This is a genomic window from Mesorhizobium sp. M8A.F.Ca.ET.165.01.1.1, assembly GCF_004792065.1.
In the GTDB taxonomy this organism is placed as follows: Bacteria; Pseudomonadota; Alphaproteobacteria; order Rhizobiales; family Rhizobiaceae; genus Mesorhizobium.
The window spans coordinates 166805-223961 of the sequence record NZ_SRTH01000010.1 but is presented as its reverse complement, the minus strand read 5'-3'; the positions used below and the strand labels follow the sequence as shown (position 1 = coordinate 223961).

Genomic DNA, 57157 nt, shown 5'->3' with positions numbered 1-57157 from the left:
CCGCCACCTCGCCGCCGGCATCGAGGCGCACCGTATCCTCATCCTGCGCGACCATGTCATCAAGGCGATGCTGGAGGGGCTCGGCGCCACGGTGCGCGACGTCTCGGAGCCGTTCAAGCCGGTGCGCGGCGCCTATTCCGGCGGGCATGGCCATGCCCACGCCGAGGCGCACAGCCATGGCCACGGCGAATCCCATTCGCACAGCCATGCATCACGATCATCATCATGACTGACCAGCCCTCCGGCATCGCCCTGCTGCGGCTGATGGCATGGCTGTCGCCGGCCTTTCCGGTCGGCGGCTTTGCCTACAGCCATGGTCTGGAGCGCGCGGTGCATGACGGGTTGGTGGCCGATGCCGCCGGCCTTGCCAGCTGGCTGGAGACACTGGTCGAGATGGGCTCCGGCTGGAACGATGCCGTGCTGTTCGCCGAGAGCTGGCGCCGCGCCCGCGAAGGCGGCGATCTGGCCGAGGTCGCCGCGCTGGCCGAGGCACTGGCCGGCTCGCGCGAACGCCACGCCGAGGCCATGCTGCAAGGTGCGGCCTTCCTTAAAGCGGCCGGCGCCTGGCCCAATTCCGTGCTGGAGCGCTTGCCGGCCGAATGCGCCTATTGCGTCGCTGTCGGCGCCGTCGCCGGGGGCAATGGCATTGCGCTGCAGGACGCGCTGTCCGCCTTCCTGCAAGCCTTCTTTTCCAACCTCGTCCAGGCCGCGATCCGGCTCGGCGTCATCGGTCAGAACGAAGCCACCGCGCTGCTTGCCGGCTTCGAGCCGCTGGCGCTCTCGACGGCGGCGCGCGCGTCCCGCTCGACATCGGACGATCTCGGCGGCTGCGCCTTCGTCTCCGACGTCATGGCGATGAAGCACGAAACCCAGTATTCGCGATTGTTCCGCTCATGATCCTACTCGCCTTCGTCCTCTCATTCGTCCTGCTGCTGATCACGGCACTGCATGTCTATTGGGGCATCGGCGGCATCTGGCCGGGCAGGGATGCCGCGTCCTGCGCCCATGCCGTCGTCGGTTTTCGCGGCGTCGACGAAATGCCGACACCGATCGCCAGTTTCGCCGTTGCCGCCTGCCTTGGCCTGGCGACGCTGTGGCCGCTGGCGCTCATCGGGTTCTTCGCCTCGCCCTTTCCCAAGGAGGGCCTTGCCGCCACGTCGATGCTGATCGGTCTGGTGTTCCTGGGGCGTGGCATTGCCGGTTTCACGCCCTGGTGGCGCCGGCTGGCGCCGCAACAGCCTTTCGCGTGGCTCGATACCAGTCTCTATTCGCCGCTGTGCCTGCTGATCGGGCTCGGCTTCGCGGCTCTTGCCATTATGGAGTTTCCGATATGACACAAGCTAACGGTCCTCTTCGCATCGGCATTGGCGGCCCCGTCGGTTCCGGCAAGACGACGCTCACCGAAAAACTCTGCAAGGCGCTGCGCGACGAGTTTTCCATCGCCGTCGTCACCAACGACATCTACACCAGGGAAGACGCCATGATGCTGGTCCGGCTGCAGGCGCTGCCGGAGGACCGCATCGTCGGCGTCGAAACCGGCGGCTGCCCGCACACCGCCATCCGCGAGGACGCCTCGATCAATTTGCAGGCGATCGCCGAACTGAACCGCAAATTCCCCGATCTCGACATCATCTTCATCGAATCCGGCGGCGACAACCTGGCCGCCACCTTCTCGCCGGACCTTGCCGACCTGACGCTCTATGTCATCTCGGTCTGCCAGGGCGAGGAGATTCCGAGAAAGGGCGGCCCGGCGATCACCCGTTCCGATTTCCTCATCATCAACAAGAGCGACCTCGCGCCCTATGTGAACGTCAATCTCGATGTCATGGAGAGCGACGCCGGCCGCATGCGCGGCAAGCGGCCGTTCGGCTTCACCGATCTTTCACGCGGCAAGGGCCTGCGGGAGGTGATCGATTTTATCGTCGAGCACGGCGGACTGCGGACCATTGGCGCCGCAAGCACCGCGGCATAGCTGGCCGTCTGCACCAAGCGAAAGCGGTTGCGGGCACCAGCGGAGCGCGGCATTCTTGCCGAAACCGGAGGAATTTTAGCATGAGCATTGCCCGCCTGCAGAAGGAAAAGCTGACCAACCTGCCCTTCTACGAAGAGCGCGTCGATCTCGCCTGCGCCTTCCGCTGGACGGCGCGGCTCAACATGCACGAAGCGGTGGCCAACCATTTCTCGCTGGCCATCAACGACGACGGCACCAGGTTCCTGATGAACCCCAACCAGGTGCATTTCTCACGCGTCAAGGCGAGCGACCTGATCGAGATCGACGCCAACGACCCCGACACGCTTTCGGGGCCTAATGCACCCGACCCGACGGCATGGGGCTTGCACGGCGCCGTCCATCGCAACGTACCGCACGCGCGCTGCGTCATGCATGTCCATTCGATCCACGCCACCGTGCTGGCCTCGCTGGCCGACTCGACGCTGCCGCCGATCGACCAGAATTCGGCAATGTTCTTCAACCGCCATGTCGTTGACGCGCACTATGGCGGGCTGGCCTTCGAGGAAGAGGGCGAACGCTGCTCGCAGCTTCTCGCCGACCCCAAGGTCAAGGTGATGGTGATGGGCAACCATGGCGTGCTGGTCATCGGCGACACCGTCGCCGACGCCTTCAACCGCATGTTCTATTTCGAGCGCGCCGCCGAGACCTACATCAAGGCGCTGTGGACCGGTCGCCCGCTGCGCACGCTCTCCGACGCGATCGCCGAGAAGGCGGCGAGCGAGATGGACGACTATCCCGGCCAGGCCGAGCGTCACCTCGCCGAGTTGAAGGCGATCCTCGACGAGCAGGAGCCGGTGTACCGGAATTAAGCGATCATTTCGCAACGCCGGTAATTGGCGAAACCGTCAGCACCGCCACTTTCTCCCCGTATAGTGACGGGGGAGAAGGAGGCTACTCACAGCCCGAGCTGAGCCCGCAATTCCCCGGCGCTGTTGATGACGATGGCGCCGGGCGGTCCTTCCATCGGCTTTTCAGGCCAGAAGATGGTCTTCATTCCCGCCGCCAGCCCCGCCATGGCGCCCGGCCAGCTGTCGTCGACCGCGACGGCGTGCGCGGGATCGACGTCGGCCAGATAGGCGGCGCGCAAGAAAGGCTCGGCGTGCGGCTTGCCGTCGCGCACGTCGTTGCGGCTGATCGTCTTCATGCCGGGATAGGTGAGGCCGACCATGCGCAGATTGGCGTCGACGATCATCCGGTCCGAATTGGACACCACCGCCTGCTGCACGCCGAGCGCGTGCAGTTCGTGGAAGACCTCGATAGCGCCTGGGCGCGGCTTCAGCCCTTCGACCAGCGGCAGGTAATGCTCATATTTGTGAACGATCCACTCGTCGAAGGGCAGTCGCAGCCCGAACTCGTCGCGCATCATTTCGTAGACCGGCCAGGCGGCGACGCCCAGCACGCGCTCATGCAGATCGTCAGGCGGCGTCAGGCCGGCATTGCGCATCGCTGCAATGAGGGCTGCCTCATGCAGCGGTTCGCTGTCGACCAGCGTGCCGTCCATGTCCCAGAAAACCGCCTTCGGTGTCATGCAGCGCTCCTTTTTGCGATCCCTTAAAGGGTTTGCGGCGGGAGATAAACCTTTGGCGGCCATAGAACATGCCTTCAAAGCGAAACGGAACCCGCCGCGTTTTCTCCGACCGGGTATTGGCCGAGAAACCTCCGCTGTATCAGCGTAAGCATTTGCTCTTGAGATTGACAATTGCGCAGGCGGCCATTCCCTGCGAAACTGATACGGATCGCCTGATGATCGGCGGGTTTCGGGAGGCAGGACGTGAATAGCCGGCAGGATGGCGGCAGCAACAGGCTGGACGACGCGGCGCGCGCCGGCTGGCTCTATTATGTTGCCGGCAACACACAGGACCAGATCGCGGCCACGCTTGGCATATCGAGGCAGACGGCGCAGCGGCTGGTGTCGCTGGCGGTGTCGGAAGGCTTGATCAAGGTCCGCGTCGATCATCCGATCGCCAACTGCCTGGACCTTGCCGCGCGGCTGAAATCACGCTTCGCGCTCGACCTTGTCGAGGTGGTGCCGAGCGATCCCAACTCATCCTCCACCACCATCGGCATCGCCGAAGCGGCCGCCGCCGAGATCGAACGGCGGCTGCGGTCGCCGACACCGATCGTCATGGGCATCGGTACCGGACGCACGCTGAAGGCGGCGATCGAACAATTGCCGCCGATGGAATGCCCGCAGCATAAGGTGGTGTCCTTGACCGGCAACATCTCGCCGGACGGTTCGGCCGCCTTCTACAACGTCATCTTCACAATGGCCGACAGGGTCAAGGCGCGGTCCTTCCCGATGCCGCTGCCGGTCATCGCCTCCTCGCCGCAGGAGCGCGAAATGCTGCTCAACCAGCCGATGATACAGCCGACGCTGGCGCTTGCCGGCGAGGCCGATGTCACCTTCATCGGTATTGGCGACCTCGGCCCGAAGGCGCCGCTCTACGAGGACGGCTTCATTTCCGAAAGCGAGCTGAAAGCCTTGCAGAAGGCGGGCGGCGTCGCCGAAATCGTCGGCTGGGTGTTCGATCGCGAGGGCCGCATGATCGAAGGCATCACCAATGACCGGGTGTCGTCGGCGGCGCTGCCGTCGCGCGAGAAGTCGCTGGTTATCGCGCTCGCCATGGGCGAGCGTAAGCTGCCGGGAATCCTGGCGGCCGTGAACCGGCGGCTGGTCAACGGGCTCATCACCGACGAGCGGACGGCGACCGCCCTGCTGGCCGGTATTTGACGGCTTCCTGATAAAGCCAGCAAGGCTATTGGTGCCGGCTGAAAGGGTCGTTGCCGTCGAGAAAACCGAGGTCGCGCTGCAGATGGGGCGACAGGTCCCTGATGTCGAGATGCGCCTTTTTTCGGGGCCCGAACCAGCCGAATCCGTCCACCAACCACGAAATCCAGCGATGATCGGGAGCGGGAGTGCATTTTTGCTGCGTCATGGTCATGATCGTCAACCTTCGCTATCCTGAACCCGAATGACGGGTTGAGGATGAATGTCGGCCTTGCCGGCCGCCTTTGCCAATCGAACGTCGATAACGACCCATAAGGAGGCTTTATGCCTGACCTCAGCGCGCCGCAGGTTTCGCAACTGCCGCCATTGCAGGCGATCCGGGTATTCGAGGCGGTGGCGCGGCATCTTTCTTTCACCAAGGCCGCCGGGGAACTCGCCATGACGCAAGCCGCGGTCAGCTACCAGATCAAGGTGCTGGAGGAGCGCGTCGGCGCGCCGCTGTTCCTGCGCCGGCCGCGACAGATCGAACTGACCGAAGCGGGCCAGCGCCTAGCGCCGGCTGTCAGCGAGGCCTTTGCCATCCTCAGCCAGGCCTATGCCGCCGCGCGCGGCGGCGCGGACGGGCTGCTATGTGTCACCACGGTGCTGACCTTTGCCTCGAATTGGCTGGCGCATCATCTGGGCGCGTTCCAGATCGCGCATCCGTCGCTTGCCGTGCGGCTCGAGACGTCGAGCCGGCTGACGGATTTCTCCCGCGAGGACGTCGACCTCGCCATTCGTTCTGGCGGCGGCAAATGGCCCGGGCTGGAAGCCCACAAGCTGCTCGATGCCGATTTCACGCCGATGCTGAGCCCGAAGCTCGCGGCGAGCGTCGGCGGCATCAACGAACCGGCCGATCTGCTCAAGCTGCCGATCCTCGATCCCAGCGATATCTGGTGGACGCGATGGTTCGAGGCCGCCGGCGTGCACAGCCATGACCTTGCCAGGCGGCCCGGCAGCAGCATGGGCGCGCAAGCCTATGAAGCCAACGCGGCCATATCGGGCCACGGCGTGGCGATCCTGACCCGGGCCCTGTTCAAGGCCGAACTCGCCGACGGCCGTCTGATCCAGCCGTTCGACCTGGTCGGCGACGACGGCCACGCCTACTGGTTGGTCTATCCGGAAGCCCGCCGCAACGTGCCCAAGATCCGCGCCTTCCGCGATTGGCTGCTGGCCGAGATCGCCTGCTGACGGGTTCGTCGCGCCCGCTTCGATCCTGGACCCCTTCCTGTCCCGTTGCCTGATATCCGGCACGCGCCCGGCTCGTCGTCTCCAACTTCCATCCGTCGGCGGTCCATCGGCAAGCCCGGTGCTGCGCTGCAGCATCGAATCCGGCTTGACATAATTCACACTTAGTGAGTAATTGCTCACAGCCAAGGCAAATGCTCATCTTGGTCCATGGGAGGAATTTGATGAAACTTCGTACGCTCATCCTGGGCTTGTGCTCGGCCAGCGCGCTGGCTTTCGCCGCACATGCCGAATCCATCACCATCGCCACCGTCAACAATGGCGATATGGTCCGCATGCAGAAGCTGACCGACGACTTCACCAAGGCCAACCCCGACATCCAGCTCAACTGGGTCACGCTCGAAGAGAACGTGCTGCGCGAGCGTGTCACCACCGACATCGCCACCAAGGGCGGCCAGTATGACGTGATGACCATCGGCACCTACGAGGTTCCGATCTGGGCCAAGCAGAGCTGGCTGCTGCCGCTCGACAAGCTCGGCGACGACTACGACGCCAAGGACATCATCCCGGCCATCGCCGGCGGCCTCTCGGTCGACGGCAAGCTCTATGCCGCGCCGTTCTACGGCGAAAGCTCCTTCGTCATGTACCGCAAGGACCTGATGGAGAAGGCTGGGCTGAAGATGCCCGATGCGCCGACCTGGGACTTCATCAAACAGGCCGCCGACAAGATGACCGACCGCGCCAATGGCGTGAACGGCGTCTGCCTGCGCGGCAAGGCCGGCTGGGGCGAGAACATGGCCTTCCTGACCGCCATGTCGAACTCGTTCGGCGCCCGCTGGTTCGACGAGAACTGGAAGCCGCAGTTCGACCAGCCCGAGTGGAAGAAGACGCTGCAGTTCTATGTCGACCTGATGAAGGCCGACGGCCCCGAAGGCGCGTCCTCCAACGGCTTCAACGAAAACCTGGCGCTCTTCCAGCAGGGCAAGTGCGGCATGTGGATCGACGCCACGGTCGCGGCGTCCTTCGTCTCCGACCCGAAGAACTCGACCGTCGCCGACAAGGTCGGTTACGCCTTGGCGCCTGACAACGGCCTTGGCAAGCGCGGCAACTGGCTATGGGCGTGGTCGCTGGCGATCCCCGCCGGCACGCAGAAGGCCGACGCTGCCGAGAAGTTCGTCTCCTGGGCGACCAGCAAGCACTATGCGGAGCTCGTCGCGTCGAAGGAAGGCTGGGCCAACGTACCTCCGGGCACGCGCTCCTCGCTTTATGCGAACGCCGAGTACCAGAAGGCGGCTCCGTTCGCCAAGATGACACTGGACTCCATCAACGCCGCCGACCCGACGCATCCGACCGTCAAGCCGGTGCCCTATGTCGGCGTGCAGTTCGTCGCCATCCCTGAATTCCAGGGCCTTGGCACAACCGTCGGCCAGCTCTTCTCGGCGGCACTTGCCGGTCAGTCGAGCGTCGACGATGCGTTGAAGCAGGCCCAGGACGCCGCGACCGCGGCGATGACCGAGGGCGGTTATATCAAGTAAGGCTCCTCCCGGTGCCGAATGCCGGTCACCTCCTCGACCGGCAACGGCCGCCCGAAACCCAGTTCGGGCGGCCGCCTTTCCAACGCCTGTGAAAATTCAGTCTGATCCTTGAAGGGTGACCGTCATGGCTACTCAGCAGACCCGTTCGCTTGCCCGATTCATGATGGCGCCATCCGTGGTGCTGCTGCTGGTCTGGATGGTTGTTCCGCTCGCTCTCACGCTGTGGTTCTCCTTCCAGCAGTACAACCCGCTCAATCCGGTTCGCGATGGCTTCGTCGGCCTCTCGAACTACGCGCTGTTCTATTCCAACCCGGCTTTCCTGCAGTCGATCCTCAACACGCTGGTCCTGGTGGTCAGCGTGCTGCTGATCACGGTGATCGGCGGCATCCTGCTGGCACTGCTCATCGATCAGCCGATGTGGGGCCAAGGGATCGTGCGCATCCTCGTCATCTCGCCGTTCTTCGTCATGCCGCCGGTCGCCGCTCTGGTGTGGAAGAACATGATCATGCACCCGCAATATGGCGTCTTCGCCGACATAGCGCGCTTCTTCGGGGCGCAACCGATCGACTGGTTCGGGCAGCATCCTATGACGGCGATCATCATCATCGTCGCCTGGCAATGGCTGCCTTTCGCGACATTGATCCTGCTGACCGCGCTGCAATCGCTCGACGGCGAGCAGAAGGAAGCCGCCGAGATGGACGGCGCCGGCTTCATCAGCCGCTTCATCTATCTGACGCTGCCGCACATGTCGCGAGCGATCACCGTGGTCATCCTGATCCAGACGATCTTCCTGCTCTCCGTCTATGCCGAGATCCTGGTCACCACCAATGGCGGCCCCGGCTATGCCTCCACCAACCTGCCCTTCCTCGTCTACCAGAAGGCGCTGCTGGAGTTCAAAATCGGCCAGGCATCCGCGGGCGGTGTGATCGCCGTCATTCTCGCCAACATCGTCGCCTTCTTCGCCATGCGCGCCGTCGGCAAGAACCTGGACAAGTAAGGGAGGACAAGATGGCACGCGCAGTCACCACCCAGCACAAGACCATAGCGACGGTAGCCGCCTGGATCGTCGCCCTGCTGATCTTCTTTCCGATCCTGTACACGATCATCACCTCGTTCAAATCGGAACAGGAGGCGATCCAGGGCTTCAACCTGATCCCGTCGGGAACCTTCGAAAGCTATTCCGAGGTCCAAGCGCAGAGCGGCTATTTCAAGTTCTTCTTCAACTCGGTGCTGCTCTCGGTCGGCTCGACCGTCCTGGCCCTGCTCGTCGCCATTCCGGCGGCATGGTCGATGGCCTTCTCGCCGACCAAGCGGACCAAGGACATCCTGATGTGGATGCTGTCCACCAAGATGATGCCGGCGGTCGCGGTTCTGTTTCCGATCTACCTGATCTTCCGCGACACCGGCCTGCTCGACAGCCGCATCGGCCTGATGGTCATGCTGATGCTGATCAACCTGCCGATCGTGATCTGGATGCTCTACACCTATTTCCGCGAGATCCCCGGCGAGATCCTGGAAGCGGCCCGCATGGACGGCGCCTCGCTGTGGAACGAGATCATCTATGTGCTGACGCCGATGGCGGTGCCGGGCATCGCCTCGACGATGCTGCTCAACATCATCCTGGCCTGGAACGAGGCATTCTGGACGATCCGGCTGACGACCACGGAAGCAGCACCGCTTACCGCCTTCATCAGCTCCTTCTCCAGCCCGCAAGGCCTATTCTGGGCCAAGCTTTCGGCGGCCTCGACGCTGGCCATCGCACCGATCCTGATCATGGGCTGGTTCAGCCAGAAGCAGCTGGTACGAGGCCTGACCTTTGGTGCGGTGAAGTAACGGAAATTGCCTGAAGCAATCGGCGAAAAATAGCTCTCGGGGAGGAAACCATGGGAAACATCACGCTCAAGAACGTCTCCAAATCCTTTGGATCGACGTCCATCATCCCCGGTCTCGACCTGGTGATCGAGAATGGTGAGTTCGTCGTCTTCGTCGGCCCGTCGGGCTGCGGCAAGTCGACATTGCTGAGGCTGATCGCCGGCCTGGAAGACACCAGCGGCGGCACCATCAACATCGATGGCCGTGACGTAACCGGCGAGGCGCCGGCCAAGCGCAAGCTCGCCATGGTGTTCCAATCCTATGCGCTCTACCCGCATATGACGGTTGCCAAGAACATCGCCTTCCCATTGAAGATGGCGGGCGAGGATCAGGCGACCATCGACAGGAAGGTGAAGGACGCGGCGCGCGTCTTGAACCTCACCAACTATCTCGAACGCCGTCCCGGCCAGCTCTCCGGCGGCCAGCGCCAGCGCGTCGCCATCGGCCGCGCCATCGTGCGCCAGCCCTCGGCCTTCCTGTTCGACGAGCCCTTGTCCAACCTCGACGCGGCACTGCGCGGCACAATGCGGCTCGAAATCAGCGAGCTGCACCATCAGCTCAAGACGACGATGATCTACGTCACCCACGACCAGGTCGAGGCCATGACCATGGCCGACAAGATCGTCGTGCTCAACGCCGGCAACATCGAGCAGGTCGGCTCGCCGATGGAGCTCTACAAGACGCCGCGCAACCTGTTCGTCGCCGGCTTCATCGGTTCGCCGAAGATGAACCTGATCGAGGGCGCACCGGCCGCCAAATATGGCGCCAAGACGATCGGCATCCGGCCTGAACATATGCAGATCTCGACCACGGCGGGCGACTGGAAGGCCGCCGTCGGCGTGGCCGAGCATCTGGGTTCCGACACGTTCCTGCACGTCCAGGCCGATGGTGTCGGGCCGCTGACGGTGCGCGCAGACGGCGAACTGGCGGTCCGCCATGGCGACACCATCTATCTCACGCCCGACCAAGCCAAGCTGCACCGCTTCGGCCCCGACGGCAAGGCGATGGCCCAGTGAGGATGGAGCGGTGAGGCTGACAGGCAAATCGGCGCTGATCACGGGGTCGGCGCGCGGCATCGGCAGAGCCTTCGCCGAAGCCTATGTGCGCGAAGGCGCCACCGTGGCGATTGCCGATATCAACCTCGACGCAGCACGCAAGACCGCGGCTGAAATCGGTGACCACGCCTATGCGCTAAAGCTTGACGTCACCGATCAGGCATCCATCGATGCCGCGGTCAAGGCGGTGGAGAGCAGGATCGGCGGCCTCGATATCCTGATCAACAACGCCGCTCTGTTCGACCTGGCGCCGAGCGTGGAGATCTTGAGGGCGAGCTACGAAAAGCTGTTTTCCGTCAATGTCGCCGGCACGCTGTTCATGTTGCAGGCAGCCGCCCGGTCGATGATCGCGCGGGGCAAGGGCGGCAGGATCATCAACATGGCGAGCCAGGCCGGGCGTCGCGGCGAACCGCTGGTCGCGGTCTATTGCGCCACCAAGGCCGCGGTCATCTCGCTGACGCAGTCAGCCGGACTCGACCTGATCAAACACCGCATCAATGTCAACGGCATCGCGCCCGGCGTCGTCGACAGCGACATGTGGGACGAGGTCGATGCCTTGTTCGCCAAATACGAGAACCGGCCGAAAGGCGAAAAGAAACGGCTGGTCGGCGAGGGCGTACCGTACGGCCGCATGGGCAAGCCGGAAGACCTCGCGGGCATGGCCGTGTTCCTCGCCAGCGACGAGGCCGAATACATCGTCGCCCAGACCTACAATGTCGATGGCGGCCAATGGATGAGTTGAGGGGGAAGGCGCTTCTCTCATTTCCTCCAGAGAAGTGCCGAGGGGCGGTGAGGGGCAGCATACTGGAACATCAGGTGCGGCCCCTCATCCTCGCCCTCCCGAAGGAGGCGAAACAGTCGGGCTGCAAATCGGCCAAAGGGTAAAGCAGATGACCGTGAAACTCTCTTCCTCGAGCCTCGCCACGCTTCCGTCCAAGGTCGCAGGTCCGAACTATGACCGGTCGGCGTTGAAAGCCGGCATCGTGCATTTCGGTGTCGGCAATTTCCACCGCTCGCATCAGGCCGTCTATCTCGACGACCTGTTCGGTCAGGGCATCGGCCATGATTGGGCGCTGGTCGGCGCCGGCGTGTTCGACGGCGAGAAGATCGGCCGCGGCAAGCTCGAAGAGCAGGACTGGCTGACCACCGTGGTCGAGCAGGACGAAGGCCACATGAGCGCCCGCGTCACCGGCGCGATGATCGATTTCCTGATGCCGGGCGATGCCGCCGCCATCATCGAGCGGCTGGCCGATCCGGCGATCAGGATCGTATCGCTGACCATCACTGAAGGCGGCTATTTCATCGATCCGGCCTCCGGAGTCTTCAACCCAACTCATCCTGATATTGTCGCCGACGCGCAGCCGGGCGCCTCACCAAAGACCGTGTTCGGCATCATCCTGGCTGGCCTCATGCGCCGCCGTCAGGACGGCATCGTGCCGTTCACCGTCATGTCCTGCGACAACATTCCCCATAACGGCCATGTCACGTCGGACGGTGTGATCGGCCTTGCCCGCCTGATCGACGAGGACCTGGCGAGCTGGGTCAGCGACCACGTCGCCTTCCCGAACGCCATGGTCGATCGGATCACGCCGGCGACCAGCGACCGCGAGCGCAAGATCCTCGCCGACGATTTCGGCCTCGAAGACAATTGGCCGGTGTTCTGCGAGCCATTCCGGCAATGGGTGCTGGAAGACCATTTCACCGATGGCCGCCCGCCGCTGGAAAAGGTCGGCGTGCAGTTCGTCAGGGAGGTCGCCCCTTACGAGCTCATGAAGATTCGCATCCTCAATGGCGGCCACGCCACCATTGCTTATCCGGCTGGGCTGATGGACATCCATTTCGTCCATGAGGCGATGCAGGAGCCGCTGGTGCGCGGCTTCCTCGACAAGCTCGAGCATGACGAGATCATCCCGACCGTGCCGCCCGTGCCGGACACGGTGCTGGAAGACTACTACCAGCTCATCGAGAAGCGCTTCTCCAATCCCAAGATCGGCGACACAGTGCGCCGGCTCTGCCTCGACGGCTCCAACCGCCAGCCGAAATTCATCATCCCGACCATCGCGGACCGGCTGAAGGCGGGCAAAGGCGTTACCGGACTGGCGCTGGAATCGGCGCTGTGGTGCCGCTACTGCTTCGGCACGACGGACAGCGGCGCCGTCATCGAACCCAACGACCCGAGCTGGGATCGGATGCAGGCAACGGCAAAGGCGGCAAAGGCCGCGCCTGCCGCCTGGCTTGCGATGGACGACATCTATGGCGATGTCGGCCGCGCCACCGCCTTCGTCGAGGCCTTCGCCCACGCGCTCAACGTGCTCTGGGCCAATGGCACGCGCGCCACGCTGACGCGCTACATCGCCGGCAAGCTCTGAGAGCCAGCCGGCACCATGACGCCTGAACTGGTCATCTTCGACTGCGACGGCGTGCTGGTCGACAGCGAGGCGCTCTCCGTCTCGGCGCTGCTCGGCATGATCGAACTTGCCGGTGGCAGCATAGGCGAAGACGCCGCCTACGAGCATTTCCTAGGCAAGAGCATGAAGAGCGTGCGCGAGATCCTCGGCCGCGACTTCGGCCTGGAGATCACCGACCGGCATCTCACCGCCCTGCGCGTTGACCTCATGCGAAAGTTCCGCGAGGAGCTGAAGCCGATCGCCGGCGTCAGGGAGATGTTGCCGAAGCTCCGCCTGCCGTATTGCGTTGCCTCTTCCGGTACGCTGGAACGGATTCGTTACGCGCTCGACGTCACCGGTCTGCTCACGCTGATGGAGCCGCATCTGTTCAGCGCCGCCATGGTTGCCAGGGGAAAGCCGGCACCGGACCTTTTTCTCCACGCTGCCGCCAGCATGCGGGCGCGTCCGCGCAACTGCCTGGTCATCGAGGACAGCCCCGCCGGCGTCGCGGCGGCACGCGCGGCCGGCATGCACGTCTTCGCCTTCACCGGCGGCGCGCACGCCGGCAATCCGGGATTGAAAGCGCGGCTTGCGTCGACCGAACCGGACTTTATATTCGCTGACATGCTGCAATTGCCGGATCTGATTGCAGGCCTGGGAGCGAGAGTTAGAGCATCTTGACGAAACAGTTTGTCTGCGCGGTCGATGTCGGCACCGGGAGCGCTCGCGCGGGCATTCTCGACGCCAGTGGCGCCTTGCTCGGCCGTGCCGAGCGGCCGATCGCCATGAATCAGCCGAAGCCCGATCATGCCGAGCATGATTCACGCGACATCTGGTCCGCCGTCTGCACCGCCGTGCGTGCCGCGCGGGAAAAGGCAGGCGTCGCCGCCGAGCATATCGCCGGTATCTCCTTCGATGCCACCTGTTCGCTGGTCGTGCGTGACAGGCAAGGCGGCCAGCTCAGTGTTTCGACCACCGGTGACAAGCGCTGGGACACCATTGTCTGGCTCGACCATCGCGCCATCGCCGAGGCCGACGAATGCACCGCAAGCGGCCACGAGGTGCTAAATTATATCGGCGGCGTCATGTCGCCGGAGATGGCGACGCCGAAGCTGATGTGGCTGAAGCGTAATCTGCCCGGCACGTGGAAAGAAGCCGGCTATTTATTCGACCTGACTGATTACCTGACCTGGCAGGCGACCGGCTCGCTGGCGCGCTCGCAATGCACGCTGACCGCCAAATGGACCTACCTGGCGCACCAGGAAACCGCGTGGCAACGCGATTTCTTCGAACTCGTCGGCCTCGACGATCTTTTTGACCACGGCAATCTGCCGGAGCGGGCCAGCCCGGTGGGTGCCTACATCGGCCCGCTGACGGCGCGGGCAGCGGCAGAACTCGGCCTGACCGAAAACTGCCGCGTCGGCGCAGGCGTTATCGACGCCTATGCCGGCGCGCTTGGCGTGCTCGGCGGCTTCGCCGGCGACGACCAGAATATCGGCCGCCATCTGGCGCTGATCGCCGGTACATCGAGCTGCGTGATGGCCATGTCGCCCGACCCGCAGCCTTTCGCCGGCGTCTGGGGCCCGTACTACGGCGCCGCCCTTCCGAAGCTGTGGCTGTCGGAAGGTGGCCAGTCGGCAACCGGGGCGCTGCTCGACCACATCATCCGCTGGCATGGCGCCGGCGGCGAGCCGAACGCGGCCATGCATGCCAGGATCGCCGCGCGCGTCGCCGAACTGCGCGCCGCCGAGGGCGAGGGCCTTGCCGGCCGGCTGCACGTGCTGCCGGATTTCCATGGCAACCGCTCGCCGCTCGCCGATCCGCACGCGGTCGGCGTCGTCAGCGGTCTGACGCTGGATTCGTCCTTCGACAGCCTGTGCAAGCTCTACTGGCGCACCGCCGTCGGCATTGCGCTCGGCGTGCGCCATGTGCTGGAGGCGCTGAACGAGAATGGCTACCTGATCGACACGCTGCATGTCACCGGCGGCCACACCAAGAACCCGCTCTTGATGGAGCTCTATGCCGACGCCACCGGCTGCACGGTGGTCGAACCGCTGGCCGACGAGGCGGTGCTGCTCGGCACCGGCATGGTCGCCGCGACCGCCGCCGGGCTGTTTCCCGACCTCAACGCCGCCTGCCTTGCCATGCAGCAGGGCGGCAAGAGGCGTGCTGCCAACCCGGCCGCCGGCGCCCGCTTCGATCGCGACTACCGGATCTTCCTGGAGATGCACCGGCAACGCCAGGCGCTTGACGCGATCCGGTAGGCTTTGCCTATTGCTTGCGCAGCGACGCGCCTGATGTCGCGTCGAACAAATGGATGCTTTCTTCCTCGAATGTGTAGCGGACAGGGGCATGCAGCACCGGGCATTCGCGTGCCGGTACCAGTGCGCTGATCTCCTTGCCGCCGGAGCCGAATGTCACCAGAGCGTCATTGCCGTGGAATTCGATGAGATCGGCGGTGCCTTGCAATATGCCGGCGGCGCCGTCACTGCCTGTCTTCAGGTCCGGGGGCCGGATGCCCAGCACGGCGCGATCGCCAGGCTGGAGATGAAAGCCGGCCCCGTCTAACGAAAGCACCGTTCCGGCGCCGGTCAGCGTCCAGCCGTTCGCCGCCCTGCCGACCGTCACCTCGATGAAATTCATGTTCGGCGTGCCGATGAAGCCGGCCACGAACATATTGCCCGGCCGGCCGTAGATCTCCGCCGGCGAGCCGACCTGCTCGATGACGCCATCCTTGAGCAGCACGATACGGTCGGCTAGCGTCATCGCCTCCAGCTGGTCATGGGTGACGTAGACGGTGGTGGTCTTCAGCGACTGGTGCAGCCGCGCGATCTCGACGCGCATATGGTTGCGCAATTTGGCGTCCAGATTGGACAACGGCTCGTCGAACAGGAACACCTTGGGCGTCTTGATCATCGCCCGGGCGATCGCCACGCGCTGCTGCTGGCCGCCGGAGAGCTCGGCCGGCTTGCGGCCGAGATAGGGGTCGAGCCCGAGCGTCCTCGACACCGCTTCGACCCGCTTGCGGATTTCGGGCGCCGGCACCTTCTGGCGCCGCAGCCCGAAGGCGATGTTGTCGAAGATCGTCATATGCGGGTAGAGCGCGTAGTTCTGGAACACCATGGCGATGCCGCGGTCGCCGGGATCGAGGTCGTTGACTACCTTGCCGCCGATCGAGACCTCGCCGCCGCTGATGTCCTCCAGCCCCGCCAGCATCCGGAGCAAGGTCGACTTGCCGCAGCCGGACGGGCCGAGGAAGACGACGAATTCGTGCTCCTCGATCGCCAGGTTGAGGTCGCGGATCACCGTGGTGGCGCCATAGGCCTTGTCGACATGGGAGCAAACGATCGCGGACATGGTCAGTCCTTTTCGCCGGTAAGCAGGATTTGCAGTTTGACGTCCTGCGGGTTGCCTTCGGCGGCCCGTTCGAACGCCTTGATGCTGTCGGCGAAATCATAGGTACCGGTGATCAGCGGCTTGAGATCGACCTTGCCGGAGGCGATGAGTTGCAGCGCGCGGTCGAAGATGTTGGCGTAGCGGAACACCGTCTCGATACGCACTTCCTTCGAGATCGCCGCCGGAACGTTGAGGCTCACCGGTTCGACCGGAAGCCCGACCAACACCACCGCGCCGCCCGGCCGCACGACGTCGAACAGGTCGGCGAAGGCCTTCGGGCTGCCGCTCGCCTCGAAGACGATGTCGGCGCCCCATTTGTCGGTCGCGGCGGCGACGGCATCGACCAGCGACCGCTCGCCGATATTGACCGGCACGATGCCGGCATATTGCGCGGCGATCTTCAGCTTGGGCGCGGAAAAATCGGAAATCAGCACTTTCGAGCAGCCGCCGGCAAGGGCGGCAAGCGCGATCATGATGCCGATCGGGCCGCAGCCGACGACGACGGCGACATCGCCCGGAACGATGCGGGCACGGCTTGCCGCCTGCATGCCGATGGCGAAGGGCTCGACCATGGCGCCTTCGGCGAAGGAGACATTGTCCGGCAGCCTGTAGGTGAAAGCGGCCGGGTGCACGGCATAGGGAGCAAGAATGCCGTGTACCGGCGGGGTCGCCCAGAAAGTGACGTCAGGGTCGACATTGTAGATGCCGAGCTTTGTCGCGCGCGACGACAGGTTCGGCACGCCAGGCTCCATGCAGACGCGGTCGCCGACCTTCAGACTCCTGACATTGGCGCCGACCTCGACGATTGTGCCCGCGGCCTCGTGGCCGAGCACCATCGGCGCGCGCACGACATAGCTGCCGATGGCGCCATGCGTGTAATAGTGCACGTCGCTGCCGCAGACGCCGACCGTGTGGATGGCGATCTTGACATCGTCTGGTCCGACGTCGAGCGGCAGCGCGATCTCGCGCAACGACAGTTCGCCTTTTTTCTCAAGCACCAGTGCCTGCATCGACGTAAGCCTCACTTCAATTCTTCTTTTGCCGGAAAACGGAATTCAGAAAGCCGCTCAAAACGCCGAGGAAAAGCAGCGGCGGCAGCGACAAAAGCACGACCGAGGCGTTGAGAATTCCCCACGGCACGTTCATGCCTTGCTGGGAGAGTTCGGAGGCGACGATCGGCAAGGTCTTTGCGTTGGAGCTGGACAGCATCAGCGCGATCAGGAATTCGTTCCAGACCAGCACGAAGCTGAAGGCGACCGCGCCGATCAGCGAGCGGGCCGCGACCGGCAGCGCGATCCGCCAGAACACCTCGTAGGCTCCGTAGCCATCGACGAAGGCGGCTTCCTCGATCTCCTTCGGCACGCCCTGGAAAGCGGGGATCGCGAGCCACATGATGACCGAGATGGTGAGCAGCGAGTAGGTGACGATCAAAGCCGGCAAAGTGTCGTAGAGGCCGAGCTGCAGCCAGATCACCATCAGCGGGATCGCCACCGCCACCGGCGGCAGGAAGCGCAGCGACAGCACGAAGAACTGGATGTCGCCGGCCCAGCGGTTGGGATAGCGCGCCACCGCGTACGCCGCGGGCAGGCCAAGCACGACGCCGATCAGCACGGCTATGCCGCAAGCGACGACCGAATTGTAGAGGCCGGTGATGACGCTGTCGCGGCCAAGGATGTAGCTGATGTTGGCAAGCGTCGGCGTAAACACCAGGCGTGGCACGCGGGTGATGATGTCGACGCTGTTCTTCAGCGAGTTGAGCGCCGTCCACAGCAGCGGGAACACCGCGATGAAGCCGGCGAAGGCCAGGACGGCCTTGGCGACGATGCGGCCGGGCTTCATGCCTGCACCCGCTTCCACAGCATGGTGAAGGTGATGACGGTGGCGATCATCATCAGCACCGCCATGGCCGAGGCATAGGACACCTTGCCGGATTCGATGAAGCCTTGCGAGAAGGCGTACATGTCGAGCGTTTCGGTCGCCACGCCCGGCCCGCCGCGGGTCATCACATAGATCAGGTCGAAGGAGCGCAGCGACTCGATCATCTTGACGAACATCAGGCTGATCAACGGCGCCTTCAGCATCGGCAAGGTCACATAGGCGTGGATCTGCCAGCGTTTGGCATGGTCGAGCCTTGCGGCCTCGATTGGCTGCGGCGGCAAGGTCTCCAGCAGCTTCAGCACGATGACGGCGAAGAACAGGCCCCATTGCCAGACGTCGACCGAGGCGACGGCGAACAGCGCCGTCGACGGCTTGGAGAGCGGGTCGAAGATCAGGCCGCCGGTCAACAGCCGATAGGGGTAGGTGGCGATGCCGTAGAGCGGATGATAGGCGAATTTCCACACGAAGGCCGCCGAGACGCGCGGCAACAGCACCGGAATGATGAACAACAGGCAGTAGAGGTTGCGCAGGCGCGGCGCGGCGACCTCGAACATCAGCACGCCGAGCCCGATGGCCACCACCATCGTCGCGACGACGGTGACGACCTCCCACTTCACCGATACCCAGACGGCGTTGAGGAAGCGGCGGTCGGAGAACAGGTCGACAAAATTCGAGAACCAGACCCAGGAATAGGCCGTCGAACTCAGCTCGCGGTTCTGCAAGGCGATGATGATCGCGTAGAGCGTCGGCACCATCGACAGGATCAGCAGAATGACCAGCGTCGGCACGACAAAGGTCACCGGCAGGGATGAACGTCGAGGCATTGGTCTCAGGCCTTGCTGTGTCTCTGATATCTGGACATGACGGAACCGTCGCGCGCTCGGGGGAAAGGCAGGCCCTCCTGCGACGCACAGGTCCCGGCATTTTCCGGGAATGCTTGGGACCGCGCGCCGCAAGAGGGAGGGGGCTATTTCTTCACCAGCTCATTGGCATAGGCCTCGAGCTCGTTGAGGCTGCCCTTGACGTCGGTGCGTGTGCCGGCGATCAGCTCCTCGAGGATAATGCCCCAGCGGTCGCCGAGATCAGGCCAGCGCGGGTCCTGCCAGAAGTTGACAGCCGTCACCTTGCCGGTTTCGGCCAGCGCCTGGCCGAGATCGGCGCCGTAGATATCGGCGAACTCCTTGCTGGACAGGATGCTGGTGCGGTTCAGCTCACCGAACTGGTGGGCGTCGAGCCGGCGCTTCTCGTTTTCCTTCGACGTTGCCCAGGCGATGAACAGGCCGGCGCATTTCTTCGAAGCGTCGTCGGCATTGGCTTTTGCAGCAATGGCGAGGCCATGGCCGTAGCCGCCGCCGGGAAGCGGCGAGGGTGGCGGCAGGAAGCCGATCTTGCCGACCACTTGCGAGGTCTTCGGATCAACCGCCATGCCCGAAAGCGGCGTCGATTCGACCAGGATCGCGACCTGGCCCGACAGGAAGGCGCCGGTCGATTCATCCCAGCTGCCGGTCTGCGTGCCAGGAGCGGAATCCTTGAACAGTTTCAGATAGGTCTCGGTTGCCTTGACGGCGGCGTCCGAATTGAAGGCCGGCTTGTCGCCGTCGAACCATTTGCCGCCATAGGCCTTGAAGAACGGCATCCAGCGCCAGACATTGGCGCCCGAGCCGCGCGCGCCACGCAGCGCGATGCCGTACATGCCCTTGTCGGCGTTGGTCAGTTTCGGCACGTCAGCGATCAGCTCGTCCAGCGTTTTCGGCGGCTGGATGCCGGCGGCCTCCAGCACGTCCTTGCGGTAGACCATCAGGTCGCCGCCGCCGGTCAGCGGCGCGAACCAGACCTTGCCGTCATAGGTGGCAACCTTCTGGCGGCCGGGGTCGAAGTCGGCATAGTCATAATCAGCCGGATAATAATCGGTCAGCGGCACGATCCATTTCGATGAGGCGAACAGCGCCACGTTCGCTTCATCGACATAGTAGACGTTGTAGTTCCCGACCGTGGAGGCGTCCGCGCGCGACTTCGCGCGGCGATCGTTTTCATTGAGATAATCGATCTTGAAGCTCGCGCCGGCAAGCTTCTCGAACTCGGCCTTGGAGTCCTCCAGAAGCGTCAGGCCGTCGCGCGGCTGCGCCAGCACCTTGACCGGTGCCGAGCAGACCGGCGCCTGCGCCAGTGCAATGGTTGAAACGGTAGCGGAAAGCACGAAAGCTGCGCCAAGGCTGGCAGCGAGCCGAACTGGTTTCATGATCTTTTTCTCCTCCAGGAATATTTCGCGGGAAGCGCAGGTCCTCGGGTTACGCGATCCTCACCATCGCCCGAACGACATGCCGCCCATCGCCAAAATGCGCAGTTGCGATGGGCCAAGCTAGAAGCCCCGTTGCAGCAGACCTGTACTTTTATGCATTGTGCAGCGCAAAACCCGGCCTCCCTATGGGGAGCCTGTCACACGAGTATCGATCTGGTCCAAAACGATGATTCAGGAAGCGCTTATGCGCGCATCGCCAGACGCTGTCGCGACAGCTTGCGATAGGATGACGGCGTCATCTTGTGCTTGCGCAGGAAGGCGCGGTTGAAATTGGAGATGTTCATGTAGCCGACCTGGAAACAGATATCGGTGATCGGGACGTCGGTATCGGCCAGAAGCTTGCAGGCCTGCCAGAGCCTGAGCTTGGCAAGATGGTCGCTGAACGAATTGCCGGTGCTCTTCTGGAAGAAGCGCGAGAAAGTGCTTTCACTCATGCCGGCCAGATCGGCCATGTCAGGCAGTTTGAGATCCTCGGCGAAGTGCTGGAACAGACAGGTCAGCGTGCGCTGGATGATATCGAGCGAAGCGGCGTCGAGAACCGGCGAGAAATCCGGCGACGACAACAGCTCGTATTCGTCGGTCCTGGCCAGCAGGTCGACCAGTTCGAGGAACAGGCAGAGGCGGGCGAGCCCCTGCACCGTGCCCATCCGCTCCATGAGCGCGGCGCCTTCAAGCGCGGTTCGGCCGTGGAAGACGATGCCGCGCAGCGACCGCTCCAGGAACGGCTCCAGTTCGCGCAGTTCCGGCAACAATCCCGCCGATCCGCGCAGCCGCTCGGGATCGAATTGCAGCACGATGTCACGGCCCTCGATCAATTCGTCCGGCTGCACCGCGGTGACCCAGTCATGCGGCAGGCCGCCGCCGACGATGGTCAGGTAGCCCGGGCCGAACTCGCCGATATGGTCGCCGACCAGCACGACGCCGGAGGACTTCCTGAGCAGATGGATCTCGTATTCCGGATGAAAATTCCAGACATTGCGTTCCCAGGGATAGTCGTCCAGCCGCCACAGGAAACTGTCGCTCGCCTCGGTGACGATATGCTCGAAGGAAGGCGCCGTGCGCGGGATGGCGGCCGTGTTCTTTCTGCGCCTGAACGCCATCCTGCCTCCCACATTCGCCGGTTGCCGATGTCCAATCCGTAGCAGCCCCCGGCCGGCAAGGGAACGAGGCGACGCCTGCCGGGCAAAGCCGCTGGCTCAATCTGTTCACGCGCCTCCTCCCTTGCCTTCATGTCGCATTTCGTTCAATAGACGGCGCAAACGCCGCGAAACCGAAGGTTTTGCCGTTTGCAATGCGGCTTCCGGCTCTTTGCCGATGCGCCGCAACCTTGAAAGAGCAGGACAATGTCCGCGATCGAAGCCGGCGCCCGCGCGCCGGAAAATCTTTGGCGCCAGGAAATCAGGGCGACGCTGGCGCTGGCCTGGCCGATGGTGCTGACCAATCTCGGCCAGACGGCGATGACCGCGACCGACGTCATGATGATGGGGCGCCTCGGTGCCGACACGCTGGCCAGCGGCGCGCTTGGCGCCAACCTCTATTTCATGCCGCTGATCTTCGGCCTCGGCCTGATGCTGGCGACCTCGCCGATGATCGCCACCGAGCTTGGCCGCCGCCGCCATTCCGTGCGCGACCTGCGCCGCACCGTGCGCCAGGGCCTCTGGCTGGCAATCCTGATCTCGATCCCGATCTGGCTCGTTCTCTGGCACGGCGAGGCCATCCTGCTGGCGATGGGGCAGGAGCCCGCGCTGGCGCATCAGGCCGGCATCTATCTGCGCTGGCTCGAATGGGCGGTGCTGCCCTTCTACGGCTACATCGTGCTGCGTTCGTTCATCTCGGCGCTCGAGCGGCCGGGCTGGGCGCTGGTCATCGTCTTCGTCGCCGTGGCTTTCAACGTGTTTGCTAACTGGGTGTTCATGTTCGGCAATCTGGGTGTTCCGGCGATGGGCATCGCCGGCTCGGGCCTTGCCACCTCGCTGTCCAGCACGCTGATGTTCGTCGGCATGGCTGTCGTGGTGATGTGGGAGAAGAAGTTCCGGCGCTACCATCTGTTCGGCCGCTTCTGGCGGTCCGACTGGCCGCGCTTCAAGGGCCTGCTGCGGCTCGGCCTGCCGATCGCCGGCATCCTCGCCTTCGAGGTGACGATCTTCAACGCGGCGGCGCTGCTGATGGGCCTGATCGACGCCGATTCGCTGGCGGCGCACGCGATCGCCATCCAGATCGCCTCGATCTCCTTCATGGTCCCGCTCGGCCTCAACCAGGCGGTGACGGTTCGGGTCGGGCTGGCGCATGGCGCCGGCAATCCCGAGGGCGTGTCGCGTGCCGGCTGGACCGCCTTCGTCATCGGCGTTTCGTTCATGGCGCTGATGGGGCTGGTGATGGTGCTTTGGCCGCATCTCCTGATCAGCGCCTTCATCGACCTGGGCAATCCCGCCAATGCCAGGGTGATCGCGCTTGCCGTGTCGTTCCTGGTCTTTGCCGCCCTGTTCCAGGTCTTCGACGGCGCGCAGGCGGTTGCCGCCGGCATGCTGCGCGGCCTGCACGACACCAAGGTGCCGATGATCTATGCCGCGATCGGCTACTGGGGCGTCGGCCTGCCGCTCGGCGTGCTGCTCGCCTTCCATTTCGGCTTCCACGGCGTCGGCATCTGGATCGGCCTGTCATCGGGGCTGGCCGTGGTGGCGGCGCTGCTTCTGGCGCGCTGGCTGCGGCGCAACCGCATCGCGCCGTCGCTGGCGTTCGGACATTGAGACCACGGGTGCCGATAGCAAAGGGCCGCATGGCTCAACATCGCTGCTCATCAAATGGCGCTATCAGAAGCGCCGAGACGCCAGACCTGCCGAAATCGCGCCAAATGCGGAACTCACTCAATGTTCAAGCGTTGGCGGATTTCAATCAGGATTGAGGCACACGATGGATATCCAAGGTATTTACGCCGCTCTGGCCACGACGAATATGGCAGCGTCGGAGCGCTTTTACACACTCCTGTTCGAACGCCGGCCGGACGACCGTCCCATGGACAGCCTGATCCAGTGGCGTGGCGTCGCGGGCGCAAACATCCAGATATTTCTCAATGAAAGCAACGCTGGATCAAGCATGTGCACGATCGTCGTGCCAAACATGGACAAGGCCCGTGCATCGCTGGAACGCGTGGGCCTGACCCTGGGAAAAGAAAAAGCCGGCGATTTCGGCAGGGTGGCGCATATTCGCGATCCGGACGGCAATCAGCTCACCCTGGCCGAGCCACCCGGCGCCACCCAAGCACGATGAGGGGCCCCAACGCCGGGTGATCGCGTTCACCTTGTCATTCCTGGTCCTTGCCATTGGTTGGGCAATTCCCGTTTTCGTCTGGCTCAATCAGTTGCCGTCCGACGACGTCGCGCAGAGCAGCCTGCGGATATCGCCGAACCCGGCGATCGACCCGAACACCAGCGCCGCCACCGCGACGAAGAACACCGAACTTTCAGTCGTGATTCATCCCGTTGACGCCGGAACTACGCCGCCTGGACGATCTCGACCAGTTCAACGTCGAACACCAGGTCCTTTCCGGCCAACGGATGATTGCCGTCTAGCTTGACGCTGGCGTCGTTCACGCCGACGACCGTTACCGGCATGGGGCGCCCCTCGCTGGTTCTGACCTGCAATCGGGTACCGATATCGACATTGATGTTATCCGGCACGCGGGCGCGGTCGATGGTCATGACCGCTTCGGGGCGGTGGGGGCCATAGGCGGCTTCGGCGGGAACGGTGACGGTGCTTTTCGCGCCGACCTCCATGCCCTCGACATGGGTTTCAAGACCGGAGATCACCTGCCCTTCACCCAGGGTGAATTGCAACGGTTCGCCGCCGGAAGCGTCGAATTGAGTGCCGTCGGCCAGACATCCAGTATAATTGATGCGCACGGTGTCGCCATTCTTGGCCTGTGTCATGGCAGTTATCCTTTTGGGAGCTTTTTGAGGGGACCGGCCAGAGGTCACGGTCCCGTTTTCGATCATCCACGCACCAAAGTGCGCGGCGCGAAACTCTAAAACTAGGTGACCGGCTGCAGATGTAAAGCGCTGGAGCTGCCAAACGGCTTCTCCATGTGCCGCCTTCATTCGCGTGCGGCCTGCGCGATAATGCCCGCCGCCGGCCTTCAGCGCAGGTCAAGCCACCACCGAAATCACTCAATGTAGTCGCGGTCGATGTTGGCCAACGCAACGTGCTCTCGCGGCTCAGATCGCCGACGCTCGCTTCTCAAGTCTGCGCGCATATTGCGTCAGTGGAAAGCACATGACGAAGAAGATGAGCGCCACCAGTCCGTAGACTTTGAACGGCTCGAAAGTGGCGTTGTTGATGGCGTTCGAGGTCCGCACCAGCTCCTCGAAGCCGATGATCGAGGTCAGCGCTGTCGACTTGATCAATTGCACCAGGAACCCGACGGTCGGCGCGCGGGTGATGGCGAACGCCTGCGGCAGGATGATCAGCCTGAGTTCCTGCAGATAGTGCAGGCCGAGGCTGGCTCCGGCATCCCATTGACCAAGCGGCAGCGCGTCGACACCGGAGCGCCAGATCTCGGCCAGATAGGCGCTGGCGAAGAAGGTCAGGCCGAGCACGGCCGCCGTCCAGGGCTCGATGCGTAGGCCGAGCATCGGCAGACCGAAGAACATCAGGAAGAGCTGCATCAACAGCGGCGTTCCCTGGAACAGCGCGATATAGCCGGAGGCAAGGCGCCGGCTCCATTTGTTCCTGGAAATCCGCAGGAACAGCACCGCCATCCCGACCACGGCGCCGCCGACAAAGGCAGCCAGCGACAACAGCACCGTCCAGCGTGTGGCCAGCAGCAGGTTGCGCACGATGTCCCAGAGGGTGAACTCGATCATGACACGCCAGCTCCGAGCGCGCGGCGCCCGCCGGTGACCAGCAGCCGGCGCAGGGCCATCGACAGGGCGAGATAGACCAGCGTCACGACGAAATAGGTCTCGAACGAGCGAAAAGTGCGCGCCTGCAGCATGTCGGCCTCATAGGTCAGCTCGCGCACGGCGATCTGCGACACGACGGCCGACTCCAGCATCATGATGACGATCTGGCTGGTCAGCGCGGGATAAATCACCTTGAGCGCCTGCGGCAGTACGATCTTGATGAACACCTGGCGCGGCCGCAGCCCGAGTGCCAGCGCCGCTTCCGTCTGCCCGTGCGGCACCGCGTCGAGCCCGGCGCCGACGATTTCGATCGTATAGGCGGCCATGTTGAGCGTCATCGCCAGCATGGCCGCGAGGATCGGGTCGAGCCTGATGCCGAGGCTCGGCAGACCGAAGAAGATGAAAAACAGCTGCACCAGGAAAGGCGTGTTGCGCATCACCTCGACATACCAGGCGATGGCGTGGCGCAGCAGAGCGGGACCGTTTCGCCGTCCGGCGGCCCCCAGGATGCTGAGCAGCGTTCCCGCCAGCGTTGTCACGGCGATCAAAAGGATCGTCGTGGCGGCGCCGTGGGCGATGTCGCTCACGGCACCTGGAAGCCAGCCGAAGGCCACGGCAGCTCAATCCTTGAGGTTGTCGGGGTTGAGCGGCGTCTTCAGCCAGGCCTTCGAGCTTTCATCCAGCTTGCCGTCAGCCAGCATCTTGGCGACGGCATCGTTGACGGCCTTCTTGAGGGCATCCTCATTCTTGTTGAGGCCGATATGCGAGGGCGAGGTCAGAAGCTGGAACTTCTGTTCCGGCTTCAGCACGTCCTGCTTCGCCAGAACCTGGGCGCCGACATCGTTGCCGACGACCATCAACTGGGTCTGGCCGGAAATGAAGGCCTGGATCACCGAATTGTAGTTGTCGAAGCGCTTGATGTCGGCAGAAGCGGGCGCTGCCTCGGTGAGCGAGGTGTCTTCCAGCGTGCCGCGATTGACGGCGATCGACTTGTCGGCAAGGTCTTCCTTGCCCTTCACCGACATCGCCGCCGGACCGATCACCGCGATGTAGTACGGCGCGTAGGCGGCGGCGAAGTCGATGACCTGCTCGCGTTCCTTCGAGTAGCCGACGCTCATCAGGATGTCGACGCGGTGGTCGTTGAGGTAAGGGATGCGGTTCTGGCCGGTGACGGCCACGGTGTTGAGCTTCACCTTGAGCGTGTCGGCGATGTACTGCGCGACATCAATGTCGTAGCCCTTGAGGCTCATGTCGGCACTGGCCGAGGAGAAAGGCGGGAAGTCGGCGAAAACGCCGACATTGATGGTGCCGGCCTTGGTGATATCGGCCAGCGCGTCGGCCTTGGCCGCCTGCGTGGCGAGGCCGAGACCTGCCGCGCCCAGGACCAGGACGGCGGCGATGGATGATTTGAACGTCGATCGGATTGTCATTGTCATTCCCCTTCTGGATGCTTTTGATTGTTTGGGTCGGCCGCCGGCTCCAGCGCGGCGGCCGCCTTTGCTTTCCGGCCGTCAGGCTCCCTTGCCGGCGAGGGCCGGGCTGAACACCATCAGGCTCAGGATCTCGAACAGCACCTGCGCGCCGGCATGCGCGGTGTTGGTGGTCGCGTCATATTGCGGCGCCACCTCGACGACGTCGCCGCCGACGATGTTGAGGCCCTTGAGGCCGCGCAGCAGCTCGAGCACTTCGCGCGTGGTCAGCCCGCCGACTTCTGGCGTGCCGGTGCCCGGCGCGAAGGCCGGATCGACGCTGTCGATGTCGAAGGACACATAGGTCGGGCCATGGCCAACGATCTTGCGCGCCTTCTCGATGATGGCGGGAATGCCGAGCCCGGTCACCTCCTCGGCATGGACCACGGTCATCCCGGACTCGTAGGTGAACTCCCACAGATACTCGGCGGCGCCGCGTATGCCGATCTGGATGGTGCGCGTCGGGTCGAGCACGCCGTCCAGCACCGCGTTGCGGAACGGTCCGCCGTGGTGGAATTTGGTCAGGTCGAACAGCCCGCTGGTGTCGCAATGGGCGTCGATGTGGATGAGCCCGACCGGCGCCTTCTTGCCGACAGCCTTCAGGATCGGGTGCGTGATCGAGTGGTCGCCACCGACCGACAATGGGATGACACCGGCGTCGACGATCTGATTGATGCGCCGCTCGATATCCTCATGGCTGGTCTCCAGCCTGTAGCGGCTCTGGAACGGAACGTCGCCGATGTCGGCGACCCTGAGCTCATGCGTCGGCGCGCATTCCAGCACATGATTGTAGGGGCCGATGCGCTCGATGGCCCGCAATGCGCGCGGCCCGAAGCGCGAGCCCGGCCGGTTGGTGACGCCAAGATCCATCGGCACGCCAATGATCGCCACCTGCAGGTCACCAAAGTCCGGATTGTCAGCGGCGATTTCGCGATAAGGCGCCGTGAGGAACGTCGGGATGCCGGAATAGGGCGCCAGCCGCGTGCCGCTCTTGGAAAAGATCTTGTCGGCGACCTTGCGGAATTTCGGGTCGAACATCTCGCCGCCATGGCTCTCGCCATATTTGCGACGCAGCGCGTCGAGCTTGCCGCGATCGTATCCCATATCCGCTCCTCCTCAGGTGATGCAGTGTTGCCGTCGGTGATCTCGGGCGAACCGACCGTCATCCGGCCGGGCCGCTGTCCCGCTGGCTGAATGCAGATTTCACGTCTTGATGTTGTTCCGGGCAAAAGTGTCCGGCAGCCGCATTGAAAAAGCAATTGATATTGTTAGGGTGGTTTCTGTGAGAAAATCTCACAATGAAGCCGAGCGTCCATGGCCAAGCGCCTGCCACCTCTCAACCCACTGCGCGCCTTCGAGGCCACGGCGCGCCATGCCTCGCTGACCAAGGCGGCGAGTGAGCTGTATGTCACGCATGGCGCCGTCAGCCACCAGATCAAGGCGCTGGAGCAATCGCTCGGCGTCAAGTTGTTCGAACGCGTCGGCCAGCGGGTCAAGCTGACCCCGCATGGCGCCGAACTTTTGCCGGCGGTGTCGACGGCCTTCGACGGCATCGCCGCCGCAACGCAAAGGCTGACGCGGCCGGCAAGCAGCGGCGCGCTGTCGGTGTCCTGCGTGCCGGCACTGCTGCTTTTGTGGATGACGCCGAGGCTCGGCAGCTTCACCGCGCAATATCCTGATATCCAGCTGACGCTCATCCCCTCCAACGACCCCAGGGATATCCGGGCGCCGCATATCGATGTCTGCGTGCACTATGGCGATGGCAGCTGGACCGATTGCTGGATGCGCAAATGGTCGGGCCTGGAGCTGTTCCCGGTGGTCAGCCCGACGCTGATCAACAACCGGCCGATCCGCAATGTTCGCGACCTCGCCGACCATGTCTTGCTGCATGGTGACGATGGCCGCGAGTGGCACACCTGGCTGGCCGCCGCCGACGCGCTGGACCTGGAGCGCGGTCGGCGCCATCATCTCGGCGATGCGCGCATGACGGCGGAGGCCGCGGTGCACGGCCATGGCGTGGCGCTGGGCGACTCGGTGACGGCAAGCGCGCTGCTGGCCAGGGGCATGCTGGTCGCTCCGTTCAGCCTGTCGGTGCCCGCGGTCGATGATTTCTATGTCGTTTGCCGCAACGAAATGCGGGCGACGCCGATCGTGCAGGTGTTCATGGACTGGCTGTTCGCCGAGAAGGCGGGGGATGACGGCCGCGCCGGCGCCCCCGTGGCGGGCCGCCTCGTCACCCGCCGCAAACGTCCAGCGCTCAAGGTGATGGGCGGCAAACCCTCGTAGCCGCACGCAGGGCTTTCTTTTTGTCGGGCCAGCCTGAAAGCGGGGAGCGTTTTGGTCAATTCGATGCTATGAGGCCTGTCGCTATTGTGGTGGCAGAGCAGCGAAGGCGGTAACGAGACATGGCCAAGACCGATATTGCGCGGCGCGTCTACAACCACACCTGGAAGCTCGACCCGATCGTGCGCAGCCTGCTCGATACCGATTTTTACAAGCTTTTGATGCTGCAGATGATCTGGGGGATGTATCCCAAGGTCGATGCCACTTTTTCGCTGATCAACCGCACCACCTCGGTTCGGCTCGCCGACGAGATCGACGAAGGCGAGTTGCGCGAACAACTCGACCATGCCCGCACGCTGCGCTTCTCCAAGAAGGAGATGATCTGGCTCGGCGGCAACAATTTCTACGGCCGCAAGCAGATTTTCGAACCGGAATTCCTCGCCTGGCTGGAAGGCTTCCGGCTGCCCGACTATGAGCTCTCCAGGCATGACGGCCAGTACGAGCTCTCCTTCTCCGGCCCGTGGATGTACACCACGCTGTGGGAGATCCCCGCGCTCGCCATCATCAACGAATTGCGTTCGCGGGCCGCATTGCGGTCGTTCGGGCCGTTCGCGCTCGACGTGCTCTATGCCCGCGCCAAGGCCAAGATGTGGGCCAAGACCGAACGGCTGAAGGCGCTGCCCGGCATCCGCATTTCCGATTTCGGCACCCGGCGGCGCCATTCCTTCCTGTGGCAGCGCTGGTGCGTCGAGGCGCTGAAGGAAGGCATTGGCGAAGCCTTCACCGGCACCTCCAATGTGCTTCTGGCCATGGACAACGACCTCGAAGCGCTCGGCACCAACGCGCATGAACTGCCGATGGTGTTTGCGGCACTCGCCAATTCGGAAAAAGAGCTGAAGCAGTCACCCTACAAGGTGCTGCAGGATTGGCAGCGTTACTATGGCGGCAATCTGCTGATCGTGCTGCCCGACGCCTTCGGCACCGCTTCCTTCCTGCGCGACGCGCCGGACTGGGTCGCCGACTGGACGGGCTTCCGTCCCGACAGCGCGCCGCCGATCGAGGGCGGTGAGAAAATCATCGACTGGTGGCGCGAGAAGGGCAAGGACCCCAGGCAGAAGCTGCTGATCTTCTCCGACGGGCTCGAGGTCGAGACCATCGAGGAAACCTACCGCCACTTCAAAGGCAAGGTGCGCATGTCCTTCGGCTGGGGCACCAACCTGACCAATGATTTCGAAGGCTGCGCGCCGACGGAGACCAACAGCCTCGATGCCATATCGCTGGTCTGCAAGGTGACCGAGGCCAATGGCAGGCCGGCGGTGAAACTGTCCGACAACCCGGCCAAGGCGACCGGCGATCTCAAGGAGATCGAGCGGTATTTGCGCATTTTTGGCGCTAAGGATCGCGTGGAGCAACTGGTCAAGGTTTGAGGAGGTAGGCGGGATCTTGGAGAGGTCGAGTTCCGCCGTAGAGGGCTGTCGCTGGTCATTAGCGTTGCTGTCTGCCGCTTTGGGGCTCGTCTTACCCACCCCCGCTTTCGCCCATGCCTCCGACCGTGGCCACGTCCTCCTCCTTCCAACCGGCTATTATCTCATCGGCGGTGCCTTCGCCGTCGCCGCCAGTTTCCTTGTCCTTGCCCTGCTGCCGCCCGACACCATCGACCGTTTCTGGCGTCGGCGCCTGCCGCTTTTCACATTCAGTGACAGTGCCCGAGCCACTATCAGCTTAGTGTCCTTTGCCGGCTTTGTAATCCTCATCACCGCGGGCCCCTTCGGCAGCCGCGATCCGCTTTCCAATCCGCTGCCTTTGGTGGTGTGGACGCTGCTATGGGCCGGGCTGACCCTGCTGCAAGGGGTGTTCGGCGATCTCTGGTCGTGGCTCAACCCGTGGTACGGCCCCTGGCGGTTGCTGTCCCGCCTGACGGGCAGAGGCGATGAGGTGGCCAGGCAACTTCCGCAATGGCTTGGCTGCTGGCCGGCCGTCATCCTGTTCCTGGCCTTTGCCTGGTTCGAACTCATCGATCCGGCGCCGGACGATCCGGCACGGCTTGCCTTTGCCGCCGGCTTCTATTGGCTGGTTACTTTTATCGCCATGCTGGTGTTCGGCTACGACAAGTGGAGCCGCGGCGGCGAATTCCTCGGCATCTTCTTCTCAATGGTGTCGCGCTTCGCGGCCGTCGCGCGCGACGATGACGGCCGGCTCGCGCTGTGCTGGCCGGGCGCCAAGCTGCTGGCGGCCGAACCCTTGCCGGCCAGCGGCATGGCGTTCCTGCTGCTCGCTCTGTCCTCGGTCTCGTTCGACGGCCTGTCGAAAACCTTCTTCTGGCTCGGCCTGTTCGGCATCAACCCGCTGGAATTTCCCGGCCGCACGGCGGTGATCGACAGCGGCACGCTGGGACTCGGTATGACATTCGCGCTGCTGACAGCGGTGTTCCTTCTCGCCGTCTTTCTCGGCCAGCGTCTTGCCCGCAGCGATCGGTCTCTCGCCCAGTCGGCGGGACTGCTGGTGTGGTCGATCGTGCCGATCGCGCTCGCCTATCATGTCGCGCACTATCTGACGGCGCTGCTGGTCGACGGCCAGTATGCTTTGGCCTCCCTGTCCGATCCATTCGCGCTGGGCTGGAACCTGTTCGGCACCGCCGACATGCAGGTCGAAGCCGGCATCGTTGCCGGCGCCGGCTCCGCATGGTGGCTGTGGAATGTCCAGGCCAGCGCCATCATCCTTGGCCATGTGCTGGCGGTTCTCGTCGCCCACGGCTTTGCCTGGCGCCTGCATCCCCAGCCCACTCGCGCCGCGCTCAGCCAGTTTCCGCTCACTGTTTTGATGATCGCCTACACCATTTTCGGTCTTTGGCTGCTTGCCACGCCGACGGTCGGATGAGACAAGCCATCCCGTGCGGGCTTGCCCCCACGGAAAGCTCGCTTGCCAGGCCAAGCCTTTGGTGATTTAGTTTGTACACATGCAATTTTGCATCCTCTTGCCGAGGATGTTCGAGCCGCCTTATCGTTGGTCAAAACGCAAAAACAGGGGAACGAACGTGACTGACAAGAACGGATTTTTCGACCTCTCCAAAACCACACTTACCCGCCGCAATGCGCTGAAGGGTCTCGCCGCCGGCGCCGGTCTCGCCATGGCGCCCGGCTTTGTCCGCTATTCCCAGGCGCAAAGCTCGGCGCCGATCAAGATCGGTTTCCAGTCGCACCGAACCGGCATCGGCGCCGCCTATGGCCGCTGGTATGAGAAGACCACCGCCGCCGCGATCAAGGCGATCAATGCCGCCGGCGGCATCAATGGCCGTCAGGTCGAGGTCATCATCGAGGATGACGGCACCGATCCTGGCCGCGGCGCCGAGGTGGTCGGCAAGTTCGCCACACAGCACAAGACCGACATCGTCTTCGGCACGCTGTTCTCGCATGTCGTCATCGGCTCGGCGCCCGCCGCCGGCGAAGCCAAGATGCCCTATTTCGTCGTCAGCGAAGGCCACCACGTCGCCTCGACCAAGCTCAACCGTTACGTCTTCCAGCCCGGCATCACCGATGTGAAGAGCCAGATCCAGTCGATGGCGCCGTGGATCGCGGCCAATGCCGGCAAGAAGGTGACGCAGATATTCCCCGATTTCGCCTTCGGCTACGACCATCGCGACTACCTGCCGCCGGCGCTGAAGGCGCAAGGCGCCGAGGTGATTGCCCAGATCGCCATTCCGCCGACGGAATCGTCCTTCACCAAATATTTCCCGCAGATCCCGGCCGAGACCGAGGTGATCTACCATGTCATGGTCGGACCGGCGGTGCTCACCTTCGTCAAGGAACTCGGCGAATTCTACGGCTCCAACCGGCCGCAATTGTTCGGTTTCATCGATTCGCTCGAAGCCACCGACATCAATAGCCCCGGCCTGGAATTCCTCGACGGCAGCCACTTTTGGGAGGGCTCGCCGCGCTATGCGCAACCGGATGATTCCGCCGCGCAGAAAGCCTATCGCGCCGCCGTCGGCATCGACGACAATGGCGCCGCTGTCGGCGATCCCAAGGATGTCTCCACCGCCGCGCACATGTTCGGCTGCTGGGAGACGCTCTACGTCGTCAAGAAGGCGATGGAAGACGCCGGCTACAAGGGACCGGAAGATCGCGCCAAGCTGGTCGAGGCGACCGAAGCGCTGAAGGAATTCGCCGAAGGGCCTGAGCATCCGCAGGGGCCAAAAACCTTCAACGGCAAGATCCATCAGTGCTTTGGCATCCAGAACATCTCCAAGGTCGAAGGCGGCAAGCTCAAGGTCGTGCACAAGACCAAGATCGAGGACGGGCTTTACGAGGCCGAGGGGGATTACACGACGCAGGCGCTGTAGGTCTGGCTAACCAGCAAGCGTGAGCGCGAAGCGACCCCCCTCTGTCCTGCCGGACATCTCCCCCTCAAGGGGGGAGATCGGCCGGGATGACTGCTTTCGCCAATCGTCAAAGACGATAGATCGCCGCCGTCGCAGGAGCTGCCAATCTCCCCCCTTGAGGGGGAGATGCCCGGCAGGGCAGAGGGGGGCGCTTCGCGCCGCCCTATCGAGCGTGTAATCAATGCACTTCGGACCTCATCTCCTCCTGGCAACCCTCGAAGGCCTCGTCACCTCGGCCGTGCTGGCGCTGACGGCGCTGGGCTTGTCGCTGGTGTTCGGCGTCATGCGTGTCGTTAACGTCGCCCATGGCGAGTTCTTCATGCTCGGCGCCGTGCTTGCCTGGGCGATCACATCAGCAATCGGCGGCCACCCCGCGCTCGGCTTCCTGGCAGCGCTGGTGATCGCGCCGCTGATCGTCGGCGCCATCGCGCTGGTCGCCGAACGGCTGGTGCTGCGCCGGCTCAATTACAACCCTGAAGCCACCATCGTCGCCACCATCGGCATGCTCTACATCATCCAGCAGCTGGCGTTGACTTTCTATGGTCCCGAAGCGCGGCCGGTGGAGCCGCCCTTCAGCTATCGCATCCTTCTGCCGTGGTTCGGCTATTCCGGCTACAAGCTGTCGATCATCGCCGCATCCGCTGTCCTGTTGATCGCGACATGGCTGGTGCTGACGCGCACGAAGATCGGCCTCATCATGCGCGCCACGCAGTACGACAGCGAGACGGCGCAAGCCTTCGGCATCTCTGTCGGCCGCGTCTATGGCGGCGTCTTCGCGCTTGGCGCCATGCTGGCGGCGATCGCTGCGGTGCTGATCGTGCCGATCAGCCAGGCGCACTACCTGATGGGACAGGACCCGCTGCTCTTGTCCTTCATCGTCGTCATCATCGGCGGCCTCGGCTCGCTGCGCGGCACCGTCGTCGCCGCCGTGCTGATCGGCCTGTCCGACGGCATCATCTCGATGTTCTTCTCGCCGACCTTGGCCAAGATCATCGCCACGCTGCTGGTCGCCATGGTGCTGGTGTTCCGGCCGCAAGGCCTGTTCGGGACGGCATCGCGATGAGCGAAGCTTCGCCGGTAAAGGCCTACGCGCTGCATCTCGGCGCCATCGCCCTGCTCTTCGTGCTGAGCTTCCTTTTGCCGGAGTACTATCACGGCCTGCTCGCCCGCATCATGGTGCTGGCGGTCTTCGCCATGGGCTACAACATGCTGTTCGGCTATGTCGGCCTGCTCAGTTTGGGCCACGCCATGTTCTTCGGCGCCGGGCTCTATGGCGCCGGGCTCGCCGTCATCCAGCTCGGCTGGAGCGTGCCCGCGGCATTCGCCGCTGGTCTCGGCTGTGGTGCCGTCCTCTCCCTGATCATTGGCCTTCTGGCGCTGCGCACCACGGGCGTTGCCTTCATGATCGTCACCATGATGTTCGCCCAGGTCTTTTATCTTCTCATCCTCTATTTCGCGGCTTGGACCGGGGGCGACCAGGGCATGGTGGTGCCGCAGCCGGCGCGTGTCCTCACGTTCGGCGCAACCTCGCTCGACCTCACCAACCCGACCGTGCGCTATATCTGCGCGCTGTCGCTGTTCTCGCTCGTGGTGCTGATCACGCTCGCCATCGTCCGCTCTCGCTATGGCCGCGTGTTGGTCGCCATCCGCGAGAACGAAGAACGCACGAAGATGCTGGGCTACGACACCTTCTCCAACAAGCTCGCCGCCGTCGTCGTCTCCGGCACGATCTGCGCTGCCTCGGGTGCCGCCTACGCGCTGCTGTTCGGCTATGTCGGCTCGAGCTTCGCCTCGGTGCAATACTCGATCCTGCCGCTGCTGTGGGTGCTGCTCGGGGGTGCCGCCACGACGCTCGGACCGCTGATCGGCACGCTGTTCATGTACTATGTCATCGACGTCACCAGCGGCTACACATCGGCCTATCTGCTGATCGTCGGCGTTGCGCTGATCCTGCTGGTGCTGTTCTTCCCCAAGGGCATTCTCGGCAGCATCCGCCAGCGCTGGCTCGGATGGCTGCCATGACGCCGCTTTTGACCACCAAGGGCCTGTCGCGCAATTTCGGCGGCCTGCGCGCCGTCGACAGCGTCGACTTCACCTTGATGCCCGGAGAAATCCGCGCCGTCATCGGGCCCAACGGGGCAGGCAAGACCACTTTCGTCAGCCTGGTCAGCGGCCGCATCCGGCCATCTTCGGGGGCGATCCTCTTCGACGGCGCCGACATCACCGGCCTGCCGGCCTATGTCAGGGTCCGCCAGGGCATCGCCTACACCTTCCAGATCACCAGCGTTTTCGCCAACCTGCCTGCCTACGACAATGTCGCGCTGCCGGTGCAGCGCACGTTGAGCGACGGCCGCTCGAAGGGTGCGGTGCGCGCCGGCGTCATGTCGGCGCTCGAACGCACCGGGCTGGCCGGCCGCGCCCATATGCCGGCCGGGCAGTTGTCCTACGGGCATCAGCGATTGCTCGAAGTGGCGATGGGCCTGGCGCTGAAACCGCGCCTGCTGATCCTCGACGAGCCGACGCAAGGCCTTGCCGATAGCGAGATCGACAATTTCGTCGAACTGGTACGCGACATCGCCAAGAGCGCCACCGTGCTGCTGATCGAGCACAACATGCCTGTGGTCATGCATCTGGCCGACCGCATCACCGTCTTCAACGCCGGCAGGATCCTGGCCGAGGGCGCGCCCGAAGCGATCCGAAACGACGCGGCGGTGCAGGACGCCTATCTGGGGACCGCCCCATGACCGATGCATTGGTGATCTCGGGGCTGGACTGCTTCTATGGCGAGGTCCAGGTGCTCTACGGGCTCGATCTCGTGCTGAACAAGGGCGAGGTGCTGTGCCTGTTCGGCCGCAATGGCGCCGGCAAGACGACGACGCTGAAGGCGATCATGGGCCTGGTTCCGGCGAGTGGCGGCTCGATCAGGCTCGCCGGCCGGGAGTTGACCGGCCTGCCGGCGCATGAAGTACCGAAGGCCGGCGTCGCCTATGTACCGCAGGGAAGGCGGCTGTTCGCCGAGATGACGGTGGCTGAAAACATCGAGATCGGGCTGATGGCGCGCGGCAAGGGCAAGGCGACGCGCGAGAACGTCCTCGACCTTTTCCCGCTGCTGCGCCAGCGGCTGCGGCAGCGCTCCGGCACCTTGTCCGGCGGCGAGCAGCAGATGCTGGCCATGGCGCGTGCGCTCTGTCTCGAGCCGCAGGTGCTTTTGCTCGACGAACCGACCGAAGGGTTGATGCCGTCGATGATCGCCAAGATCCGCGAGACTGTATCGAAGCTGCGCGAGCTGGGCGTCTCCACCATCCTGGTCGAGCAGCGGGTCGACGCTGTGTTGTCGGTCGCCGACCGAGTCTCGTTCATCGAGAACGGCCGCAACCGCGAGACGGTCGATGTCGAGGCCCTGCGCGCCGACCCGTCGGCGGTCAGGCGCTATGTCGGCGTCGGCTGATCAACCGAGAAACAGAAAGCCGGCGATCAAGAAGGTCGGGATCAACACCAGCCCGGACCACAGCATATAGCCGAAGAAGCCGGGCATCTTGACGCCGCGGTGCCTGGCAATGGCATAGACCATGAAGTTGGGCGCGTTGCCGATATAGGTGTTGGCGCCCATGAACACAGCGCCCGCCGAGATCGCGGCAAGCGTCGAGGCGAACTCCGTCATCAGGTGTTGGGGGTCGCCGCCGGCCAGCTCGAAAAACACCAGATAGGTCGGCGCATTGTCGAGGAAGGACGACAGCGCCCCGGTCAGCCAGAAATAGGCGAGGTCGTTGGGTGTGCCTTGCGCCGAGGTGACGAGCGCGACCAGCGGCGCCAGCGCGCCGTCATGGCCGGCTCTCAAAATGGCGACGACCGGAACGATGCAGATAAAGATGCCGGCAAACAACTTGGCCACTTCCGCGATCGGTCCCCAGTTGAAGCCGTTTGCTCGGCGGTGGCTCTTGTAGGAGAGGGGAAGCGATAGCAGGGCCAGCGCGAGGATGATCGCGTCGCGTACCAGGTTCTGCAGTTCGAGACCGACGCCGAACACGGAAAAGCTCACGTCCGGCTTCCAGGCCGCCGACAGCAGGATGGCGCCGATCACACCGGCCAGCAGCGGGACGTTGGCCAGGCCGCGCAGGCGCACTTTCGTGTCCGGTGTTGGGTCCTTGATCTTCGGTGCCCCGGCCTCGCGCCGGTGCAGGATGAGGTCGATCGCCAGGAAGACGGCGAGCACGACCACCACGACGAACAGCGTCTCGCGCCAGAGATTGGCGGTCGTCCAGAAGAAATCGACGCCGCGCAGGAAGCCGACGAACAGCGGCGGGTCGCCGAGCGGCGTCAGCGAGCCGCCAATGTTGGACACCAGGAAAATGAAGAAGATGACGACATGGGCATTGAAAGGCCTGTTGTCGTTGGCGCGCAGGATCGGCCGGATCAGGATCATCGAGGCGCCCGTCGTGCCGATCACCGAGGCAAGCGCCGCCCCGACGACCAGCAGTCCGGCATTGACCAGCGGTGTCCCGTGGATGTTGCCGGCAAGCAGGATGCCGCCTGAAATCGTGTAGAGCGCAAACAGCAGGACAATGAACGACATGTATTCGGTGAGCAGCGCGTGCAGCACCGCCTCGGTTGCCGCCGGGGTGCCGAAGGCGACCGCGAGCGGCACGATCACCAGCGCCGCCCACAAGGCAGCGATCTTGCCGTAGTGGTGTTCCCAGACATGGTGGAACAGCAGCGGACCGGTGGCGATCGACAGGAGCAGTCCGGCAAAAGGCAGCGCCCACCAGAGCGACATGGCGGCGCCCGGCAGGCCATGCTCTTCTGCCGCCAAGGCCGATGCCGGAAACAGCAACGCGACGATGATCGCGCCGGCCGCCCCGATCGCCATCGGCATGCATCCCCCTCTGCCCGCCACGGTGCGGTCAGTCCGACGTGTGATCTTCGAGCGTCACGCCGGCATCGCGCATTTTGGCCAGCATTGTCTCGAGCGATCCGTTGAGATCGATGCCACGGCAGGCATCGAGCCTGACGGTGGCTCTAAACCCCTGTTTGACCGCATCCAGCGCCGAGAAGGCGACGCAGAAATCGGTCGCCAGGCCGACCAGGGTCAGCGTGTCGATGCCACGTTCCCGGAGATACCCGGCGAGCCCGGTCGGCGTCGCGTGATCGTTCTCGAAGAAGGCGGAATAGCTGTCGATGGCGGGACGAAATCCCTTGCGGATGACGAGTTCGGCCTTTGTCCAGGCAAGGCCGGAATGGAAATCCGAGCCGAGACTGCCCTGGATGCAATGGTCCGGCCACAAGGTCTGCGCACCATATGGCATCTCGATCGTCGAATAGGGCTGCGAACCCGGATGGCTGGAGGCAAAGCTGGAATGGCCGGCGGGGTGCCAGTCCTGCGTCAGCACGACATGGTCGGTTCGTCGGATCATGTCATTGACCAGCGGCACGATCTCGTCGCCGCCGGCAACGGCCAGCGCGCCGCCCGGGCAAAAATCATTCTGCAGGTCGATGACAACGAGCGCTTCGTCGGCCATGGGGTTTCCTTCCTGTCAGGCTGCGGTCGGGCTCCGAATGAGGGGCCCGGCGAAAGAAAAAGCCGCTGGCGCGACCGGAGGGAGAAACTTGACCAGATGGCGAGCCGCGTCAACCTCCAGCGGAATAACAAATGCGTGGCGATGCCAGCCACATGGGCACCGGCGTAAACTCTGGCTTTGACAAATTCCGCCGTCTTGATATCATTTGCATACGAATGAATTTGCCGGATCGAAAACCGGCTGGATATGCCCGGGCAAAACGTCTTGGGAGGGTCGGTCTCGGGGAAGGCCCCATCTTGTTGGGAAAGCCCATTTTGTTGGGAAGGCCATCTTACTGGGAAGGCCCCATCTTACTGGGAAGGAAAGCGTGATCCGTTACGCGAAACCCACCACGGTCGACGAGGCGCTCGCGCTGCTTGGCGGGGGCACCTGGCGCATTCTTGCCGGCGGCACGGATTTCTATCCGGTGCAGGGAAGCAAGCCGTTTCGCGACAATGTCCTCGATGTCAACGGACTGACAACGCTGCGCGGCATCGTCGAAACCGCCAGCCATTGGATCGTCGGCGCGCGCACGACATGGACCGATGTCATCCGCCACCCCTTGCCGCCAGCCTTTGACGCCTTGAAACAGGCGGCGCGGGAGGTCGGCTCGGCGCAGATCCAGAACGTCGCCTCGGTCGCCGGCAATCTCTGCAACGCTTCACCTGCCGCCGACGGCGTGCCGGGCCTGCTCGTGCTCGACGCCGAGGTAGAACTGCGCTCGGTGGCGGCGACACGCCATCTGCCCTTGTCACAGTTCATCCTCGGCAACCGCCGTACCGCCTTGCAGCCTGGCGAGATGGTGACGGCCATCCGCGTGCCGAAACCCTCCGGCACATCGGCCTTCGTCAAGCTCGGCGCCCGGCGTTATCTCGTCATCTCCATCGCCATGGTGGCGGCGCGTCTGGTTGTCGAAAATGGCACTGTCGCGGATGCGGCCGTCGCCGTCGGCTCGTGTTCCGCCGTCGCCAGCCGGTTGGCCGGGGTCGAGGCGGCGCTGCGCGGGCTTGCCGTGGGCGCCGGGCTTGTCGCGGCGGTCCGGTCGGCGCCGATGGTTGAGCTGTCGCCGATCGCCGATGTGCGCGGCAGCGCCGAATACAGGCTGGACGCGGTGCGCGAGATCGTTGCCCGCGCCGTGCTCGCGGCCACGCAGACGCCAGCAGGCGACAAGGTGGCCGCATGAGCATGGATCGCGCCGATATCGCCTTCGCGGTCAATGGCGCCGCTGTCTCGGTCAACGTGCCGCCGCTGCGTAGGCTGTCTTCGGTATTGCGCGATGAATTGCGGCTCACCGGCACAAAGGTCGGCTGCGATGCCGGCGACTGCGGCGCCTGCACTGTGCTGGTCGACGGCGACCCCGTCTGCGCCTGCCTGATGCCGGCGGCCTCGGCCGCCGGCGCCGCGGTGACGACGGTCGAGGGGCTTGCCAATGGCCGGCTGTCGGCGTTGCAAGCCTCGTTCCTGGCGCATGGCGCTGCGCAATGCGGCATCTGCACGCCGGCGCTGCTGGTCGCGGCAACCGCGCTGCTGGACACGAAACCCAGGCCGACCGAGACCGAGGTGCAGGATGCGCTGGGCGGCATCCTCTGCCGCTGCACCGGCTACCGGAAGATCATCGCGGCGGTGATGGAGGCTTCCCTCCAGACCGCGAGCCTGGATTTCCGTCTGCCTCGGTCCGGCCACGCCATTGGCGCGTCACCGGTCAGGCTCGACGGCGTGCCAAAGGTGACCGGCGCCGAGAAATTCGGCGGCGATTCCTTCCCGGCCGACGCGCTTGCCGTGCTGGTGGTCCGCTCGCCGCACTATCATGCAAAGTTCGATTTCGGCGACCTCGACGGCTGGGCCAAGGCGCATGCCGGGATCGCGGGCGTTTTCACGGCCGCCGACATCCCGGGAAAAAACTGTTTCGGCGTTATCGGCCCATTCGCCGACCAGCCGGCGCTGGCCGAAGGCTTTGCCCGGCTTCGCGGCGAGGCGGTCGCTCTGGTCGCCGGCGAGCGAGAGGCGATCCTCGATCTCGATCTGTCGGATTTCCCTGTCCGTTGGACCGAACTGCCCCATGTTCTCCAGCCCTGCGATGCGCAGGCCGCAGGTGCGGCGCTGATCCACGAGAACCGCCCGGCCAATTTGTTGACCAACGGCTTTGTCGAGCGCGGCGATCCCGAGGCGGCACTTGCCAATGCGGCCGTCACCGCGAGCGGCGCGATCGACACCTCCTATGTCGAGCACGCCTATATCGAACCGGAAGCCGGCTATGCATATGTCGACGGCGACACGCTTGTCGTCGTCGCCTGCACCCAGGCGCCTTACATGGACCGTGACGACACCGCGAAAGTGCTCGGCCTTGCCGTCAACAAGGTGCGCATCGTGCCGACCGCGACCGGTGGCGGCTTTGGCTCCAAGCTCGACGTTTCCTTGCAGCCTCTGATCGGCCTCGTCGCCATCAAGACGGGACGGCCCGCGGCCCTTGCCTACACCCGCAACGAATCGATGATGTCGACCACCAAGCGCCATCCGGCTGAGATGAAGGCCACCATCGGTGCCGCCTCCGACGGCTACGTCACCGGCATGGTCTTTACCGGCGATTTCAACACCGGCGCCTATGCCAGCTGGGGTCCGACGGTCGCCAACCGCGTGCCGGTGCATGCCTCCGGCCCTTATCTCACGCCCAACTATCGTGCCGAGGGCCGCGCCATCCACACCCATGGTCCGATTGCCGGCGCCTTCCGTGGCTTCGGCGTGCCGCAGGCGACGATCATGCAGGAGACGCTCTATGACGAGCTCGCGGGCAAGCTCGGCATGGATCGGCTAGACTTTCGCCTGAAGAACTGCCTTCGGAACGGCTCCGAAACGGTTACCGGGCAGCTTCTGGTGTCTGGCGTCGGCATCGCCGAATGCCTCGAAGCGCTGCGGCTGCACTGGGCGCGGGCGACGGCCGACGCGGATACGTTCAACAGCACCAGCATAGATAGAAAGCGCGGTGTCGGCGTCGCGTGCTGCTGGTATGGTTGCGGCAACACCTCGCTTCCCAATCCGTCGACCATCAGGGTAGGCATCGCGCCATCGGGCGACGTCATCCTGCACCAGGGCGCCGTCGATATCGGCCAGGGGTCCAACACCGTCATTACGCAGATCTGCGCCGACGCGCTCGGCCTGCCGCTGGAGAAATTCCAGCTGAAGAGCGCCGATACGGCAATCAGCCCAGACGCCGGCAAGACTTCGGCCTCGCGACAGACTTTCGTGACCGGCAAGGCGGCTGAAAAGGCTGGGCGGGCCCTTCGCGAAAAAATCCTGCGCTTTGCCAATGTCTCGGATAGGGCTTCCCTTAAATTGGATGGCGCGGTGATCGTCATCCGCGAAGGCGAGGCGACACGCCGCATCGACCTTGCCGCGCTCGATGCGAATGCCGACGGCTTCGTCTTCCGCGCCGAAGAGACATACGATCCGCCGACGCTGCCCCTCGATGCCAAGGGCCAGGGCAAACCCTATGCGGTCTATGGCTATGGCGCGCAGATTGCCGAACTTGAGGTCGACCTCAAACTCGGCACTGTCAGGCTGATCAAGATCACGGCGGCGCATGACGTCGGCAAGGCGATCAATCCGTTGCTGGTCGAGGGCCAGATCGAAGGCGGCATCGCGCAAGGCATCGGCATGGCGTTGATGGAAGAATATGTTCCCGGGCGCACCGAGAACCTGCACGACTATCTCATCCCGACCATTGGCGACGTGCCGCCGATCGAGACCATCCTTATCGAGGTGCCCGATCCCGAAGGGCCGTTCGGCGCCAAGGGCCTGGGCGAGCACGTGCTGATCCCGACGGCGCCGGCGATCCTCAACGCCATCCGCCACGCCACCGGCGTGCTGGTCACCAAGGTGCCGGCAACGCCAAGCCGCATCCTGGCGGCCATCCGCGAGAAGGAGGCACGCGCATGAGCGAGCTTGCCGAACGCTTCGAAACCCATGATCCCGGCGAGAAGCTGGTGGCGCAGAAGATCCGCTGCGATGCCTGTCCCGTCATGTGCTACATCGCCGACGGCCGCACCGGCGCTTGCGACCGCTATGGCAATGTCGCGGGCCGGATCGTGCGCATGGACCCGCTGACCATCCTCGACCATGCGGCCGAGACCGGCGCTGCCATGGTGCCCTTTGTCGCCGAGGGCGAGCAGTGGGACGGCGAACTCATCAACACCGGCCGCCGCTTCGTCACGGCAATCGGCGCCGGCACCACCTATCCCGACTACAAGCCTGCTCCCTTCATCGTCAGCCAGGAGGTCGAGGGCGTCGATCTCGTCACGGTGGTGACGGAAGGCATCTTCTCCTACTGCGGCGTCAAGGTGAAGATCGACACCGACCGTCATATCGGACCCGAAACGGCTGTCGTGCGGGCCGAGGGCGAGGCCATCGGCCATGTCACGACGGGCGAGTACGGTTCGCAGATGCTGTCGCTGGGCGGCGTGCATCATCTGACCGGCGGTTCCAAGGCGGAAGGCCGCGCCACCTGTGACGCCCTGCTCAATTTGTGCAACCGCAAACCGGTGGAACTCAGCATAGACGGCGGCGCCACGGTCATCGTCGAAGCCGGCAAACCCCCCGTCATCGACGGCAAGCAGGAACACCGCATGCGGGTCGGCTGCGGCTCGGCCACGATCGGCATGTTTGCCACGCAATGGCGCGGGCTGGTCGACGAGGTCGTGGTGGTCGACGATCACATCACCGGTGTCGTCTCCGAACACCAGGCCGGCAAGGTGCTGGGCTGGCAGGATACGGGCATCAAGATCGTTGGCCGCCGCTCGACACCGGGCCGCTATTTCAAAGTGTCCGAGCCAGGCCTCGGCTGGGGCGGCACCAGCATTTCAGATCCGCTGTCGATACTCGGCGAATGGAACGCCAAGAAGGGCGCGCGCCCGGGCCTGTCGCTGCTGATGGTTTCGACCACCGGCGAGCAGTTCGCCTATTACGAGCTCGATGACGACCTGAAGCCGGTCGAAAAACCGTTTCCGGAACGGCTGCGGAAATCGGTCAACCTGATCGAGGACAATTGCGAGCCGGCCTTGTGCACCGTGCTGTTCATCGGCGGCGCCGGCGGGTCGCTGCGCGCCGGCGTCACCGAAAACCCGGTCAATCTCACCCGTTCGGTGCAAGGCCTGACTACCTATGTCACCGTTGGCGGCGCCCCGGTCTATGTCTGGCCGGGCGGGGGCATCACGCTGATGGTCGATGTCACCAGGGTTCCGGAAGGCGCCTTCGGCTATGTGCCGACGCCGGCGCTGGTGGCGCCGATCGAGTTCACGCTGCGTCGCGACGACTATGTCAGGCTCGGCGGCTACGAGGCGGAGATCCGCAGCGTTGCGGACATCGTCGCCAAAGGTGGCGAGTATCTCAATCCCCGACGCGGCACAGGCGCCGCAACCCAAAATCCATGGCCGCCGCTGGCGCAATTGCGCCGCGCGGGTTCGAACGGGGCGGGGTGATGGAAGATCCGCAAGCGCACTGGCTGCAGGACGGCAAGCGGCTGCATCTCAACCATGGGCCGATCGACCTGATCGTCGAGGCCTTTGGCGAGGCTGATGAGTGTCGCGCCGCCTACGTCCAGGCCGTCGCGCGCTTCCAGACGATCCTGATCGAGCTGGTCGAGGAGCTTCCCGAATTGCGGCTCCCGGCATTTTTCTTGGCGCCGCGAACCTTCACCGGCCCGACGGCGCGCCGCATGGAAGCAGCCGTCATGCCCCTGGCGGAATGCTTCATCACACCGATGGCCGCCGTTGCCGGATCGGTAGCCGACGAAATGCTTGCCGCGCTGCTAGCCGGACGCAAGCTCGATCGTGCCTATGTCAACAATGGCGGCGACAGCGCCCTCCACATCGGCAGAGGCCGCTCGATGGGATTGGCGGTCGCCGGCACCGGTAACGGCATGGCCGACCGGATCACGATCCGTGCGCAGGATGGCGTGGGTGGCGTTGCAACCAGCGGCTGGCGTGGCCGCTCCTTCTCGCTTGGCATTGCCGACGCCGTCACCGTGCTGGCGCGGACCGGCGCGGAGGCCGATGCGGCGGCAACGCTCATCGCCAACGCGGTGGACCTGCCCGGCAATCCCGCCATCAGGCGCGTTCCCGCACGCGACCTGTCGCCCGACAGCGATCTTGGCGCGCGGCTGGTGACGCAAGCCGTCGGCACGCTTGCACCTGATGAGGTGGCACGCGCCCTGGACAATGGCCTTGCCGTCGCCGAAGATTTTCGCCGGCGCGGCCTGATCGCCGCATCGGCGCTGTTTCTTGGCGGGGAAGCCCGCATCAGCGGCTCCGTTGCACTCGTCGCGCCCAACAAGCATGAACCGGAGGAAGTTGCCCATGCCTGAATTTCCGATCCGCAAGATCGCGGTGCTGAGCGAAGAAATCTTCCACGATGGCGGACCGGCCGCCGCGGTGCCGCGCCGGCGTGCCGCTGCCATGGCCGTGGTCAGGAACCCGTTCGCCGGGCGCTATGTCGAGGATCTGCAGAGCGCCATGGATGATCTGAAGCCGCTCGGCCTGCTGCTCGCCGACCGGCTGATCGCCGCCCTCGGCGGCGACGTCAAACAGATCGACGGCTACGGCAAGGGCGCCATCGTCGGCAGCGCGGGCGAGCTGGAACATGGCGCGCTGTGGCATGTGCCGGGCGGCTATGCGATGCGCGAGCGGCTGGGCGATGCCAAGGCGATCGTGCCGTCGGCCAAGAAGGTCGGCGCCTTCGGCTCAAAGCTCGACGTGCCGCTCGGCCATATCAACGCCGCCTATGTGCGCAGCCATTTCGACGCCATGGAAGTCGGCATCAGTGACGGCCCGCGTCCTGACGAGATCCTGTTCTGCCTCGCCATGACCTGCGGCCCGCGCGTCCATAATCGGATGGGTGGCCTCGCGGCGGATGACATAAAAGCCTGGGACGGGCTGCGGTGAGCGGCGAGGACAACCTGCTCAAGCTGGTCGAGGTCGAAGAGGCCGATGATCACGACTACCTCCTGCAGGAGCAGGTCGGCTTCATCCTGCGCAAGGCGCACCAGCGCCATGTTTCGATCTTCGCCTCCCGTATCGCCGATCTTACGCCTCCGCAATTCGCCGCACTCGCCAAGTTGCGCGACGTTGGCGAAACTTCGCAGAACCAGCTCGGCACATTGATCGCGATGGACGCGGCAACGGTGAAAGGCGTCATCGACCGGCTGAAGGCGCGTGGCCTGGTCGAGCTTTCCAGGCATGAGGTCGACAAAAGGCGGCTGCTGGTAAACCTGACGCCGGAGGGCAGGGACGCGATCGAGCGCCTGATCCCGCTGGCCCGCGAGATCACAAGGGAAACGCTGGCGCCGCTCTCGGCCAAGGAGATCGTCACCTTCATGAAGCTGCTAGCCAAGCTGGCGTAGATGCGGATCTTACCAGCCTGCAGAAGCTGGTCACCGAAACGATTGAGTTGAGTAGAATTGGTTGGTCTGCGCTGCCCCTCATTGTCCTGCCGGACATTTCTCCCCGTATAGGGACGGGGAGAAAGGCGCTGTCATCGACGGCTTCGCTAGTCGCCGGCGTTGCAGAAGGGCGCCGGCTTCACCACAGCTCCCTTCTCCCCGTCACTATACGGGGAGAAGGTGCCGGCAGGCGGATGAGGGGCTGCGCCAACCGAGGCCCCTCAAGCTCCACTATCTCACAGGCCGTTGTCTTTCAGCACCTGGGCGGCGTTTTCCTTGGTGATCTTCTGCGTCGGCAAGGTGATGGTCTTCTCGACCTTCTCGCCGTTCAGGAACTTGATCGCCTGGCGCAGGCCTTCCGCACCTGGGGTGACATAGGTGAAGGTCGCCGTCAGCTCGCCCTTGTTCACCATCTGCACGCCTTCGTTGGGCAGGCCGTCGATGCCGATGAACTTGATGTCCTTCTCGCGGCCAACATCCTTGGCCGCGAGATAGGCGCCGTAGGCCATCGGGTCGTTATGGCCGTAGACGAGATCGATCTTCTCGTTGGTCTTCAGCGCGTTGGCCATCAAATTGTAGGCCTGATCCTGTTTCCAGTCGCCCGACTGCTGGTCGAGCAGATATTTGATGCCCGGTTCCTTGTCGGTGAATTCATGGAAACCGTCATGGCGGTCATGCGCCGGCTGGGTACCCATGCCGCCCCAGATCTCGACGACATTGCCTGCCGCCTTGCCTTTGCCGCCGAGCAGTTCGACGGCATATTCGCCGGCCGCGCGGCCGATCAGCTTGTTGTCGCCGCCGACGAACTGGGTGAAGTCCTTGGTGTCGACATTGCGGTCGAGCACGAAGACCGGAATCTTGGCGTCGATCGCCTGCTGCACGACGCCGGTCAGGCCGGCCGATTCCTTCGGTGACACCAGGAGCGCGTCGACTTCCTGGCGGATCAGGTTCTCGACGTCGGCGACCTGCTTCTCGGTCTTGTCCTCGCCGTCGGTGATGATCAGCTCGACTTCGGGATGCTTGGCGGCCTCGGCAATGATGTCCTTGTTGAACTGGGCGCGCCAGGGCTCGATGGTGGTCACCTGCGAGAAGCCGATCTTCCACTTCTTGTCTTGGGCAAAAGCATGTCCGGTGGAGAGCAGTGCCGTGGTGGTCAGCAATGCCGCGCCGAATGCGGCAAGCTTCAGCATGTCACGTCGGTTCATTTCTTGTTTCCTCCGAGATTGAGAGACGGTGTCTCTTGCGACGGCCGTTTTGCGGCGGCCGTTTCCTTGTGCGCCGCTCCGGGCAGGCGCAGATAGGCCAGCAGATCGCCGGCATTGCGCTCCTGCACGAGCACGGTGCCGATGATGATCATCCCCTTCAGCACCAGCTGAAGGTTCGAATTGATGTTGTGGAGCTGCAAGATGTTGGACAGCAGCCCAAAGATCAGCACGCCGCAGAAGGTGCCTGTCAGGCTGCCGCGCCCGCCCATCAGGCTGGTGCCGCCAATGACCACGGCGGCGATGGCGTCGAGCTCCAGCCCGGCGCCGGCATCCGGCTTGCCTTGCCGGTACTGCGCTACGTAGAGCACGGCGGCGATGCCGGCGAGCAGTCCTGATATGGCATAAGTGGCGATCTTGACGCGGCCGGCGGCGATGCCGGAAAGCCTGGCCGCCTCCTCATTGCCGCCGATGGCATAGACATAGCGGCCGAACGGCGTGAAGCGCAGCACCGCGCCGTAGATGACGATGGCGCCGAGGAAGAACAGGCCGGGCATCGGGATGACGCCGAACACCAGCGAGCGCAGCAGCTCGAAATCGGCGGTGGCGTTGGAGCCGGTATAGACCGGCAACACGGCATTGTTCTGGCCGGCGGTGAGCCGGGCGATTCCGAGCGCCGTCACCATCATCGCCAGCGTGACGATGAAAGGCTGCAGCCGTCCGCCGACGATGATGAAACCGTTGATGGCGCCGAACAGCAGACCAACGCAAGGCGCCACCAGAAGCACGCCGAGAACGCCGAATTTGGGCTCGATCTGCGGCAGCAGGTACCAGAGCGAAAGGCAGCACAGGACGATGCCGACGATTGCCGGCGTGACCAGGCCGCGAACGGTGTCCAGCCTCACGTCGCGGGCCACGGCATCAACGCCGGCGCGGGACTTTTCCACGTTGAGGAAGATGAAGCGCGTGACCACGAAGCCGAGACACAGCGCAACCAGGGCAACCGTCGGCACGCCCAGCACGACGCCCGGCGTTACGCCCGGAACCGTCAGCAGCATGGCGCACACCACCGAGCAGATGGCCATCAGCGAGCCGACGGAAAGGTCGATGCCGCCGGTGATGATCACCGCCGTCATGCCGGTGGCGATCAGCCCGGTGGTCGACACCTGGCGCAGCACGTCGAGGAGATTGCCGTAGGACAGAAAGATGTTGTTGCCCTTGGAACTCACTGGCGAGCCCAGCACGCCGATCAGGAAGATGGCGATCAGGCCCCAGTAGAGCTTGGTGCGGGACAGGAGTTTCAGTGCGGTCATGCGGCGGGTCTCGATAGGGTCCGGCGCGGTGCCGCGAGGCGCATGATGGCCTCCTCGCTCGCCGCTTCGCGGGAAAGGATGCCTGTCTGGCGGCCGTCGGCCATCACCAGGATGCGGTCGGAAAGATGCAGCAATTCCGGCAGCTCGGAACTGATGACGGCGATGGCCAGGCCATCGCCCGCCAGCCGGAAGATGAGGTCGTAGATCTCGCGCTTGGCGCCGACATCGATGCCGCGCGTCGGCTCGTCGAGCAACAGCACCCTCGGCCTGGTCGCCAGCCACTTGCCGATGACGACCTTCTGCTGGTTGCCGCCCGACAGCGTGCCGGCGGGCTGGTCGATATCCCGGCAGCGGATGCCGAGCGCCTTGACAGCCTGCCGCGCCAGCCCCTGTTCGCCGGCCAGCGAACGGATGCCGAAGCGGGCCAGCGCTCCGACCAGCGGCAGCGCCACATTGTCCGATATCGAGGCCTGTAGATGCAAGCCTTGCGTCTTGCGGTCCTCGGTGACCAGTGCGATGCCCAGCCGCCGCGCATCGCGCGGTGAGCGGATATCCACCGGCTGGCCGTCGAGCCGGATCTCGCCGCCCGCACGGCCATCGCTCGAGCCGAAGATCGCTTCCATGATCTCGGTGCGGCCGGAGCCCAGCAACCCGCCAATGCCGAGGATTTCTCCGGCGGCCAGATCGAAGCTGACGCCGCCGATCACCTGCCGCCAGCCCTGGCGGTCTGGCTTCGACAGCGACAGATCGCTGACCGAAAGCACGATCCTGCCGCCGGGATCCCGCTCGTCCTGGGAGGATGCGAGCAGGTCCCGTCCGACCATCGCCGAAATGATGGCATTTTCGTCAAGCTCGGCCATCGGCCGCGTCAGCACATGGCGCCCGTCGCGGAACACGGTGACGCGGCCGGCCAGATGCATGACCTCGTCGATGCGGTGCGAGATGTAGACGATGGCGACACCGCTGTCGGCAAGCTGGCCGATGATGCGAAACAGCCGTTGGCATTCGGCCGGCGACAGTGCCGAGGTCGGCTCGTCCATGATCAGCATACGCGCCGACATCGACAGTGCCTTGGCGATCTCGACCAACTGCTGTTCGCCGACACGCAGCGCGCCGACGCGTGCGTCCGGATCGAGTTCGATGCCGAGCCGCTGCAGGAGGGCGCTTGCCGCGCGGCTGCTCGCCTTGCGGTGGACGATCAGACCCGCGATCAGCTTCTCGCGCCCGAGAAAGATGTTGTCGGCGACGCTGAGCTCCGGCACCAGGTTGAGCTCCTGGTGGATGATGGCGATGCCCGCGTCCTCGGCGTCGCGCACGCCGGCGAAGCTGACCGGCCTTCCGTCGATGCTGACCGTGCCTTCGTAGCCGGTATAGACGCCGGAGAGGATCTTCATCAGCGTCGACTTGCCGGCGCCGTTCTCACCCATCAAGGCATGCACTTCGCCGCGCCGCAATTCGAAGCCGACATCGACGAGCGCGGCGATGCCGCCAAAGCTCTTCGAAATATGCTCGGCGCTCAGGACGGTGTCCGAGCGATCCGATGTCGCATTGCGCGCCGAGGAAAGGGAATTGCTCTGTTCCATGACAATGGCGGCCTCCCTTCCGTCTTCGTCAGCTTCTCGAACGCTAATCTAAACGTTTCGATCATGTCAAGCCGATATAGGGTGACGAAACTTTGATGCATTTCAATTCTTGCCTAAAATGGCGGGATTCCGTAGGTATTGCTGGCAAGGGGTGACGAAACGTTTCGAAAATGACAGCGTCAGGGCCAAAAAAACAACGCAAATCCACCGCGCCCACCATGTTGCACGTGGCCGAAGCGGCGCGTGTCTCGGTCGCCACCGTGTCGGCGCTGATCAACGGCACCGCAACCGTGAGTCCGGAGCTCAGCGCCCGCATCGAGCAGGCGATCCGTGATATCGGCTACAAGCGCAACGCCATAGCCCGCAGCCTGAAGATGGGTACGACGCGCACCATCGGCCTGACCGTTCCGCACATCACCAACCCGTTCTTCACCGCCGTCGTCTCGGTCATCCAGCAGGCCTTCGATCGCGCCGGCTATGCCGTCATGCTGTGCTGTACGGACGAGGATTTGAACACCCAGGACGACCAGATCAGGCTGCTGCTCGACCGCATGGTCGACGGGCTGATCGTGGCGCGCGTCGGTGACGGCGCGATCCTCGAGCGGATCGTCGCCGATGCCAACGTGCCGGTGGTGCTGATGGATCGCCTGTGCGAGGGGGTCGACACCGACGCCGTGGTTCTCGACAACCAGCGCGCGGTGTTCGACGCCATCAGCTATCTGATCGACCTCGGCCACCGCCGCATCGGGTACATCACCGGCACCTCGGATATTTCACCCATGCATGACCGCATGACCGGATATTGCGAGGCGCTCCAGGCCGCCGGCTTGCCGGTGGCCGAGGAACTGGTTCGCTCCGGCAATTTCCACGAGATCGACGGCTACAACGCAACCATGCAGCTGCTGTCGCTGCATGACCGGCCAAGCGCGATCTTCTCGGCCAACAACCCGATGGTGATCGGAACCATGAAGGCGATCCGCGACATCGGCTTGTCCTGTCCGGAGGACATTTCGGTCGCTTGCTTCGACGATTTTCCTTGGTCCGACGTGTTCCAGCCGCAGCTGACCACGGTGGCGCAGCCGGTGCAGGCCATCGGCGAGCAAGCGGCCAATCTGCTGCTCGACCGCCTCGCCGGCAACCGGGACGCGCCGCCGCGCAAGCTCGTGCTCAAGGGCCGCCTGATGATCCGCAATTCATGCCGGCCGCTGGGGGCGGTTCAGAGCGTCAGTGCCTAAAGCATGATGCCGAAAAATGTGAAGCGGTTTTCGGACGCCATCCTGCTTCCCGAGATTTGGAGCCTGATCAGGGCGTAAAGACACCGGAACACAGCGCCTGCAGCTTCGAAAACACGCCCTTGCCGCCCGTGATGACCTGCGTGCCGCTCTGCAGCACCGTCTTCGGGTCCGCCTTCAGAACGGTGCCGCCAGCCTCCTCGATCAACAGCATGCCGGCCACGCAGTCCCAGGCGTTCATGTGTTCTTCGACATAGCCGAGCAGCCGGCCCGAGGCGACATAGGCGAGCATCAGGGCGCCTGACGCGTTGCGGAAGAAGACGCCGCCTTCGGCGAGGATCTTCTTGATCAGCACGGCGATGTTTTCGGCCTCGGCCCGGTTTGAGAAGCCGGTGCCCACCGAGCCCTCTTCCAGGCCGGTCGCCGTACTCGCCTTCATCGGTCTGCCGTTGACGAAGGCGCCGCCGCCCAGCCTTCCGTGGAAGGTCTCGCCGGTCGATGGCTCGTGGATGACGCCGACGATCGTCTCCCCATCCCGGGCGCAAGCGATCACCACGCACCAAGCCGGAATGCCGCGCACGAAATTGGCGGTGCCGTCGATGGGGTCGATCACCCAGACATGGCCGGTAGAGCCGGCGACCGAGGCATGCTCCTCGCCGACGATGCCGTCCCGCGGATAGTCGGCGGCGATCGCCGCGCGGATGAACAGCTCGACCTCGCGGTCGGCTTGCGAGACCAGGTCCTGATGGCCCTTGCTTTCGATGGTCAGGCTGTCAAGGTCGCGGAAATACCTCAGGCCGAGTTCGCCGGCGCGCCGCGCCAGATCGATGGCGAACCGCATGCGTGCGTCGAGATCATGTGTCACGGGAAAGCTCACTTGCTGCCGATGGATGCCTTGCACTTAGCAGAGCATTGTGACCGGCAAAAGCACCCGGCGAAGTACAAGACGTCAGGCCGCTTGCGACAGGGATTTGTGCGCCTCGGCCAGGATTTCGAAGGAACGCACGCGGGCGGCGTGATCGAATATCTGCGCGGTGACCATCAGCTCATCGGCGCCGGTGCGGCGTACGAACGCATCGATGCCTTGGCGGACCGTTTCCGGCGAGCCGACGACGGCGCAGGACAGCGCCTGGCCGAGCATGGTCTTGGCCATCGGGTCGAGATCCCGGTCATAGCTCTCGACCGGCGGCGGCAATCTTCCGGGCCTGCCGGTGCGCAGATTGACGAAGGCCTGCTGCAGCGAGGTGAACAGCAGACGTGCCTCGGCGTCGGTGGGCGCTGCAAAGACATTGAGGCCGAGCATGACATGTGGCTTGTCGAGCTGCTCGGACGGCTGGAAGCGCGAGCGGTAGATGTCCAGCGCGTGGTCAAGTTCCGCCGGAGCGAAATGCGAGGCAAAGGCATAGGGCAGGCCGAGCATGGCGGCGAGCTGCGCGCCGTAGAGGCTCGACCCGAGAATCCAGATCGGCACCGTCTGGCCTTCGCCAGGCACGGCGCGCAGGCGCTGGCCTTCCTCGGCCGGCAGGAAATAACCCATCAGCTCGACGACATCCTGCGGGAAATTGTCGACGCCGGCCTCGAGATTGCGGCGTAGCGCCCGCGCCGTGTTCATGTCGGTGCCGGGAGCGCGGCCGAGGCCAAGGTCGATGCGGCCTGGAAACAAGGCCGCCAGCGTGCCGAACTGCTCGGCGATCACCAGCGGGGCATGGTTGGGCAGCATGATGCCGCCGGCGCCGACGCGAATGGTTTTGGTGCCGCCGGCAACATGGGCGATGACAACCGATGTGGCCGCACTGGCAATGCCTGGCATGTTGTGGTGCTCGGCCAGCCAGTAGCGCTTGTAGCCGAGCCGCTCGGCGTGGCGGGCGAGGTCGAGCGAATTGGCGAGCGATTGCGAGGCATCGCTGCCTTCGACGATCGGCGACAGGTCGAGGACGGAAAGTTCGGTCATGTACTGGTCTCCACGATCTTCTTCTCGCGCACCCGAGCCTCGAAGGCCGTGCGGTCGGGAATGGTGATGCCGAGCTGGCCTTCCAGCGTGTCGGCGAGTTCAGTGGCTGTGGCGATCTGCTTCTGTTCGGTGCGGCCATCAATGTGATGGATCGACAGGCGATCGCCGCGCAGCGCGTAGCGCCGGTCGGGCGCGGCGCGCGCCGCCAGAACCGAGGTCAGGAAATGCGATGCGGGGTTGGTCGACAGGAAATAATTGGTGACGGAATAATCGACCTCATAGTGCGGCTGCAGATCGAAGCGATACAGCGAGCGCCAGCCGCCGCCGATGGCGGCCTGCAGGCGAAAGTCATCGCCGGTTTCAACGATGCGGAACGTTTCGTGCGGGGTCGTCTGTTCGAGGCCCGGCTCGAGCAGCAGCGGGGCGGTCAGCGTCAGGCCGCCGAAGCCGACATCGGCTATATAGGTCCGGCCATCGAGCTCGGCGCGCAAAAGCATGTGGCTACGCGCCGTGATCGCGTCCTCGCTCTGACCCCAGAGCACACGCGCGGCGAGGCCGCCGACCTCGAAGCCAAGCGCCTTCAGCGCGTGCATGAAAATGAGATTGTGCTCGAAGCAATAGCCGCCACGCCCGTCGAGGACCATCTTGTCCTGCAGCGATGCGGCGTCCAATCGGACCGGGCGCCCCAGAAACGGATCCATGTTCTCGAAGGGGATCGCCTGCGGATGCAGGAAATGAAGCGTCTTCAGCGTGTCGAGCGAAGCATCACTGGAACCGGCATGGCCGATCCGGGCGAAATAGGCGTCGAGGTCGAAGGGAGCGTCGTTCATCGGGAAGGGCACCGGGCACTGATCGGGCGGATATAGGCATTCGATCCCGCCGCCGCAAACGGTGCGCCTGTTATGCGGCGGTCGTGCCGTCCTGTTCGTCGGCGTCCTCCTCCACGACCGCCGTATGTTGGGCGGCGAGAAAATTGCCGACATGGCTAAGGCTCTCGAAATGGTCGCAGAACACCTTGACGACGACCAGCAGCGGCACAGCCATCAGCGCGCCGACGAAGCCCCACAGCCATGACCAGAATGCGATGGCGATGAAGATCGCCACGGCGTTGATCTCGAGCCGCCGCCCGACCACCATCGGCGTCACGAACTGGCCTTCGACGATGTCGCACAACACCAGGAAGGCAGGCGCCAACAACGCGTAGGCGATCGTGTCGAAGCTGATCAGCGCGATGACCGTGACCAGGACGAGCGTGATCATGGCCCCGACATAAGGCAGGAAATTGAGCAGAGCGGCCGCGGCGCCCCAGACCAGCGGATTGGGCATGCCAAGCGCCCACAGGCCGAGGCCGATGACCGTGCCGAGGCCGGTGTTGATGATTGTGACGGTGAGCAGATAGTGCGAGATTTCCCGCTCGACGTCGTAGACGACGCGCAGCGCCCGCTTCTTTTCGGTGAGGCTGGCGAAGGACTGGATGATCTTCTCGTAGAACATCGTGCCCGAGGCGAGCAGGAACAGCGACAAAACGAAGATGATGGTCAGGCTTGTTCCGGCCGACAGGATGTTGCTCGCCGCCGACGACAGGAAGCCGGACTGCGCCACCGCGACCTTCTGCACGCCCGGTTCCTGCGATGTTTCGGTCAGCCCTTCGATCTGGTGCGCGATCTCCATGATCCTCTCGACCGGCCGCCGCAACTGCGCCAGCCGTTCGGTCAGTTGCTGGCCGATGGACGACGTGTTGTTGATGAGATCGATGACGGGGCCGCTGAGCACATAGCCGGCGCTCGCGAAGACGAAGAGGGATACAAGCACCAGAAGCGTCGCCGAGACCACTTCGGGAATGCCGCGCTTGCGCAGCAGCCGCACGATCGGCGTCAGTGTCAGCGTCAGCAGAAAGGCCAGGATGACCGGCATGAAGAAGGCGCGCGCGAAATAGAGCGCATAGATGCTCATGAACAGGAAGATGCCGATGAGCAGCGAGCGCATCAGGCGTGTGTCGGCGCGCGTTACCAAACGTGACTCCTCGGCCTCGGCAACGCCTGCGCCCAAAGCGGCGGGTTCGGCTTTCATCGTGGCCCCCTCGGCGGCGCACCACAACTGATGCAGTCCGCAGACGAAAACGCCGGCACGGCTTCAAGGTTCCGTTAGCCGGCACTGCCGCACGGGCCGCCGTCGAGGGATCGTGCCGCCAATTGCGCAACCGGAGACTCGGCTGCGAGTGCGCCATATTTCATGCGATGCAAAGATTTACCCTTCAGACAATCGAGTCGGCGCCGGAGAAATCCAAGCCCGCAGGCGCCGCCACGGCCGGCACGGATTTCGCCGTTTCCTTGCGCACGATCGGCGCCACCTTGGTGCCATAAAGCTCGATCGCCTTCATGATCTTGGCGTGCGGCATGGTGCCGATCGCCATTTGCAGCAGGAAGCGGTCGTTGCCGAAAATCCTGTGCTGGGCGACGATCTTTTCCGCCACCTGCTCCGGATTGCCGACGAACAGCGCACCATCGGGACCACGCGACTGGTCGAAATGCGCGCGCGATGTCGGACCCCAGCCGCGCTCACGGCCGATGCGGTTCATCACCTCGGCTTGCGGGCCGTAGAAATCGTCCGCCGCCTGCTCGGTCGTGTCGGCGATGAAGCCATGCACGTTGATGCTGGTGGCCAAGCCTGCCGGATCGCTGCCGGCGCGCTTGGCTGCATCACGGTAGAGGTCGAACAGCGGCGCGAAGCGCGCCGGTTCGCCGCCGATGATGGCAAGCGCCAGCGGCAGGCCGAGCGCGCCCGCGCGGGCTGCCGATTGCGGCGTTCCGCCAATCGCGATCCAGACCGGCAGCCTGTCCTGGAAGGGTCTGGGATAGACGCCGCGATCGTTGATCGGCGCGCGCAGACTGCCCGACCAGGTCACCTTCACCTGATCGCGGATGGCAAGCAAAAGGTCGAGCTTTTCGGCGAACAGCTCGTCATAGTCTTCGAGGTTGTAGCCGAACAGCGGGAAGGATTCGATGAACGATCCGCGCCCGGCCATGATCTCGCCGCGGCCGCCTGACAGAAGGTCGAGCGTGGCGAATTGCTGGAAGACGCGTACCGGATCGTCGGAGGAGAGCACGGTGACAGCGCTGGTCAGTCTGATGCGCTTCGAACGCTCCGCCGCCGCGGCCAAAGCCACGACCGGCGCCGAGGCGGCATAGTCGGGCCGATGGTGTTCGCCGAGGCCAAAGACGTCGAGGCCAACCTGGTCGGCCAGTTCGACCTCCTCGATCAGGTTGCGCAGCCGCTCATGCGGGCCGATGGCGCCGGGACCCGGCACAGGGCTCACATCGGCAAAAGTGTAGAGGCCGAGTTCCATTTGAATGTCATCCCAGTGTGTTGATTGTCGCCCTAGAGGTAGCGACGCGTCCGTCGCGCCGCCAGAGGGTGGCTGGTGAACAGTGCATGTCGATTTCGGCCGGAAATGCGTCTCCCCGGTGCAACATCCC

54 protein-coding genes and 1 pseudogene (1 of these 55 only partly in view) are annotated in these 57157 nt (G+C 64.2%); 32 read left to right on the top strand and 23 right to left on the bottom strand.

Translation table 11 applies throughout. The features are described from left to right. From EN808_RS24490 to EN808_RS24470, 5 genes and pseudogenes are all read left to right on the top strand, one after another. A pseudogene (locus EN808_RS24490) lies at nt 1-233 on the top strand (urease accessory protein UreE) (it extends 323 nt beyond the left edge of the window). Next, nucleotides 226-897, top strand: a complete 672-nt coding sequence (locus EN808_RS24485) for an urease accessory protein UreF (protein WP_135917089.1) — start codon at nt 226-228, stop codon at nt 895-897. Before EN808_RS24490 ends, EN808_RS24485 begins: the two are co-directional and overlap by 8 nt. Continuing rightward, nucleotides 894-1334 carry a DUF3995 domain-containing protein gene (locus tag EN808_RS24480; RefSeq protein WP_127275245.1) on the top strand — a complete coding sequence of 147 codons (441 nt, stop codon included), beginning with the start codon at nt 894-896 and terminating at the stop codon, nt 1332-1334. Before EN808_RS24485 ends, EN808_RS24480 begins: the two co-directional genes overlap by 4 nt. Continuing rightward, entirely contained in the window at nt 1331-1972 is a 642-nt protein-coding gene (gene ureG, locus EN808_RS24475; RefSeq protein ID WP_127275244.1) for an urease accessory protein UreG, read from the top strand. The genes EN808_RS24480 and ureG overlap by 4 nt, the downstream gene beginning before the upstream one ends. A gap of 80 nt (nt 1973-2052) precedes the next feature. After that, nucleotides 2053-2820, top strand: a complete 768-nt coding sequence (locus EN808_RS24470) for a class II aldolase and adducin N-terminal domain-containing protein (protein ID WP_127275243.1) — start codon at nt 2053-2055, stop codon at nt 2818-2820. Nucleotides 2821-2906: 86 nt separating this feature from the next. Here the strand turns inward: EN808_RS24470 and EN808_RS24465 are convergent, their stop codons facing one another. Further along, on the bottom strand, nt 2907-3539 hold the full coding sequence (locus EN808_RS24465) for an HAD family phosphatase (protein WP_127275242.1): 633 nt from the start codon (nt 3537-3539) through the stop codon (nt 2907-2909). A gap of 243 nt (nt 3540-3782) precedes the next feature. Between EN808_RS24465 and EN808_RS24460 the strand changes: the two genes are divergently transcribed. After that, a complete protein-coding gene (locus tag EN808_RS24460) occupies nt 3783-4742 on the top strand; it encodes a sugar-binding transcriptional regulator (RefSeq protein WP_135882687.1) in 960 nt (319 codons plus the stop codon). A 25-nt stretch (nt 4743-4767) separates the two neighbouring features. On the opposite strand, the gene EN808_RS24455 is transcribed toward EN808_RS24460, so the two are convergent. After that, the gene (locus EN808_RS24455; RefSeq protein WP_135917099.1) at nt 4768-4953 is read right to left on the bottom strand and encodes a hypothetical protein; all 186 of its coding nucleotides are present in this window, start codon (nt 4951-4953) and stop codon (nt 4768-4770) included. A gap of 110 nt (nt 4954-5063) precedes the next feature. Between EN808_RS24455 and gcvA (EN808_RS24450) the strand changes: the two genes are divergently transcribed. The 9 genes from gcvA (EN808_RS24450) to EN808_RS24410 all read left to right on the top strand — a co-directional run bounded on the left by gcvA (EN808_RS24450) (nt 5064) and on the right by EN808_RS24410 (nt 15079). Then, complete coding sequence (gene gcvA / locus EN808_RS24450) at nt 5064-5969, top strand: transcriptional regulator GcvA (protein ID WP_135917088.1); 906 nt, start codon at nt 5064-5066, stop codon at nt 5967-5969. Between the two features lie 221 nt (nt 5970-6190). Next, a complete protein-coding gene (locus EN808_RS24445) occupies nt 6191-7501 on the top strand; it encodes a sugar ABC transporter substrate-binding protein (protein ID WP_127871260.1) in 1311 nt (436 codons plus the stop codon). A gap of 124 nt (nt 7502-7625) precedes the next feature. Next, on the top strand, nt 7626-8498 hold the full coding sequence (locus tag EN808_RS24440) for a sugar ABC transporter permease (protein WP_127275237.1): 873 nt from the start codon (nt 7626-7628) through the stop codon (nt 8496-8498). Between the two features lie 11 nt (nt 8499-8509). Continuing rightward, the gene (locus EN808_RS24435; protein ID WP_135917087.1) at nt 8510-9334 is read left to right on the top strand and encodes a carbohydrate ABC transporter permease; all 825 of its coding nucleotides are present in this window, start codon (nt 8510-8512) and stop codon (nt 9332-9334) included. A gap of 50 nt (nt 9335-9384) precedes the next feature. Next, entirely contained in the window at nt 9385-10389 is a 1005-nt protein-coding gene (locus EN808_RS24430; RefSeq protein WP_127275235.1) for an ABC transporter ATP-binding protein, read from the top strand. Nucleotides 10390-10399: 10 nt separating this feature from the next. Beyond that, complete coding sequence (locus tag EN808_RS24425) at nt 10400-11170, top strand: L-iditol 2-dehydrogenase (protein WP_135917086.1); 771 nt, start codon at nt 10400-10402, stop codon at nt 11168-11170. Between the two features lie 148 nt (nt 11171-11318). Beyond that, nucleotides 11319-12797 (top strand): mannitol dehydrogenase family protein, encoded by a 1479-nt coding sequence (locus EN808_RS24420; protein WP_135917085.1) that lies wholly within the window; start codon nt 11319-11321, stop codon nt 12795-12797. Between the two features lie 15 nt (nt 12798-12812). After that, nucleotides 12813-13496 (top strand): HAD-IA family hydrolase, encoded by a 684-nt coding sequence (locus EN808_RS24415; protein WP_135862634.1) that lies wholly within the window; start codon nt 12813-12815, stop codon nt 13494-13496. Beyond that, complete coding sequence (locus EN808_RS24410) at nt 13493-15079, top strand: FGGY-family carbohydrate kinase (RefSeq protein ID WP_135862633.1); 1587 nt, start codon at nt 13493-13495, stop codon at nt 15077-15079. Before EN808_RS24415 ends, EN808_RS24410 begins: the two co-directional genes overlap by 4 nt. A gap of 7 nt (nt 15080-15086) precedes the next feature. Here EN808_RS24410 and ugpC read toward each other — a convergent pair whose 3' ends face one another. From ugpC to EN808_RS24380, 6 genes are all read right to left on the bottom strand, one after another. Then, nucleotides 15087-16172, bottom strand: coding sequence for a sn-glycerol-3-phosphate ABC transporter ATP-binding protein UgpC (ugpC, locus tag EN808_RS24405; RefSeq protein WP_127279274.1), 1086 nt, complete (start codon nt 16170-16172; stop codon nt 15087-15089). Between the two features lie 2 nt (nt 16173-16174). Continuing rightward, a complete protein-coding gene (locus EN808_RS24400; RefSeq protein WP_135862994.1) occupies nt 16175-17221 on the bottom strand; it encodes an NAD(P)-dependent alcohol dehydrogenase in 1047 nt (348 codons plus the stop codon). 16 nt (nt 17222-17237) lie between these two features. Next, nucleotides 17238-18050: a carbohydrate ABC transporter permease gene (locus tag EN808_RS24395; protein ID WP_135862630.1), complete on the bottom strand. Its 813-nt coding sequence runs from the start codon at nt 18048-18050 to the stop codon at nt 17238-17240. After that, nucleotides 18047-18913 carry a sugar ABC transporter permease gene (locus tag EN808_RS24390; protein ID WP_127279277.1) on the bottom strand — a complete coding sequence of 289 codons (867 nt, stop codon included), beginning with the start codon at nt 18911-18913 and terminating at the stop codon, nt 18047-18049. Before EN808_RS24390 ends, EN808_RS24395 begins: the two co-directional genes overlap by 4 nt. Nucleotides 18914-19056: 143 nt before the next feature. Beyond that, nucleotides 19057-20328 (bottom strand): extracellular solute-binding protein, encoded by a 1272-nt coding sequence (locus EN808_RS24385; RefSeq protein WP_135917084.1) that lies wholly within the window; start codon nt 20326-20328, stop codon nt 19057-19059. Nucleotides 20329-20570: 242 nt separating this feature from the next. Continuing rightward, nucleotides 20571-21488, bottom strand: a complete 918-nt coding sequence (locus EN808_RS24380; protein ID WP_135917083.1) for an AraC family transcriptional regulator — start codon at nt 21486-21488, stop codon at nt 20571-20573. 243 nt (nt 21489-21731) lie between these two features. On the opposite strand from EN808_RS24380, the gene EN808_RS24375 reads away from it, so the two are divergent. Together EN808_RS24375 and EN808_RS24370 are read left to right on the top strand one after the other, a co-directional pair. Then, the gene (locus EN808_RS24375; RefSeq protein ID WP_127871273.1) at nt 21732-23135 is read left to right on the top strand and encodes an MATE family efflux transporter; all 1404 of its coding nucleotides are present in this window, start codon (nt 21732-21734) and stop codon (nt 23133-23135) included. A 163-nt stretch (nt 23136-23298) separates the two neighbouring features. After that, a complete protein-coding gene (locus tag EN808_RS24370; RefSeq protein ID WP_127279975.1) occupies nt 23299-23655 on the top strand; it encodes a VOC family protein in 357 nt (118 codons plus the stop codon). Nucleotides 23656-23879: 224 nt separating this feature from the next. Here the strand turns inward: EN808_RS24370 and EN808_RS24360 are convergent, their stop codons facing one another. The 5 genes from EN808_RS24360 to speB all read right to left on the bottom strand — a co-directional run bounded on the left by EN808_RS24360 (nt 23880) and on the right by speB (nt 27859). Further along, nucleotides 23880-24314, bottom strand: a complete 435-nt coding sequence (locus EN808_RS24360) for a peptidylprolyl isomerase (RefSeq protein ID WP_127279976.1) — start codon at nt 24312-24314, stop codon at nt 23880-23882. Between the two features lie 285 nt (nt 24315-24599). After that, nucleotides 24600-25247: an amino acid ABC transporter permease gene (locus EN808_RS24355; protein WP_127279977.1), complete on the bottom strand. Its 648-nt coding sequence runs from the start codon at nt 25245-25247 to the stop codon at nt 24600-24602. Then, complete coding sequence (locus tag EN808_RS24350) at nt 25244-25900, bottom strand: amino acid ABC transporter permease (protein WP_127279978.1); 657 nt, start codon at nt 25898-25900, stop codon at nt 25244-25246. Before EN808_RS24350 ends, EN808_RS24355 begins: the two co-directional genes overlap by 4 nt. A 6-nt stretch (nt 25901-25906) precedes the next feature. After that, entirely contained in the window at nt 25907-26716 is an 810-nt protein-coding gene (locus EN808_RS24345) for a transporter substrate-binding domain-containing protein (RefSeq protein WP_127279979.1), read from the bottom strand. A gap of 81 nt (nt 26717-26797) precedes the next feature. Continuing rightward, entirely contained in the window at nt 26798-27859 is a 1062-nt protein-coding gene (gene speB / locus EN808_RS24340) for an agmatinase (RefSeq protein ID WP_127279980.1), read from the bottom strand. Nucleotides 27860-28069: 210 nt separating this feature from the next. Between speB and gcvA (EN808_RS24335) the strand changes: the two genes are divergently transcribed. From gcvA (EN808_RS24335) to EN808_RS24295, 8 genes are all read left to right on the top strand, one after another. Further along, nucleotides 28070-29041: a transcriptional regulator GcvA gene (gene gcvA, locus EN808_RS24335; protein ID WP_135917082.1), complete on the top strand. Its 972-nt coding sequence runs from the start codon at nt 28070-28072 to the stop codon at nt 29039-29041. Nucleotides 29042-29160: 119 nt separating this feature from the next. Beyond that, the gene (gene pncB / locus EN808_RS24330; RefSeq protein ID WP_127871276.1) at nt 29161-30465 is read left to right on the top strand and encodes a nicotinate phosphoribosyltransferase; all 1305 of its coding nucleotides are present in this window, start codon (nt 29161-29163) and stop codon (nt 30463-30465) included. A gap of 64 nt (nt 30466-30529) precedes the next feature. Beyond that, on the top strand, nt 30530-31915 hold the full coding sequence (locus tag EN808_RS24325; protein ID WP_189524162.1) for a hypothetical protein: 1386 nt from the start codon (nt 30530-30532) through the stop codon (nt 31913-31915). Between the two features lie 157 nt (nt 31916-32072). Further along, nucleotides 32073-33377, top strand: a complete 1305-nt coding sequence (locus EN808_RS24320; RefSeq protein ID WP_127278104.1) for an ABC transporter substrate-binding protein — start codon at nt 32073-32075, stop codon at nt 33375-33377. A gap of 220 nt (nt 33378-33597) precedes the next feature. Beyond that, nucleotides 33598-34479, top strand: a complete 882-nt coding sequence (locus tag EN808_RS24310) for a branched-chain amino acid ABC transporter permease (RefSeq protein WP_135882705.1) — start codon at nt 33598-33600, stop codon at nt 34477-34479. Then, nucleotides 34476-35438 carry a branched-chain amino acid ABC transporter permease gene (locus tag EN808_RS24305; protein WP_135917081.1) on the top strand — a complete coding sequence of 321 codons (963 nt, stop codon included), beginning with the start codon at nt 34476-34478 and terminating at the stop codon, nt 35436-35438. The genes EN808_RS24310 and EN808_RS24305 overlap by 4 nt, the downstream gene beginning before the upstream one ends. After that, nucleotides 35435-36160: an ABC transporter ATP-binding protein gene (locus tag EN808_RS24300; RefSeq protein WP_135917080.1), complete on the top strand. Its 726-nt coding sequence runs from the start codon at nt 35435-35437 to the stop codon at nt 36158-36160. Before EN808_RS24305 ends, EN808_RS24300 begins: the two co-directional genes overlap by 4 nt. Then, a complete protein-coding gene (locus EN808_RS24295; protein ID WP_135917079.1) occupies nt 36157-36864 on the top strand; it encodes an ABC transporter ATP-binding protein in 708 nt (235 codons plus the stop codon). The genes EN808_RS24300 and EN808_RS24295 overlap by 4 nt, the downstream gene beginning before the upstream one ends. On the opposite strand, the gene EN808_RS24290 is transcribed toward EN808_RS24295, so the two are convergent. Continuing rightward, nucleotides 36865-38289, bottom strand: coding sequence for a sodium:proton antiporter (locus tag EN808_RS24290; protein ID WP_189524161.1), 1425 nt, complete (start codon nt 38287-38289; stop codon nt 36865-36867). Between the two features lie 28 nt (nt 38290-38317). Next, nucleotides 38318-38932: a bifunctional nicotinamidase/pyrazinamidase gene (gene pncA / locus EN808_RS24285; RefSeq protein ID WP_135917077.1), complete on the bottom strand. Its 615-nt coding sequence runs from the start codon at nt 38930-38932 to the stop codon at nt 38318-38320. Nucleotides 38933-39299: 367 nt separating this feature from the next. Here pncA and EN808_RS24280 point away from each other — a divergent pair, with 367 nt between their 5' ends. Genes EN808_RS24280 through EN808_RS24255 form a run of 6 tightly spaced genes read left to right on the top strand, consistent with a single transcriptional unit; the run spans nt 39300 to nt 46361 of the window. After that, a complete protein-coding gene (locus EN808_RS24280) occupies nt 39300-40154 on the top strand; it encodes a xanthine dehydrogenase family protein subunit M (RefSeq protein WP_135917076.1) in 855 nt (284 codons plus the stop codon). A 2-nt stretch (nt 40155-40156) separates the two neighbouring features. Continuing rightward, nucleotides 40157-42904 (top strand): molybdopterin-dependent oxidoreductase, encoded by a 2748-nt coding sequence (locus tag EN808_RS24275; RefSeq protein ID WP_189524164.1) that lies wholly within the window; start codon nt 40157-40159, stop codon nt 42902-42904. Next, nucleotides 42901-44442, top strand: coding sequence for a 6-hydroxynicotinate reductase (locus EN808_RS24270; protein ID WP_135917074.1), 1542 nt, complete (start codon nt 42901-42903; stop codon nt 44440-44442). The genes EN808_RS24275 and EN808_RS24270 overlap by 4 nt, the downstream gene beginning before the upstream one ends. Beyond that, nucleotides 44442-45326, top strand: coding sequence for a UPF0280 family protein (locus EN808_RS24265; RefSeq protein ID WP_135917073.1), 885 nt, complete (start codon nt 44442-44444; stop codon nt 45324-45326). Before EN808_RS24270 ends, EN808_RS24265 begins: the two co-directional genes overlap by 1 nt. After that, nucleotides 45319-45903, top strand: coding sequence for an amino acid synthesis family protein (locus EN808_RS24260; protein ID WP_135917072.1), 585 nt, complete (start codon nt 45319-45321; stop codon nt 45901-45903). The genes EN808_RS24265 and EN808_RS24260 overlap by 8 nt, the downstream gene beginning before the upstream one ends. Beyond that, complete coding sequence (locus EN808_RS24255; protein ID WP_135917071.1) at nt 45900-46361, top strand: MarR family transcriptional regulator; 462 nt, start codon at nt 45900-45902, stop codon at nt 46359-46361. Before EN808_RS24260 ends, EN808_RS24255 begins: the two co-directional genes overlap by 4 nt. Before the next feature lie 275 nt (nt 46362-46636). Here the strand turns inward: EN808_RS24255 and EN808_RS24245 are convergent, their stop codons facing one another. Genes EN808_RS24245 through EN808_RS24235 form a run of 3 tightly spaced genes read right to left on the bottom strand, consistent with a single transcriptional unit; the run spans nt 46637 to nt 50498 of the window. Beyond that, nucleotides 46637-47605: a substrate-binding domain-containing protein gene (locus EN808_RS24245; RefSeq protein WP_135882713.1), complete on the bottom strand. Its 969-nt coding sequence runs from the start codon at nt 47603-47605 to the stop codon at nt 46637-46639. After that, nucleotides 47602-48915 (bottom strand): ABC transporter permease, encoded by a 1314-nt coding sequence (locus EN808_RS24240; RefSeq protein ID WP_135917070.1) that lies wholly within the window; start codon nt 48913-48915, stop codon nt 47602-47604. The genes EN808_RS24245 and EN808_RS24240 overlap by 4 nt, the downstream gene beginning before the upstream one ends. Beyond that, nucleotides 48912-50498, bottom strand: coding sequence for a sugar ABC transporter ATP-binding protein (locus tag EN808_RS24235; RefSeq protein ID WP_135917069.1), 1587 nt, complete (start codon nt 50496-50498; stop codon nt 48912-48914). Before EN808_RS24235 ends, EN808_RS24240 begins: the two co-directional genes overlap by 4 nt. A gap of 218 nt (nt 50499-50716) precedes the next feature. Here EN808_RS24235 and EN808_RS24230 point away from each other — a divergent pair, with 218 nt between their 5' ends. Next, on the top strand, nt 50717-51733 hold the full coding sequence (locus tag EN808_RS24230; protein ID WP_135917068.1) for a LacI family DNA-binding transcriptional regulator: 1017 nt from the start codon (nt 50717-50719) through the stop codon (nt 51731-51733). A 67-nt stretch (nt 51734-51800) separates the two neighbouring features. Here the strand turns inward: EN808_RS24230 and EN808_RS24225 are convergent, their stop codons facing one another. From EN808_RS24225 to EN808_RS24205, 5 genes are all read right to left on the bottom strand, one after another. Next, a complete protein-coding gene (locus tag EN808_RS24225) occupies nt 51801-52595 on the bottom strand; it encodes an inositol monophosphatase family protein (RefSeq protein WP_135882716.1) in 795 nt (264 codons plus the stop codon). Nucleotides 52596-52679: 84 nt separating this feature from the next. Beyond that, on the bottom strand, nt 52680-53681 hold the full coding sequence (locus EN808_RS24220) for an LLM class flavin-dependent oxidoreductase (protein WP_135882717.1): 1002 nt from the start codon (nt 53679-53681) through the stop codon (nt 52680-52682). Then, entirely contained in the window at nt 53678-54511 is an 834-nt protein-coding gene (locus EN808_RS24215) for an arylamine N-acetyltransferase (protein WP_135917067.1), read from the bottom strand. The genes EN808_RS24220 and EN808_RS24215 overlap by 4 nt, the downstream gene beginning before the upstream one ends. A 70-nt stretch (nt 54512-54581) precedes the next feature. Beyond that, on the bottom strand, nt 54582-55751 hold the full coding sequence (locus EN808_RS24210; RefSeq protein ID WP_135882719.1) for an AI-2E family transporter: 1170 nt from the start codon (nt 55749-55751) through the stop codon (nt 54582-54584). Nucleotides 55752-55935: 184 nt separating this feature from the next. Then, the gene (locus EN808_RS24205; RefSeq protein WP_135917066.1) at nt 55936-57027 is read right to left on the bottom strand and encodes an LLM class flavin-dependent oxidoreductase; all 1092 of its coding nucleotides are present in this window, start codon (nt 57025-57027) and stop codon (nt 55936-55938) included. Between the last annotated feature and the right edge of the window lie 130 nt (nt 57028-57157).

Coding starts and splice junctions, on each gene's coding strand:
- EN808_RS24260 (WP_135917072.1), top strand. CDS start 45,319: ATGCCTGAATTTCCGATCCGCAAGATCGCGGTGCTGAGCGAAGAAATC.
- EN808_RS24380 (WP_135917083.1), bottom strand. CDS start 21,488: ATGGCGTTCAGGCGCAGAAAGAACACGGCCGCCATCCCGCGCACGGCG.
- ugpC (WP_127279274.1), bottom strand. CDS start 16,172: ATGTCCGCGATCGTTTGCTCCCATGTCGACAAGGCCTATGGCGCCACC.
- EN808_RS24300 (WP_135917080.1), top strand. CDS start 35,435: ATGACGCCGCTTTTGACCACCAAGGGCCTGTCGCGCAATTTCGGCGGC.
- EN808_RS24310 (WP_135882705.1), top strand. CDS start 33,598: ATGCACTTCGGACCTCATCTCCTCCTGGCAACCCTCGAAGGCCTCGTC.
- EN808_RS24360 (WP_127279976.1), bottom strand. CDS start 24,314: ATGACACAGGCCAAGAATGGCGACACCGTGCGCATCAATTATACTGGA.
- EN808_RS24205 (WP_135917066.1), bottom strand. CDS start 57,027: ATGGAACTCGGCCTCTACACTTTTGCCGATGTGAGCCCTGTGCCGGGT.
- EN808_RS24390 (WP_127279277.1), bottom strand. CDS start 18,913: ATGCCTCGACGTTCATCCCTGCCGGTGACCTTTGTCGTGCCGACGCTG.
- EN808_RS24435 (WP_135917087.1), top strand. CDS start 8,510: ATGGCACGCGCAGTCACCACCCAGCACAAGACCATAGCGACGGTAGCC.
- EN808_RS24415 (WP_135862634.1), top strand. CDS start 12,813: ATGACGCCTGAACTGGTCATCTTCGACTGCGACGGCGTGCTGGTCGAC.
- EN808_RS24420 (WP_135917085.1), top strand. CDS start 11,319: ATGACCGTGAAACTCTCTTCCTCGAGCCTCGCCACGCTTCCGTCCAAG.
- EN808_RS24240 (WP_135917070.1), bottom strand. CDS start 48,915: ATGACCGCACTGAAACTCCTGTCCCGCACCAAGCTCTACTGGGGCCTG.
- speB (WP_127279980.1), bottom strand. CDS start 27,859: ATGGGATACGATCGCGGCAAGCTCGACGCGCTGCGTCGCAAATATGGC.
- EN808_RS24455 (WP_135917099.1), bottom strand. CDS start 4,953: ATGACCATGACGCAGCAAAAATGCACTCCCGCTCCCGATCATCGCTGG.
- EN808_RS24210 (WP_135882719.1), bottom strand. CDS start 55,751: ATGAAAGCCGAACCCGCCGCTTTGGGCGCAGGCGTTGCCGAGGCCGAG.
- EN808_RS24230 (WP_135917068.1), top strand. CDS start 50,717: ATGTTGCACGTGGCCGAAGCGGCGCGTGTCTCGGTCGCCACCGTGTCG.
- EN808_RS24290 (WP_189524161.1), bottom strand. CDS start 38,289: ATGCCGATGGCGATCGGGGCGGCCGGCGCGATCATCGTCGCGTTGCTG.
- EN808_RS24275 (WP_189524164.1), top strand. CDS start 40,157: ATGGATCGCGCCGATATCGCCTTCGCGGTCAATGGCGCCGCTGTCTCG.
- EN808_RS24220 (WP_135882717.1), bottom strand. CDS start 53,681: ATGACCGAACTTTCCGTCCTCGACCTGTCGCCGATCGTCGAAGGCAGC.
- EN808_RS24445 (WP_127871260.1), top strand. CDS start 6,191: ATGAAACTTCGTACGCTCATCCTGGGCTTGTGCTCGGCCAGCGCGCTG.
- EN808_RS24215 (WP_135917067.1), bottom strand. CDS start 54,511: ATGAACGACGCTCCCTTCGACCTCGACGCCTATTTCGCCCGGATCGGC.
- gcvA (WP_135917088.1), top strand. CDS start 5,064: ATGCCTGACCTCAGCGCGCCGCAGGTTTCGCAACTGCCGCCATTGCAG.
- EN808_RS24470 (WP_127275243.1), top strand. CDS start 2,053: ATGAGCATTGCCCGCCTGCAGAAGGAAAAGCTGACCAACCTGCCCTTC.
- EN808_RS24245 (WP_135882713.1), bottom strand. CDS start 47,605: ATGAACCGACGTGACATGCTGAAGCTTGCCGCATTCGGCGCGGCATTG.
- EN808_RS24400 (WP_135862994.1), bottom strand. CDS start 17,221: ATGCAGGCACTGGTGCTTGAGAAAAAAGGCGAACTGTCGTTGCGCGAG.
- EN808_RS24235 (WP_135917069.1), bottom strand. CDS start 50,498: ATGGAACAGAGCAATTCCCTTTCCTCGGCGCGCAATGCGACATCGGAT.
- EN808_RS24270 (WP_135917074.1), top strand. CDS start 42,901: ATGAGCGAGCTTGCCGAACGCTTCGAAACCCATGATCCCGGCGAGAAG.
- gcvA (WP_135917082.1), top strand. CDS start 28,070: ATGGCCAAGCGCCTGCCACCTCTCAACCCACTGCGCGCCTTCGAGGCC.
- EN808_RS24375 (WP_127871273.1), top strand. CDS start 21,732: ATGTCCGCGATCGAAGCCGGCGCCCGCGCGCCGGAAAATCTTTGGCGC.
- pncA (WP_135917077.1), bottom strand. CDS start 38,932: ATGGCCGACGAAGCGCTCGTTGTCATCGACCTGCAGAATGATTTTTGC.
- EN808_RS24440 (WP_127275237.1), top strand. CDS start 7,626: ATGGCTACTCAGCAGACCCGTTCGCTTGCCCGATTCATGATGGCGCCA.
- EN808_RS24265 (WP_135917073.1), top strand. CDS start 44,442: ATGGAAGATCCGCAAGCGCACTGGCTGCAGGACGGCAAGCGGCTGCAT.
- EN808_RS24385 (WP_135917084.1), bottom strand. CDS start 20,328: ATGAAACCAGTTCGGCTCGCTGCCAGCCTTGGCGCAGCTTTCGTGCTT.
- EN808_RS24370 (WP_127279975.1), top strand. CDS start 23,299: ATGGATATCCAAGGTATTTACGCCGCTCTGGCCACGACGAATATGGCA.
- EN808_RS24485 (WP_135917089.1), top strand. CDS start 226: ATGACTGACCAGCCCTCCGGCATCGCCCTGCTGCGGCTGATGGCATGG.
- EN808_RS24305 (WP_135917081.1), top strand. CDS start 34,476: ATGAGCGAAGCTTCGCCGGTAAAGGCCTACGCGCTGCATCTCGGCGCC.
- EN808_RS24480 (WP_127275245.1), top strand. CDS start 894: ATGATCCTACTCGCCTTCGTCCTCTCATTCGTCCTGCTGCTGATCACG.
- EN808_RS24465 (WP_127275242.1), bottom strand. CDS start 3,539: ATGACACCGAAGGCGGTTTTCTGGGACATGGACGGCACGCTGGTCGAC.
- ureG (WP_127275244.1), top strand. CDS start 1,331: ATGACACAAGCTAACGGTCCTCTTCGCATCGGCATTGGCGGCCCCGTC.
- EN808_RS24430 (WP_127275235.1), top strand. CDS start 9,385: ATGGGAAACATCACGCTCAAGAACGTCTCCAAATCCTTTGGATCGACG.
- EN808_RS24355 (WP_127279977.1), bottom strand. CDS start 25,247: ATGATCGAGTTCACCCTCTGGGACATCGTGCGCAACCTGCTGCTGGCC.
- EN808_RS24295 (WP_135917079.1), top strand. CDS start 36,157: ATGACCGATGCATTGGTGATCTCGGGGCTGGACTGCTTCTATGGCGAG.
- pncB (WP_127871276.1), top strand. CDS start 29,161: ATGGCCAAGACCGATATTGCGCGGCGCGTCTACAACCACACCTGGAAG.
- EN808_RS24345 (WP_127279979.1), bottom strand. CDS start 26,716: ATGACAATCCGATCGACGTTCAAATCATCCATCGCCGCCGTCCTGGTC.
- EN808_RS24395 (WP_135862630.1), bottom strand. CDS start 18,050: ATGAAGCCCGGCCGCATCGTCGCCAAGGCCGTCCTGGCCTTCGCCGGC.